The organism is Modestobacter excelsi (assembly GCF_005930495.1).
Lineage (GTDB): Bacteria > Actinomycetota > Actinomycetes > Mycobacteriales > Geodermatophilaceae > Modestobacter > Modestobacter excelsi.
On sequence record NZ_SJEX01000031.1, the window covers coordinates 1 to 49,913 of the forward strand.

General features: G+C 75.0%; 49 protein-coding genes. 30 read left to right on the plus strand and 19 right to left on the minus strand.

What is annotated here, in order from left to right; all coding sequences use genetic code 11:
* The 3 genes from FHL80_RS12060 to dprE2 all read right to left on the minus strand — a co-directional run.
* Positions 1-916: hypothetical protein (locus FHL80_RS12060; RefSeq protein WP_216870654.1), on the minus strand; the 916-nt coding region annotated here is incomplete at its 3' end.
* Between the two features lie 30 nt (positions 917-946).
* Positions 947-1,405, minus strand: coding sequence for a metallopeptidase family protein (locus FHL80_RS12065; RefSeq protein WP_138733662.1), 459 nt, complete (start codon positions 1,403-1,405; stop codon positions 947-949).
* Between the two features lie 68 nt (positions 1,406-1,473).
* Positions 1,474-2,226 (minus strand): decaprenylphospho-beta-D-erythro-pentofuranosid-2-ulose 2-reductase, encoded by a 753-nt coding sequence (gene dprE2 / locus FHL80_RS12070; RefSeq protein WP_138733663.1) that lies wholly within the window; start codon positions 2,224-2,226, stop codon positions 1,474-1,476.
* A 111-nt stretch (positions 2,227-2,337) separates the two neighbouring features.
* Here dprE2 and FHL80_RS12075 point away from each other — a divergent pair, with 111 nt between their 5' ends.
* The 12 genes from FHL80_RS12075 (at position 2,338) to hpf (ending at position 15,573) form a co-directional block, all read left to right on the plus strand.
* A complete protein-coding gene (locus tag FHL80_RS12075) occupies positions 2,338-2,688 on the plus strand; it encodes a DUF3499 domain-containing protein (protein ID WP_138733664.1) in 351 nt (116 codons plus the stop codon).
* 99 nt (positions 2,689-2,787) lie between these two features.
* Positions 2,788-4,176 carry a phosphomannomutase/phosphoglucomutase gene (locus tag FHL80_RS12080; RefSeq protein ID WP_246078632.1) on the plus strand — a complete coding sequence of 463 codons (1,389 nt, stop codon included), beginning with the start codon at positions 2,788-2,790 and terminating at the stop codon, positions 4,174-4,176.
* On the plus strand, positions 4,173-4,385 hold the full coding sequence (locus tag FHL80_RS12085) for a Trm112 family protein (protein WP_216870656.1): 213 nt from the start codon (positions 4,173-4,175) through the stop codon (positions 4,383-4,385). The genes FHL80_RS12080 and FHL80_RS12085 overlap by 4 nt, the downstream gene beginning before the upstream one ends.
* Positions 4,386-4,458: 73 nt before the next feature.
* Positions 4,459-5,601 (plus strand): SIS domain-containing protein, encoded by a 1,143-nt coding sequence (locus FHL80_RS12090; protein ID WP_138733666.1) that lies wholly within the window; start codon positions 4,459-4,461, stop codon positions 5,599-5,601.
* Between the two features lie 10 nt (positions 5,602-5,611).
* Entirely contained in the window at positions 5,612-6,622 is a 1,011-nt protein-coding gene (locus FHL80_RS12095; protein WP_138733667.1) for a cation diffusion facilitator family transporter, read from the plus strand.
* Positions 6,623-6,704: 82 nt separating this feature from the next.
* Entirely contained in the window at positions 6,705-7,880 is a 1,176-nt protein-coding gene (gene manA, locus FHL80_RS12100) for a mannose-6-phosphate isomerase, class I (protein WP_138733668.1), read from the plus strand.
* A gap of 165 nt (positions 7,881-8,045) precedes the next feature.
* Complete coding sequence (gene ahcY / locus FHL80_RS12105; protein ID WP_138733669.1) at positions 8,046-9,530, plus strand: adenosylhomocysteinase; 1,485 nt, start codon at positions 8,046-8,048, stop codon at positions 9,528-9,530.
* A 147-nt stretch (positions 9,531-9,677) separates the two neighbouring features.
* Complete coding sequence (gene mtrA, locus FHL80_RS12110) at positions 9,678-10,385, plus strand: MtrAB system response regulator MtrA (RefSeq protein ID WP_138733670.1); 708 nt, start codon at positions 9,678-9,680, stop codon at positions 10,383-10,385.
* 19 nt (positions 10,386-10,404) lie between these two features.
* A complete protein-coding gene (gene mtrB, locus FHL80_RS12115) occupies positions 10,405-12,138 on the plus strand; it encodes an MtrAB system histidine kinase MtrB (RefSeq protein WP_138733671.1) in 1,734 nt (577 codons plus the stop codon).
* Positions 12,135-13,877 carry an LpqB family beta-propeller domain-containing protein gene (locus FHL80_RS12120; protein WP_138733672.1) on the plus strand — a complete coding sequence of 581 codons (1,743 nt, stop codon included), beginning with the start codon at positions 12,135-12,137 and terminating at the stop codon, positions 13,875-13,877. Before mtrB ends, FHL80_RS12120 begins: the two co-directional genes overlap by 4 nt.
* An 88-nt stretch (positions 13,878-13,965) precedes the next feature.
* Positions 13,966-14,748: a ComF family protein gene (locus tag FHL80_RS12125; protein WP_246078633.1), complete on the plus strand. Its 783-nt coding sequence runs from the start codon at positions 13,966-13,968 to the stop codon at positions 14,746-14,748.
* A gap of 75 nt (positions 14,749-14,823) precedes the next feature.
* On the plus strand, positions 14,824-15,573 hold the full coding sequence (gene hpf, locus FHL80_RS12130; protein WP_138733674.1) for a ribosome hibernation-promoting factor, HPF/YfiA family: 750 nt from the start codon (positions 14,824-14,826) through the stop codon (positions 15,571-15,573).
* 194 nt (positions 15,574-15,767) lie between these two features.
* On the opposite strand, the gene FHL80_RS12135 is transcribed toward hpf, so the two are convergent.
* Positions 15,768-16,145 (minus strand): GNAT family N-acetyltransferase, encoded by a 378-nt coding sequence (locus FHL80_RS12135; protein WP_138733675.1) that lies wholly within the window; start codon positions 16,143-16,145, stop codon positions 15,768-15,770.
* Positions 16,142-16,576: a TIGR03618 family F420-dependent PPOX class oxidoreductase gene (locus tag FHL80_RS12140; RefSeq protein WP_138733676.1), complete on the minus strand. Its 435-nt coding sequence runs from the start codon at positions 16,574-16,576 to the stop codon at positions 16,142-16,144. Before FHL80_RS12140 ends, FHL80_RS12135 begins: the two co-directional genes overlap by 4 nt.
* A gap of 88 nt (positions 16,577-16,664) precedes the next feature.
* Here FHL80_RS12140 and secA point away from each other — a divergent pair, with 88 nt between their 5' ends.
* The gene (gene secA / locus FHL80_RS12145; RefSeq protein WP_138733677.1) at positions 16,665-19,733 is read left to right on the plus strand and encodes a preprotein translocase subunit SecA; all 3,069 of its coding nucleotides are present in this window, start codon (positions 16,665-16,667) and stop codon (positions 19,731-19,733) included.
* 103 nt (positions 19,734-19,836) lie between these two features.
* Here the strand turns inward: secA and FHL80_RS12150 are convergent, their stop codons facing one another.
* Positions 19,837-20,412: an Rv3235 family protein gene (locus FHL80_RS12150; protein WP_138733678.1), complete on the minus strand. Its 576-nt coding sequence runs from the start codon at positions 20,410-20,412 to the stop codon at positions 19,837-19,839.
* Between the two features lie 50 nt (positions 20,413-20,462).
* Positions 20,463-21,179: a LysM peptidoglycan-binding domain-containing protein gene (locus FHL80_RS12155; protein WP_138733679.1), complete on the minus strand. Its 717-nt coding sequence runs from the start codon at positions 21,177-21,179 to the stop codon at positions 20,463-20,465.
* A 94-nt stretch (positions 21,180-21,273) separates the two neighbouring features.
* Here FHL80_RS12155 and FHL80_RS12160 point away from each other — a divergent pair, with 94 nt between their 5' ends.
* Positions 21,274-21,843: a hypothetical protein gene (locus tag FHL80_RS12160; RefSeq protein ID WP_138733680.1), complete on the plus strand. Its 570-nt coding sequence runs from the start codon at positions 21,274-21,276 to the stop codon at positions 21,841-21,843.
* Positions 21,844-21,882: 39 nt separating this feature from the next.
* Here the strand turns inward: FHL80_RS12160 and FHL80_RS12165 are convergent, their stop codons facing one another.
* Positions 21,883-22,122 carry a helix-turn-helix domain-containing protein gene (locus tag FHL80_RS12165; protein ID WP_138733681.1) on the minus strand — a complete coding sequence of 80 codons (240 nt, stop codon included), beginning with the start codon at positions 22,120-22,122 and terminating at the stop codon, positions 21,883-21,885.
* A 202-nt stretch (positions 22,123-22,324) separates the two neighbouring features.
* Here FHL80_RS12165 and FHL80_RS12170 point away from each other — a divergent pair, with 202 nt between their 5' ends.
* The 4 genes from FHL80_RS12170 to FHL80_RS12185 all read left to right on the plus strand — a co-directional run bounded on the left by FHL80_RS12170 (position 22,325) and on the right by FHL80_RS12185 (position 26,424).
* Positions 22,325-23,050, plus strand: a complete 726-nt coding sequence (locus FHL80_RS12170; RefSeq protein WP_138733682.1) for an SAF domain-containing protein — start codon at positions 22,325-22,327, stop codon at positions 23,048-23,050.
* Positions 23,050-24,330 carry a CpaE/TadZ family protein gene (locus tag FHL80_RS12175; RefSeq protein WP_138733683.1) on the plus strand — a complete coding sequence of 427 codons (1,281 nt, stop codon included), beginning with the start codon at positions 23,050-23,052 and terminating at the stop codon, positions 24,328-24,330. Before FHL80_RS12170 ends, FHL80_RS12175 begins: the two co-directional genes overlap by 1 nt.
* 77 nt (positions 24,331-24,407) lie before the next feature.
* On the plus strand, positions 24,408-25,805 hold the full coding sequence (locus tag FHL80_RS12180) for a WS/DGAT/MGAT family O-acyltransferase (RefSeq protein WP_138733684.1): 1,398 nt from the start codon (positions 24,408-24,410) through the stop codon (positions 25,803-25,805).
* Positions 25,806-25,920: 115 nt separating this feature from the next.
* Complete coding sequence (locus FHL80_RS12185; protein ID WP_138733685.1) at positions 25,921-26,424, plus strand: DUF6912 family protein; 504 nt, start codon at positions 25,921-25,923, stop codon at positions 26,422-26,424.
* A 38-nt stretch (positions 26,425-26,462) separates the two neighbouring features.
* On the opposite strand, the gene FHL80_RS12190 is transcribed toward FHL80_RS12185, so the two are convergent.
* The gene (locus tag FHL80_RS12190; RefSeq protein ID WP_138733686.1) at positions 26,463-30,599 is read right to left on the minus strand and encodes an FtsK/SpoIIIE domain-containing protein; all 4,137 of its coding nucleotides are present in this window, start codon (positions 30,597-30,599) and stop codon (positions 26,463-26,465) included.
* Positions 30,600-30,787: 188 nt separating this feature from the next.
* On the opposite strand from FHL80_RS12190, the gene FHL80_RS12195 reads away from it, so the two are divergent.
* The gene (locus FHL80_RS12195) at positions 30,788-31,081 is read left to right on the plus strand and encodes a WXG100 family type VII secretion target (protein ID WP_138733687.1); all 294 of its coding nucleotides are present in this window, start codon (positions 30,788-30,790) and stop codon (positions 31,079-31,081) included.
* Between the two features lie 24 nt (positions 31,082-31,105).
* On the opposite strand, the gene FHL80_RS12200 is transcribed toward FHL80_RS12195, so the two are convergent.
* Both FHL80_RS12200 and FHL80_RS12205 read right to left on the minus strand, forming a co-directional pair.
* Positions 31,106-32,038, minus strand: coding sequence for an HTTM domain-containing protein (locus FHL80_RS12200; RefSeq protein WP_138733688.1), 933 nt, complete (start codon positions 32,036-32,038; stop codon positions 31,106-31,108).
* Positions 32,035-32,523 carry a hypothetical protein gene (locus FHL80_RS12205; protein ID WP_138733689.1) on the minus strand — a complete coding sequence of 163 codons (489 nt, stop codon included), beginning with the start codon at positions 32,521-32,523 and terminating at the stop codon, positions 32,035-32,037. The genes FHL80_RS12200 and FHL80_RS12205 overlap by 4 nt, the downstream gene beginning before the upstream one ends.
* 146 nt (positions 32,524-32,669) lie before the next feature.
* On the opposite strand from FHL80_RS12205, the gene FHL80_RS12210 reads away from it, so the two are divergent.
* The gene (locus tag FHL80_RS12210) at positions 32,670-33,176 is read left to right on the plus strand and encodes a MaoC family dehydratase (protein WP_138733690.1); all 507 of its coding nucleotides are present in this window, start codon (positions 32,670-32,672) and stop codon (positions 33,174-33,176) included.
* Between the two features lie 40 nt (positions 33,177-33,216).
* Here FHL80_RS12210 and FHL80_RS12215 read toward each other — a convergent pair whose 3' ends face one another.
* Positions 33,217-33,630 carry an NUDIX hydrolase gene (locus FHL80_RS12215; RefSeq protein ID WP_138733691.1) on the minus strand — a complete coding sequence of 138 codons (414 nt, stop codon included), beginning with the start codon at positions 33,628-33,630 and terminating at the stop codon, positions 33,217-33,219.
* 96 nt (positions 33,631-33,726) lie between these two features.
* Here FHL80_RS12215 and FHL80_RS12220 point away from each other — a divergent pair, with 96 nt between their 5' ends.
* From FHL80_RS12220 to FHL80_RS12235, 5 genes are all read left to right on the plus strand, one after another.
* Complete coding sequence (locus tag FHL80_RS12220; protein ID WP_138733692.1) at positions 33,727-34,350, plus strand: DUF6758 family protein; 624 nt, start codon at positions 33,727-33,729, stop codon at positions 34,348-34,350.
* A gap of 175 nt (positions 34,351-34,525) precedes the next feature.
* The gene (locus FHL80_RS25500) at positions 34,526-34,681 is read left to right on the plus strand and encodes a hypothetical protein (protein ID WP_216870658.1); all 156 of its coding nucleotides are present in this window, start codon (positions 34,526-34,528) and stop codon (positions 34,679-34,681) included.
* A gap of 8 nt (positions 34,682-34,689) precedes the next feature.
* Entirely contained in the window at positions 34,690-35,376 is a 687-nt protein-coding gene (locus FHL80_RS12225; RefSeq protein WP_138733693.1) for a PH domain-containing protein, read from the plus strand.
* 42 nt (positions 35,377-35,418) lie between these two features.
* A complete protein-coding gene (locus FHL80_RS12230) occupies positions 35,419-36,276 on the plus strand; it encodes a PHP domain-containing protein (RefSeq protein WP_138733694.1) in 858 nt (285 codons plus the stop codon).
* Between the two features lie 68 nt (positions 36,277-36,344).
* A complete protein-coding gene (locus tag FHL80_RS12235) occupies positions 36,345-37,196 on the plus strand; it encodes a RecB family exonuclease (RefSeq protein WP_246078634.1) in 852 nt (283 codons plus the stop codon).
* 141 nt (positions 37,197-37,337) lie between these two features.
* Here FHL80_RS12235 and FHL80_RS12240 read toward each other — a convergent pair whose 3' ends face one another.
* The 5 genes from FHL80_RS12240 to FHL80_RS12260 all read right to left on the minus strand — a co-directional run bounded on the left by FHL80_RS12240 (position 37,338) and on the right by FHL80_RS12260 (position 42,819).
* Positions 37,338-37,964: a LysE/ArgO family amino acid transporter gene (locus FHL80_RS12240; RefSeq protein WP_138733695.1), complete on the minus strand. Its 627-nt coding sequence runs from the start codon at positions 37,962-37,964 to the stop codon at positions 37,338-37,340.
* A 239-nt stretch (positions 37,965-38,203) separates the two neighbouring features.
* Positions 38,204-39,076: an oxygenase MpaB family protein gene (locus FHL80_RS12245; RefSeq protein ID WP_138733696.1), complete on the minus strand. Its 873-nt coding sequence runs from the start codon at positions 39,074-39,076 to the stop codon at positions 38,204-38,206.
* Positions 39,073-40,005, minus strand: a complete 933-nt coding sequence (locus FHL80_RS12250; protein WP_138733697.1) for an alpha/beta fold hydrolase — start codon at positions 40,003-40,005, stop codon at positions 39,073-39,075. The genes FHL80_RS12245 and FHL80_RS12250 overlap by 4 nt, the downstream gene beginning before the upstream one ends.
* Before the next feature lie 48 nt (positions 40,006-40,053).
* On the minus strand, positions 40,054-41,196 hold the full coding sequence (locus FHL80_RS12255) for an outer membrane protein assembly factor BamB family protein (RefSeq protein ID WP_138733698.1): 1,143 nt from the start codon (positions 41,194-41,196) through the stop codon (positions 40,054-40,056).
* A gap of 81 nt (positions 41,197-41,277) precedes the next feature.
* Positions 41,278-42,819, minus strand: a complete 1,542-nt coding sequence (locus FHL80_RS12260; RefSeq protein WP_246078635.1) for a DEAD/DEAH box helicase — start codon at positions 42,817-42,819, stop codon at positions 41,278-41,280.
* A gap of 533 nt (positions 42,820-43,352) precedes the next feature.
* Here FHL80_RS12260 and FHL80_RS12265 point away from each other — a divergent pair.
* On the plus strand, positions 43,353-44,015 hold the full coding sequence (locus FHL80_RS12265; protein ID WP_138733700.1) for a ferritin-like fold-containing protein: 663 nt from the start codon (positions 43,353-43,355) through the stop codon (positions 44,013-44,015).
* A 209-nt stretch (positions 44,016-44,224) separates the two neighbouring features.
* Here FHL80_RS12265 and FHL80_RS12270 read toward each other — a convergent pair whose 3' ends face one another.
* Positions 44,225-44,455 carry a DUF3107 domain-containing protein gene (locus tag FHL80_RS12270; protein ID WP_014742594.1) on the minus strand — a complete coding sequence of 77 codons (231 nt, stop codon included), beginning with the start codon at positions 44,453-44,455 and terminating at the stop codon, positions 44,225-44,227.
* A gap of 100 nt (positions 44,456-44,555) precedes the next feature.
* The gene (locus FHL80_RS12275; RefSeq protein WP_246078636.1) at positions 44,556-45,116 is read right to left on the minus strand and encodes a TetR/AcrR family transcriptional regulator; all 561 of its coding nucleotides are present in this window, start codon (positions 45,114-45,116) and stop codon (positions 44,556-44,558) included.
* A 166-nt stretch (positions 45,117-45,282) separates the two neighbouring features.
* Here FHL80_RS12275 and FHL80_RS12280 point away from each other — a divergent pair, with 166 nt between their 5' ends.
* From FHL80_RS12280 to FHL80_RS12295, 4 genes are all read left to right on the plus strand, one after another.
* The gene (locus FHL80_RS12280) at positions 45,283-46,299 is read left to right on the plus strand and encodes an alpha/beta fold hydrolase (RefSeq protein ID WP_138733701.1); all 1,017 of its coding nucleotides are present in this window, start codon (positions 45,283-45,285) and stop codon (positions 46,297-46,299) included.
* A gap of 267 nt (positions 46,300-46,566) precedes the next feature.
* Positions 46,567-47,373, plus strand: a complete 807-nt coding sequence (locus FHL80_RS12285; protein ID WP_246078637.1) for a DUF3152 domain-containing protein — start codon at positions 46,567-46,569, stop codon at positions 47,371-47,373.
* A gap of 381 nt (positions 47,374-47,754) precedes the next feature.
* Complete coding sequence (gene moeZ / locus FHL80_RS12290; RefSeq protein ID WP_138733703.1) at positions 47,755-48,915, plus strand: adenylyltransferase/sulfurtransferase MoeZ; 1,161 nt, start codon at positions 47,755-47,757, stop codon at positions 48,913-48,915.
* A 144-nt stretch (positions 48,916-49,059) separates the two neighbouring features.
* Positions 49,060-49,617, plus strand: coding sequence for a TIGR03086 family metal-binding protein (locus FHL80_RS12295; protein ID WP_246078638.1), 558 nt, complete (start codon positions 49,060-49,062; stop codon positions 49,615-49,617).
* Positions 49,618-49,913: the final 296 nt, after the last annotated feature.

Sequence of the window (49,913 nt, forward strand, 5' to 3'; positions counted from 1 at the left end):
GGGTCACCGCCGGCCGGGTGGCGCTGACCGGGCGGCCGGGGCCGACCGGGGTGTCGCCGGGCCGCCCCCCGACCAGGACGGCGGCCCCGACCAGCACCAGCACCGTCGCGACGGTCGCCACGGTGGAGGCGTGCCGGGTCAGCAGCGCCGTCGTGCCGGTCACCGCGGTGGCCCCGGTGCCGGCAGCGGTCGGTGCGCCGGCCACCGCGGCGCGCACCGGGGCGACGGGCGCTGCCTGCCGGGCGGGGACCGAGCCGGGCGGGCGCTCCAGGAAACCGGGCAGGTCGTCGACCACCGGCACGGGACCGCCGCCCGGGACAGCCGTTGCCAGGGGAGCCGTGGGGCCACGCCTCCCGCGTCCCGCCAGCGCCGAGGCGGTCAGCCCGCACGCCGCGGCGACCAGCAGCGCGACGACCGACCACCGCGGCACGTCGGGGGAGCGGACGGCGCGCGACGCCGTCGCCTCGGCGCCACGGTCGACGTCGACCAGGTCCTCGTCGCTGCCCTCCGCGACCAGCGTGTCCACCACCGCGTTGGCGGCCGCGGCGGCGGCGCCCCGGTCGGGCAGCGTCACCTGCACTGTGATCGTGGCGCCGTCGGTCCGGGTGACGCGGGCGCCCTCGGCCAGGTCGCCCAGCGGGACGTCGGCCAGTGCCGGTGTGCCGTCCCGGGCGGTCCGCAGCGTGGCGGTCGAGCCGGCCAGCGCCGTGTAGCGGTCGGCGAGCAGCAGGGCGGCGTCCGCTCCGGCCTCCGTCCGCGGGGTGACCGTCAGGCTCGCGGTGGCGCTCGCCGTCCGCGGCAGCAGCGCGAGCACGGCCAGGGCGACCAGCAGGACGGTGATGCCGACCGCGGCCCCCGTCCACCACCGCCGACGGCGGGCGCGGCGCCCGGGCGGCGTCTCGTTCGGTGCACTCATCGGCGCCCAGCATGGCAGTGGGGTCCTTCGTCAGGCCGTGGGGTCGATCTCCTCGGGGTCCCGGCCCAGCAGCACCGCCACCTGGTCCACGACGACGTCGCGGACCAGGTCGGCCAGGTCGTCGCGGTCGGCGGCGCGGATCTCCAGCGGCCGGCGGTAGACCACGATCCGGGCGGGGTGCTCCCGGCCGCCCTCGCGGTGGGCGGGCAGCACCCGGGCCAGCGGCACGCTGCCGTCCTCGAGCACGTCGGCGTCCAGCACGACCTCGTCGGGGCTGGTGTGGTCGACCCACGGCACGTCCTCGACGGCGAACTCGACGCCGGCGAGCTCCCGCTCCCAGCGGCGTTCCAGGTCCTCGACGGCGTCGAGCACCAGGTCGTCGAACTGCTCGGCGCGGCTGCGGGACAGCGGCACGGTGGGCGGGACCAGACGACCGCGCAGGCCACGGCCGTGGCGGTCGCGGCGGGTGCGGGCGGGGAGACGGTCCATCGCGGCTGGAGCCTACGGCCTCGCCGGACCGGCGGCGGTCCGGCCGGGGCGGCGTCCTGGCTGGGGCCTCACCGGGGCATCCGGCGCCACACCGCGCGGGGCAGCAGCCGCATCAGCGCGAACACCGGGCGCAGCGCCCCGGGCACCCAGACGACGTCCCGGTCCCGGGCCAGCCCGTCCGCGACCGCCTCGGCCACCTGCGCCGGGGTGCTCGACAGCGGGGCCGGGGACATGCCCGCGGTCATCCGGCCGATCACGAACCCCGGGCGCACCAGCAGCAGCCGCACGCCGGAGCCGTGCAGGGCGTCGGCCAGTCCGCTGGCGAAGCCGTCGAGGCCGGCCTTCGCCGAGCCGTAGACGTAGTTCGCCCGGCGCACCCGGACGCCGGCGACCGAGGAGAACACGACCAGCCGGCCGTGGCCCCGGGCGCGCATCAGCCGGGCGAGGTGGGTGAGCACCGACACCTGCGCGAGGTAGTCGGTGGTGACGACGGCGAGGGCGTGCGCGGCGTCGTCCTCGGCGCGGGCCTGGTCCCCGAGCACCCCGAAGGCGAGGACGGCGACCGTCACCGGCGGCTGCGCGGCGAGCGCCTCGGTGAGCACCCGCTCGTGACCGGTCAGGTCGTCGGCGTCGAACTCCAGCCGGGTGACGGCGGTGGCCCCGGCGGCGCGCAGCCGGGCCTCCTCGGCGTCGAGCTCGGCGCTGCGCCGGGCGGCCAGGCAGACGTGCCGCGCCCCGCGGTGCACCAGCCGCTCGGCAAGCTCCAGACCGATCTCACTGCGCCCGCCGAGCACGAGCACGGTGCCGTCGGTCGGTGCCACGGGCGCCTCCTGGGGGTCGCTGGCGACGCGCGGGAACGCGTGCGCGTCTCGGTGCGCCTCCTCCCGCGACGGCGGGCGCGGGGTTAGTGTGCCAAGCGTGAGGAACCGGTGGTGAGGCAGTCACGTCGCTGCTCGCGCAGCGGCTGCGCGCAACCGGCAGCGGCGACCCTGACCTACGTCTACGCAGAGTCCACGGCCGTCGTCGGCCCGTTGGCGACCTACTCGGAGCCGCACAGCTACGACCTGTGCGAGTTCCACGCCGAGCGGCTGACCGTGCCGCGCGGCTGGGAGGTCGTCCGCCACGAGATCGACTCCGAGGACCTCGGCCCGACCGGCGACGACCTGCTCGCGCTGGCCGACGCGGTCCGCGAGGCGGCCCGCCCCGAACCGCTGCGCGACCCGGCGGACGACGGCAGCGGCACGCGCCGCGGGCACCTGCGGATCCTGCCCAACCTCCCCTGAACTCCCTCGGTCGGGTGTTCCGCTGCCCCGACCCCACCGCCCGCCGCTAGGGTCGATCGGACCGTTGCCGCTCGGGCCGCGGGGACCGCGAGTGCGAGGGTGAGCTGCTTGTCCGACCTGTCGTCGATCATCAAGGCCTACGACGTCCGGGGCCTGGTCCCCGAGCAGTGGGACGAGGACGTGGCCCGTGCCATCGGGGCCGCCTTCGCCGAGTTCGTGCACGCGGAGACCGGCGCGAGCGCCGTCGTCACCGCCCACGACATGCGCGACTCCTCGGTGCCGCTGTCCCGGGCCTTCGCCGAGGGCGTGCTCTCCCGCGGTGTCGACGTCGTGGAGGCCGGGCTCGGCTCCACGGACATGCTCTACTTCGCCGCCGGGTCGCTGGGCGTGCCGGGCGCGATGTTCACCGCCAGCCACAACCCGGCGCAGTACAACGGCATCAAGCTGTGCCGGGCCGGTGCCGCACCGATCGGCCAGGACTCCGGGCTGGTGCAGATCCGCGAGTGGGCCGAGCAGCTGGTCGACGGCTCCGCGGTCTTCGGCCGCGAGCCGGAGCGGCTGGGCACGGTGTCCAGCCGGGACCTCGTCGCCGAGTACGCCGGCTACCTGCGCGGGCTGGTCGACCTCTCCGGCATCCGACCGCTCAAGGTGGTCGTCGACGCGGGCAACGGCATGGGCGGGTTCACCGTGCCGGTCGTGCTCGCCGGGCTGCCGCTGGAGGTCGTGCCGATGTACTTCGAGCTCGACGGCTCCTTCCCCAACCACGAGGCCAACCCGCTGGACCCGGCCAACCTGGTCGACCTGCAGGCCGGCGTGCGGGAGCACGGTGCCGACATCGGGCTGGCCTTCGACGGCGACGCCGACCGCTGCTTCATCGTCGACGAGCGCGGGGAGCCGGTGAGCCCCTCGGCAATCACCGGCCTGGTCGCCGTCCGCGAGCTGGCCAAGGGCACCGGGACGACGATCATCCACAACCTGATCACCTCCCGCGCCGTGCCGGAGATCGTCCGCGAGCACGGTGGCTCCCCGGTGCGCACCCGGGTCGGGCACTCGTTCATCAAGGCCGAGATGGCCCGCACCGACGCCGTCTTCGGCGGGGAGCACTCCGCGCACTACTACTTCCGCGACTTCTGGCGGGCCGACACCGGGATGCTGGCCGCGATGCACGTGCTGGCCGCGCTGGGCGAGCAGTCCCGGCCGCTGTCGGAGCTGACCGAGGTCTACGAGCGGTACGCCGCCTCCGGGGAGATCAACTCGACCGTCACCGACCAGGCCGGACGGGTGGCCGAGGTCCGGGAGACCTACGGTCGTGTCGAGGGCGTCACCTTCGACGAGCTCGACGGGCTGACCGTGTCGCTGCCGGACGGCGCGTGGTTCAACCTGCGGGCGAGCAACACCGAGCCGCTGCTGCGGCTCAACGTCGAGGCGCCGGACGCGGCCCGGATGGCCGGGCTGCGCGACGAGGTGCTGGAGATGGTGCGAGCATGACCGAGGACACGCGTGCAGCCGGACCGCAGACGCTGGGCATCGACCCGGCCCTGCTGGAGATCCTGGCCTGCCCGGACACCCACCACACCGCGCTGACCGTCGACGTCGAGGCCAGCGAGCTGGTGTGCCCGACCTGCTCCCGGGCCTTCCCGGTCCGCGACGGCATCCCGGTGCTGCTGCTCGACGAGGCCCGGCAGCGACCCACGTGACCGAGCTCGCGAGGTCACGCAGAGGTGCAGCACCGTTGGGCATGGAGCTGACGAGCGCCAGCGAGGAGGCCCCATGACCTCGCCGGAGCTCGCCGAGGAGGTCCTGGACGACGTCGAGCTGCTGCGCGCCCGCGACCCCCGCGGGCTGCTCCCGGCGGTCGCCGGCGCCGGTCCGCAGGTGCGGGAGACCGCCCGGCTGACCGAGGAGGCCGGGCTCGCGCGGGCGACCTCCGGCGGCCGTCCGCGGGGCCTGGTGATCGTGGCCCGCCGGGAGGGCGCGATCGCCGCCTCGGTGCTGCGCGCGCTGCTCGGGCCGGCCAGCCCGGTGACCGTCGACGTCGTGCCGGGCCCGGCGCTGCCGGTCTGGATGGGGCCCTCCGACGTCGCCGTCATCGCCACCCGCACCGGCGCGGGCCGGTACGCGGTCGGACCCGCCTACGAGGCGGCCCGCCGCGGCGTGGCCGTGGTCGGCATCGGCGCCGAGGGCGCGCCGCTGCACGCCGCGTGCGCCACCGCCCGGGCGCCGTACGTGCCGCTGCCCTCCTCCCGGGTGCGGCACGCGACGCTGTGGTCGCTGCTCACCCCGATGCTGCTGCTCGCCACCGAGCTCGGGCTGCTCCCGGCAGACGTCGCCGACACCGAGGCGGTGGCCGCCGCCCTGGACGAGATCGCCGCGGACTGCGGGCCGGCCCGGGAGTCCTTCGTCAACCCGGCGAAGACGCTGGCGCTCGCGCTGCTCGACGCGCTGCCGGTCATCGCCGCCGAGGGCCCGCTCGCCGGGGCCGCCGCCCGCCGGGTCGCCGACCAGCTGGCCACCCTCGCCGGCCTGCCCGCCACCACCTTCCGGCTGCCCGACCAGCGGGTGGCCGCGCGCACCGTGCTGGCCGGTCCGCTCGCGCCCGAGGCCGGCCAGGACGACTTCTTCCGCGACCGGACCGACGACACCGGACGCCGGCTGCGGCTGGTCACCATCCGGGACGCCGACGCCGCGGCGCACGACGGCGGTGAGCGCGAGCCCCGCTCGGCCGGTGAGGCGATGGCCGAGCTGCTGCGGATCGCCGCCGACTCCAACGTGCCGGTCAGCGGCCTCGCCGACCACGGTGAGCCCGAGCGGTACCCACGGCTGGCCCGGCTCGCCCGGCAGCTGGCCGTCGCCGACTTCAGCGCCGTCTACCTCGCGCTCGCGTTGGACCACGAGCGGTCCCTGCACCCATGATGGGACGGCCATGAGCGAATCCACAGCCACGTCACAGTCGGGCTCCGCGGAGCACTCCACCGAGTCCGGAGGGCACGGCGGGGGCACGACCGCGATCCTGGCCGCGCTCGCCGCCAACATCGGCATCGCGATCGCGAAGTTCGTCGCCTTCCTCATCACCGGCGCCTCGTCGATGCTGGCCGAGGCGATCCACTCGCTCGCCGACTCGGGCAACCAGGTGCTGCTGCTGATCGGGGGCAAGCGCGCCAAGCGTGCGGCGACCCCGGACCACCCGTTCGGCTTCGGCCGCGACCGGTACATCTACAGCTTCATCGTGGCGATCGTGCTCTTCAGCGTCGGTGGCCTGTTCGCCATCTACGAGGGCGTGCACAAGCTGCAGCACCCCGAGGAGCTCGAGTCCCCGATCATCGCGATCGGCGTCCTGGTGATCGCGATCGGCCTGGAGAGCTTCTCGCTGCGCACCGCGATGAAGGAGACCAACGCCGTCCGCGCGCCGGGGGAGAGCTACTGGGCCTTCATCCGGCACGCCCGGGCACCCGAGCTGCCCGTCGTCCTGCTGGAGGACACCGCCGCCCTGACCGGCCTGGTGCTGGCGCTGCTGGGTGTCGGGCTCTCCTCGATCACCGGCAACGTCGTCTTCGACGGGCTCGGCACGGTCGCCATCGGGCTGCTGCTGGTCGCCGTGGCCTTCGTCCTCGCGGTGGAGACCAAGAGCCTGCTGCTGGGGGAGTCGGCGACCCCCGACGCCCGGCGGCGCATCGTGGCCGCCCTCACCGCCGGCGACGGGGTCGAGTCGGTGATCCACATGCGCACCCAGCACCTGGGTCCGGAGGAGCTGCTGGTCGCCGCCAAGATCGCCGTCCGGCACGACGAGACGGCGGCCGCGGTGGCCCGGGCCATCGACGAGGCGGAGGTCCGGGTCCGTGCGGCGGTGCCGATCGCCCGGGTGATCTACCTGGAGCCGGACATCCGGCGCAGCGGCACGACGGCGCCGGACGAGGCGATTGCCCCGGCCGGGTGAAAGACCCCCGTAGGGCTCCCGCCACAGCTCCGAGTGCACGACCATCGGACGCGTGACCTCCACGCCGGTAGCCTCAGCGTTGATGTGGCAGCTCAAGAGCCCCGTGCGGCACTACCCCTGGGGGAGCCACACCGTCATCCCCGAGCTGCTCGGACTGCCGTCGCCCGCTGACCAGCCGTACGCCGAGCTGTGGATGGGCGCGCACCCCGACGCCCCCAGCGTGCTCGCCGACGGCCGCAGCCTCGACGCGGCGATCGACGCGGACCCGGACGGGCTGCTCGGTCCTGCGGTGCACGAGCGGTTCGGCCCGCGGCTGCCCTTCCTGATGAAGGTGCTCGCCGCCGACCGGCCGCTCTCGCTGCAGGCGCACCCGACCACGGCCCAGGCCGAGGCCGGGTACGCGGCGGAGGAGGCGGCCGGCGTCCCCAGCATCGACCCGACGCGCACCTTCAAGGACCCGTACCACAAGCCGGAGATCCTGGTCGCGATCACCGAGGTCGAGGCGCTGTGCGGCTTCCGGCCGGTCGAGGAGTCGCTGCACTGCCTCGCCAAGCTGCAGCTGCCCGAGCTCAAGCCGACCATCGCGGCGCTGGCCCGGGGCGGGCTGCGCGCGGCCATCCCGCAGCTGCTGGCGCTGTCCGCCCGGCGGCGGCAGTCGCTGGTGCGCGCCGTGGCCGGCAAGGCCGCCGCGTTCGTGGCCGCGCACGACCCGGAGTTCATCAACACCTACCGGTGGGCGGCCTCCCTGGCCGACACCTACCCCGGCGACCCCGGCGTGGTCATCTCGCTGATGTGCAACCACCTCCGGCTCGCCCCCGGTGAGGCGGTGTTCCTGCCCGCCGGCAACCTGCACGCCTACCTGTGCGGCGCCGGGGTGGAGGTCATGGCCAGCTCGGACAACGTGCTGCGCGGTGGGTTGACCAGCAAGCACGTCGACCTCGCGGCCCTGATCGAGGTGCTCGACTTCACCGACGGCAAGGTGCCGGTGCTGCACCCCGTCCTCGGTCGCGGCGGTCTGCGCTACCCCGTCCCGGTCGAGGACTTCGACCTCACCCGGGTGCAGGTCGACGTCGACCCCGGCGTGCTGACGACCAGTGGGCCGCAGGTGCTGCTGTGCGCCGAGGGCACCGCCGTGCTGACCGCCACCGACGGCGAGATCGTGCTCGAGCGGGGCGCGTCGGCGTTCGTGCCGGCGGGCCGACCGGTGACCGCGCGGGGACCCGCGCTGCTCTACCGCACCACCACCGCCCTCCGCTGACGAAACACCCCGCTGCCCCCCGCCCCTGCGGCGGGGCCGTTCCAGCAACTCACCAGCGGTACCCTGGGATCCGGCACGAGCCCCGCCGAAGCCTCGGCATGCTCGCTCAGATCTCAGCGACCGCAGCGCCCGCCCATCCGGGGCCGGGCCGGACACTGGAGCGACATGACCGCCAGCACTGGCACCCGCGTACTGACCGACGGCGACTTCAAGGTCGCCGACCTCTCCCTGGCCGGTTTCGGCCGCAAGGAGATCTCCCTCGCCGAGCACGAGATGCCCGGCCTGATGGCGCTGCGCGAGGAGTACGGCGACGCGCAGCCGCTCGCCGGTGCCCGCATCGCCGGCTCGCTGCACATGACCGTGCAGACCGCCGTCCTCATCGAGACGCTGACCGCGCTGGGCGCCGACGTCCGCTGGGTGAGCTGCAACATCTTCTCCACCCAGGACCACGCCGCCGCGGCGATCGTCGTCGGGAACGGCACCCCCGAGGAGCCCACCGGCGTGCCGGTCTTCGCCTGGAAGGGCGAGACGCTGCCCGAGTACTGGTGGTGCACGCAGCGGCTGTTCGAGTTCGCCGACGCCGACGGCGACGTCATCGGCCCCAACATGCTGCTGGACGACGGCGGGGACGCGACCCTGCTGGTGCACCTGGGCACCCGCTTCGAGGCCGACGGGGTCGTCCCGGACACCACCGACGCCGACTCCGAGGAGTACGGGGTCATCCTCGACGTGCTGCGCAGCAGCCTGGGCGAGGACCCGCAGCGCTGGACCCGGATCGGCCAGGGCATCAAGGGCGTCACCGAGGAGACGACGACCGGCGTCCTGCGGCTCTACGAGCTCGCCCGCGACGGCCGGCTGCTGTTCCCGGCGATCAACGTCAACGACTCGGTCACCAAGAGCAAGTTCGACAACCTCTACGGCGTCCGGCACTCGCTCGTCGACGGCATCAACCGCGGCACCGACGTGATGATCGGCGGCAAGGTCGCCGTCGTCTGCGGCTACGGCGACGTCGGCAAGGGCAGCGCTGACTCGCTGCGCGGCCAGGGCGCCCGGGTCATCGTCACCGAGATCGACCCGATCAACGCCCTGCAGGCGGCGATGCACGGCTACGAGGTGACCACCCTCGACGAGGTGATCGGCAAGGCCGACATCATCATCACCGCCACCGGCAACAAGGACATCATCTCCGCCGAGCAGCTGGCCTCGACCAAGCACCAGGCGATCATCGGCAACATCGGCCACTTCGACAACGAGATCGACATGGCCGGGCTGGCGCGCACCCCCGGCGTCACCAGGACGAACATCAAGCCGCAGGTCGACGAGTGGCGGTTCGAGGACGGCCACACGATCATCGTGCTCTCCGAGGGGCGGCTGCTGAACCTGGGCAACGCCACCGGGCACCCCAGCTTCGTGATGAGCGCGTCGTTCTCCAACCAGACGCTCGCCCAGATCGAGCTGTGGAACAACCGGGCCGCCTACGAGGGCCAGACCCCCGGCGTCACCGTGCTGCCGAAGAAGCTCGACGAGCACGTGGCGCGGCTCCACCTGGGCGCGCTCGGCGTCAAGCTCACCGAGCTGACCAAGGTGCAGGCCGACTACCTCGGCGTCCCGGTCGAGGGCCCCTACAAGAGCGACCACTACCGCTACTGACGAAGGACCCCGCTGCCCCTCACCAGGGGCCGTTCCCGCACGTCACGTCGTCGCAGCCCGGGCCCGACAGGGCCCGGGCTGCCCCCCATGGGGGATTGCCTGGGCGGGGTGGGTCGTGATCTGGCTGTGATCGCGCACAATGGCGGCGTGCCACCTTCCGCACCCAGTCAGGGCGCCAGCCGCGGCCGTGTCCTCGTCGTCGACGACGACGCCGCCCTCGCCGAGATGCTGGGCATCGTGCTGCGCCGTGAGGGCTATGAACCGGCCTTCGTCTCCGACGGCGCCCGGGCGGTGGCGACCTTCCAGCAGCTGCGACCCGACCTGGTGCTGCTGGACCTGATGCTGCCGGGCCGGAACGGGCTGCAGATCTGCGCCGACATCCGCACCCAGTCGACCGTGCCGATCGTGATGCTCACCGCCAAGGGCGACACGATCGACGTCGTCCAGGGGCTGGAGGCCGGCGCGGACGACTACGTGACCAAGCCGTTCAAGCCGGTCGAGCTGGTCGCCCGGGTGCGCGCCCAGCTGCGCCGCGGCGAGAACGGGCAGGCCGAGAGCCTGGCCATCGGCGACGTGCAGATCGACGTCCCGGCGCACCAGGTCATCCGGGACGGCGTCCCGATCGCCCTCACCCCGCTGGAGTTCGACCTGCTCGTCGCGCTGGCGCGCAAACCGCGGCAGGTGTTCACCCGCGAGCTGCTGCTCGAGCAGGTGTGGGGCTACCGGCACGCTGCGGACACCCGGCTGGTCAACGTGCACGTGCAGCGGCTGCGGGCCAAGGTCGAGCGCGACCCCGAGAAGCCCGAGGTCGTGCTGACGGTGCGCGGCGTCGGCTACAAGGCCGGGCCCCCGTGAGCGGACAGCCCGTCCGGTCGTGAGCACCACGACCGGACCGCCGCCGGTCGACCAGGCCGGCGCCCCTGGAGGTCCCCGGGTCCCGCCGCCCGCCGGTGGGACCCAGGGCCGGGCCCGCCGGTCCCGATCCCAGCTGCAGGCCGGGCTGCGCCGCCGGCTGCGCCGTGGCCGCCGGCGGGCACTGGTCCTCACCGTGCGCGCCGTCCGCCGCGGGCTGCGCGCCTGGCGGTCCTCGCTGCAACTGCGCGTCGGTGCGATCACCATGCTGGTCGCCGGTGTCATGGTGGTGATCGTCAGCCTGGTGCTCTTCCGGCAGATCAGCGACCAGCTGCTGGGCGCGAAGATGCGCGCCGCCGTGGACCAGTCACTGGCCGGCGTCCAGTACGCGCAGTCCGAGGTGAGCGGCATCGCCACCAGCGACTCGGCCAGCATCCGCTCCACGCTGTCCCGGACGGTGCAGAACCTGCAGTCCCGAGGCGGCGCCGCCGGTGACTTCGACGTCGTCATGGTCTACCTCTCCGGCGATGCGGAGCGGCCGGCCGCCAGCCGGCGCGACGTCTACCCCTCGATCCCCGCCGACCTGCGCGCCGAGGTCGCCGAGGGCTCGCAGGCCTACCGGTACGCCCTCGTGCCCGACCCCACCGGCGACCCGGTGCCCACGCTGCTGGTCGGGGCCCCGGTGCCCACCGAGGGCCAGGGCGGGGACCGGGTCGAGGTGTACTTCGCGTTCCCGCTGGAGCAGGAGCAGCAGAGCCTCGAGGGGATCCGCAGCACCGTCCTGATCACCTGCGCCGTGCTGACGCTGTTCGTCGCCGGGATCGGGGTGCTGGTGACCCGGCTGGTGGTCGACCCGGTGCGCCGGGCGGCCGGCAGTGCCCAGCGGCTGGCCGACGGGCACCTGGAGGAACGGCTGGTGGTGCGCGGCGAGGACGACCTCGCCCGGCTGGCCACCAGCTTCAACGCCATGGCCGACAGCCTGCAGAAGCAGATCACCCAGCTGGAGGGGCTCTCCCACCTGCAGCAGCGGTTCACCTCCGACGTCTCGCACGAGCTGCGCACCCCGTTGACCACCGTGCAGATGGCCGCAGCCGTGCTGCACGAGGCGCGCGAGGACTTCGACCCCGCGGTCGCCCGCTCCGCGGAGCTGCTGCGCGCCGAGCTCGACCGCTTCGAGGGCCTGCTCTCCGACCTGCTGGAGATCAGCCGGTACGACGCCGGGGCCGCCACCCTCGAGCCCGAGCCGCGGGACCTCGTCCCCGTGGTGGAGCGGGTGGTCGAGGGGATGACCGCGCTGGCGCAGCGGCACGGCTGCGACCTGCAGGTGACCGTCCCGCCGTCGTCGGTGATCGCCGAGGTCGACGGACGGCGGGTCGAGCGGGTGCTGCGCAACCTGGTCGGCAACGCCATCGAGCACGGCGCCGGCAAGCCGGTCCAGATCACCCTCGCCGCCTCGAGCACCGCCGCGGCCATCACCGTGCGCGACCACGGCATCGGGCTGACCCCCGCCGACGCCCAGCACGTCTTCGACCGCTTCTGGCGGGCCGACCCGGCGCGGGTCCGCTCGGTCGGCGGCAGCGGGCTGGGCCTGTCGATCAGCCTCGAGGACGCCCGCCTGCACGGAGGCTGGCTGCAGGTCTGGGGGCTGCCCGGCCAGGGCGCGCAGTTCCGGCTGACCCTGCCGATGACCGCCGGCGGCGAGCTGACCAGCTCGCCGCTGCCGCTGAGGCCGCCGTTCCTCGGGCCGCGGACATGAGCCGGCCCCCGCGCCGGGCCCGCGGCGTCGCGCTCCTCGCGCTGGTGCTGGCCGCGCTGCTCGCGGGCTGCAGCACCGTGCCCACCGAGTCGGCCACCATCAAGATCACCCAGGTGGCCCAGCCGAGCGACGACGCCGTTCGCCTCGAGCCGCTGGCGCCGGAGGCCGGCGCGGCGCCGGAGGAGGTCGTCCGCGGCTTCATCGACGCCAGCGCCAGCGCCGTGCGCAACCACCCGATCGCCCGGCAGTACCTGGCGGGCGACGCCGCGATGAACTGGTCCGACAGCGACGGCGTGACGGTGATCAGCCAGGACTACGCCCCGGTGCAGGCCCAGCCGGGCACCGTGGTGGTCACCGGCACCCTGGTCGGCACGGTCGACGAGCGCGGCGTGTTCACCGTCGGCACCGGATCGGTCTACACCCGCACCTTCACGCTGTCCGACGACTCCGGCGAGTGGCGGATCACCGACCCGCCCGACGGCCTGCTCCTGCTGGAACCGGACTTCGCCCGCACGTACGAGCAGGTGGACGCCTACTTCCTGGACCCCACCGGGACCCGGGTGGTCCCTGACCCGCGCTACCTGGTCACCGGCGAGGCGCAGCCCAACACCCTGGTCACGCGGCTGCTCGGCGGGGCGTCGCCGCTGCTCGCGGCCGGGGTGGTGAACCCGCTGGCCGGCGCCCAGCTGCGGAGCACGGTCAGCGTCACCGACACGACGGCGACGGTCGACCTGAGCTTCCCCGCCGAGGTCTCCGACGCCACCCTGGCGGCCGCCTCGGCGCAGCTGACCTGGTCGCTGTCGCAGCTGGACATCAACACCGTCCGGGTGCTGCGCGACGGGCAGGACCTCGACCTGCCCGACGTCCCCGAGGCGCAGAGCACCGCGGACTGGGTGGCCCTGGACCCCGACGTCGCCCCGATCGGCGCGGTCGGGCACTACCTGAGCGGCGGCGGGCTCCGCCTGGCCAGCGACGGCAGCACGCCACCCGGGCCGGCCGGGACCGGCGTGTACGGGCTGGTCTCCGCCGCGGTCACCGTCGACGCCCGCACCAGCCAGCTGGGCTTCATGGCCGGGGTGTCGGCGATCGTGTCGCCCTCGGGCGACCCGGCCTCCCTGCTGGCCGGGACCTACGGCGGGGACCTGACCGCGGTCCTGTCCGGGGCGAGCTTCACCGACCCGACGGTGGCGGGCACCCGCTCCGAGGTGTGGACGGTCCGCAACGGCACCGACGTGGTGCGGCTGCCCTCGGGTGGCCCGGCGCAGTCGGTCAGCGCCACGACCATGGCCGGCCTGGGCCGGGCGACGACGTTCCAGCTCTCCCCGGACGGCGTCCGCGCGGCCGTGGTCATCCAGGGCGCCCAGGGCGGGCAGGTCTACGTCGGCACCGTCGTCCGCGACGACGACGCGGTGAGCGTCCGGGACCTCCGTTCGGTGGCGCCCTCGGTGGAGCAGGTCGTCGACGTGGCATGGCGCAACGCGGGGCTGCTCATGCTGCTGGCCGGCGACCCGAGCACCGAGCGCACCGTGCCCTACACCGTCGGGGTCGACGGCTCGGAGCTGTCCACCAACACCACCTCGGGCCTGCCCGGTCAGCCCACCGCCGTGGCCGCGGCACCGGGCCGGCAGCCCCTGGTGAGCGCCAACGGCACGATGTGGACCCTCGCCGGCGGCAACTGGGTGACGCTGGTGCGCGGTCAGGAACCCCTCCCCGGGACGGCACCCCTCTACCCGATGTGACCCGGGTGCCGCCGGCCGTCGTCCCCAGCCGGGACGCCTGTCCCCGGCTGCGGCCGGGACGGCGGCCGGGGCTCCCGGGACGGGCAACGTGGACGGCGTGCGGTACCAGCCCCCGGCGGTCCTGCGGCACGGCGGACGGGCGCTGGCCGACCTGCTGCTGCCGCGCACCTGCGCCGGCTGCGCGCTGCCGGGCGCCGTCCTGTGCCGGCGGTGCCGCACCCTGCTGACCCGGCCCCGGCTGGCCCAGCCGCGGCGCCACCCGCCGGGCTTCCCGCCGACCGTGGCGGCCGGTGCCTACGCCGGTCCGGTGCAGCCGGCGGTGATCGCGTTCAAGGAGCACGGGCGGGCCGAGCTGGCCGGTCCGCTCGGGACGGCGCTCGGCCTGGCCGTCGCCGCGGTGCTGCTGGGTGTCCCGGAGGCCGGACGGGGCCCGGTGCTGCTCGTGCCGGTGCCCAGCTCGGCGGCGGCGGTGCGCCGCCGCGGCCGGGACCACGTGCGGGAGCTCGCCGACGTGGCGGGGGCGGAGCTGCGGGCCGCGGGGGTGCCGGCACGTCCCGTTCCGCTGCTGACCCGGGTCGGCGGCCGCCGGGTGCGCGACTCGGCCGGGCTGGACGCCGCCCAGCGCCGGGCGAACCTGGCCGGCCGGTACCGCGCGCGGCCCGGCCCGCCGGGCGCCCGGCTCGTGCTGGTGGACGACGTGGTCACCAGCGGCGCGACGCTGACCGAGGCTGCCCGGGCACTGCGTGCGGCCGGGGAGCCCGTGGTGCTGGCGGCGGTCGTCGCGGCCACCCCGCGGCAGGTCCGCCGCGCCGCTCCGGTCGCCCTCGCCGGCGCCTTCACCGTCCGTGAACCGGAGGTGGACCTGCGATGACGTGCTCCCACTGTCGGGACTCCACCAAGGCGTCTAGCGTCGGCTGGATCACAGCCCGCCCAATCGGGAGGTCTCATGGAGATCGTGGTCCGAGGTCGAAACGTCGAGGTGCCCGAGCACTTCCGCACCCATGTGGAGGACAAGGTCGGCCAGCTCGAACGCTTCGACAGCAAGGTCATCCGCATCGACGTCGAGCTGTTGCACGAGAAGAACCCTCGGCAGGCGGCCAACTGCCAGCGCGTGGAGATCACGCTGCGCGGCAAGGGGCCAGTGGCACGTGCGGAGGCCTGCGCTCCTGACTTCTACGCCGCGCTCGAACTGGCGGCCGGGAAGCTGGAGAACCGGATGCGGCGGGCGAACGACCGCCGCCGCGTCCACCACGGCCGGCACACCCCGCCGAGTGTGCGGATCGATGCAGCCCCTGTCGCCGAGCCCGCCGCGCCGGTGCTGCTCGACGATGACGAGACCGCCGGGGTGAGCAGTGCCCCGGAACCCGCGCTGGCCGGGGACGCCGGCGCCGCCGACACGCCCCTGGTCACCGACCTGGACGAGCACCTGCCCGGACGGATCGTCCGGGAGAAGGTGCACCCGGCCACCCCGATGACCGTCGACCAGGCCCTCTACGAGATGGAGCTGGTCGGCCACGACTTCTTCATGTTCCTCTGCGCCGACACCGGCCAGCCGTCGGTGGTCTACCGACGGCACGCCTTCGACTACGGCCTGATCCGCCTCGGCACCCCGGTCGATCCCGGGGACGGGGCCGCGTCGGCCGCTGCGATCGCAATGGCCGGTGCGGCGGGGGAGCGGCAGCCCGCGACCGTCTGACCGACGACAGCGACCTGGCACCGGCGAGCCGTCCTCCGCACCGCGGAGGGCGGCTCGTCGCACGTCGGTGGACGGACCGCCGGTCGCCTGTCCCCGCGCCGGTTCCCGCTCGCGTCAGTCGCCCTGTCCTCGCGGCGGCTTCCGCGAGCGGTCCGCTCCTCCCTCGCAGGCCTCGGTCGATGCTCCCGCTCGCGTCAGTCGCCGGGCAGCCGGGAGAGCAACGCGGCGTCGCCACGGCTGCCGTCCCGGTGGGCCAGGTGGGAACGCAGCACGCCCTCCTGGCGAAGCCGGCCCGGCGGACGACCTGCTGCGACCCGGCGTTCCGGACGTCGGCGACGAGGTACACCCGCTGCGCACCGAGCCCCAGCGCCCTGGCCCCCGTGCAGGGCCCCGGCCCGAGCGTGCGAGGGCTGGGGGGCACGGGGGTCCTTCCACCAGCGCTGCACCTCGGGGTCCTGGCAGCCGGCGAACACGGCCTCCACGTCGTCGGTGGTGAACGGGCGCAGCACCAGCCGCTGGCTGCGCACCACCTCGGTGGTCAGGTCGATGCCGCTCAGGTCCATGCCGCTCACGCCGGGCCGTCCTCCCGCGCGGGACCGCGCCAGCGTTCCGCGTTGCCCAGCACCCGGTCCACCGAGATCTCCAGCACCACCCGCGCCGGGTTCACCCGCGGGCGCTGGTACCGCCGGGCGTACCGGTCCTCGGCGTCGGCCACCGCGTCGGCGTCCTCCCGCACCACCGCCGTCCCCTCCAGCGTGGCCCAGCAGCGCCCGTCGACCTGGCACACCGCCACCCGGGACTGCCCGGCCCGCACGTGCCGGACCTTCGCCGAGGCGCCGGAGGTGATCACCCGCGCGATGCCGGCGGCGGCGTCGAGGGTGACCCCGACCGGGACGACGTGCGGGGTCCCGTCGGCGCGCAGCGTGGTCAGCGTGGCCAGGTGCCGCTCGGTGAAGAACGCCGTCAGGCCGGGCCCGGCGGTGGGACTGGTGGGGGAGGACACGCTCGCGGAGGGTACGGAGCGGCCGATCCGGGTACGACCATCGGCCGCGCCGGGACCGCTTCCCAGCCCGGCCGCCTACGCTGGGGTCGTGGTGTTCCAGAAGATCCTGCGTGCCGGTGAGGGCAAGATCGTCCGTCGGTTGTCGAAGATCGCCGACGCGGTCGAGGCCCTCGAGGTCGACGTCACCGACCTGACCGATGCCGAGCTGCGCGCGAAGACCGTCGAGTTCAAGGAGCGCTACGGCGACGGGGAGACCCTCGACCAGCTGCTCCCCGAGGCGTTCGCCGTGGTCCGGGAGGCCTCGACCCGCACGCTGGGCCAGCGGCACTACCGGGTGCAGCTGATGGGCGGTGCCGCGCTCCACCTGGGCAACATCGCCGAGATGAAGACCGGTGAGGGCAAGACGCTGACCGGTGTGCTGCCGGCCTACCTCAACGCCCTGAGCGGCGACGGCGTGCACGTGGTGACCACCAACGACTACCTGGCCCAGCGCGACGCCGAGTGGATGGGCCGGGTGCAGCGCTTCCTCGGGCTGTCCATCGGCACGATCGTCTCCGGCCAGCGGCCCGACCAGCGCCGCGAGCAGTACCTCGCCGACATCACGCACGGCACGAACAACGAGTTCGGCTTCGACTACCTGCGCGACAACATGGCCTGGAGCAAGGGCGACCTGGTGCAGCGCGGCCACGCGTTCGCCATCGTCGACGAGGTCGACTCGATCCTCATCGACGAGGCCCGCACCCCGCTGATCATCAGCGGCCCGGCCGAGTCCAGTGCCCGGTGGTACGGCGAGTTCGCCCGCATCGCCCCGCTGATGAAGCGCGACCGGCACTACGAGGTCGAGGAGGCCAAGCGGACCGTCGCGATCACCGAGGAGGGTGTCGAGTTCGTCGAGGACCAGCTCGGCATCGAGAACCTCTACGAGGCGGCCAACACCCCGCTGATCAGCTACCTGAACAACGCCCTCAAGGCCAAGGAGCTGTTCAAGAAGGACCAGCAGTACATCGTCACCAACGGTGAGGTGCTCATCGTCGACGAGTTCACCGGCCGCGTGCTGGCCGGTCGCCGCTACAACGAGGGCATGCACCAGGCCATCGAGGCCAAGGAGAAGGTGGAGATCAAGGACGAGAACCAGACCCTCGCCACGATCACGCTGCAGAACTACTTCCGGCTCTACGAGAAGCTGTCGGGGATGACCGGCACGGCCCAGACCGAGGCCGCCGAGCTCTCCCAGACCTACAAGCTGGGCGTCGTCCCGATCCCGACGAACCGGCCGATGGTCCGCGAGGACCGCGCCGACGTCATCTACAAGACGGAGAAGGCGAAGTTCGACGCCGTCGTCGACGACATCGCCGAGCGGCACGAGGCCGGCCAGCCGGTGCTGGTGGGCACCGCGAGCGTCGAGAAGTCCGAGGTGCTGGCGAAGTACCTGCTCAAGCGCGGGATCCCGCACGAGGTGCTGAACGCGAAGAACCACGCGCGGGAGGCGGCGATCATCGCCATGGCCGGCCGGCTGGGCGGGGTCACGGTGGCCACCAACATGGCCGGCCGCGGCACCGACATCCAGCTCGGCGGCAACGCCGAGTTCATCGCCGACGAGACGCTGCGCGCCCAGGGGCTGTCGCCGGCGGAGACGCCGGAGGAGTACGAGGCGGCCTGGGACGACGCGGTCGCGGCGGCCAAGGACCAGGTCAAGGCGGAGCACGACCAGGTGACCGACGCCGGCGGCCTCTACGTGCTGGGCACCGAGCGGCACGAGAGCCGGCGCATCGACAACCAGCTGCGTGGCCGGTCGGGCCGGCAGGGTGACCCGGGGGAGTCGCGGTTCTACCTGTCCCTCGGCGATGACCTGATGCGGCGCTTCAACGGCCCGATGCTCGAGTCGATGATGACGACGCTGCGGGTGCCCGACGACCAGCCGATCGAGTCCAAGATGGTCAGCCGTGCCATCCGCTCCGCGCAGACCCAGGTCGAGCAGCAGAACTTCGAGGTCCGCAAGGACGTCCTGAAGTACGACGAGGTGCTGAACCGGCAGCGCACCGTCATCTACGACGAACGCCGCAAGGTGCTCGACGGCGAGGACCTGCACGTGCAGGTCCGGGCGATGGTCGACGACGTCGTCGCCGCCTACGTCAACGGCGCGACCGAGACCGGCTACGCCGAGGACTGGGACCTCGAGCTGCTGTGGACCGGGCTGAAGGCGCTCTACCCGGTGGGCCTGGACCAGCGGGAGATGCTCGACCGGGTGGCCGACGGCGACCAGTCGGCGCTCACCGCCGACGTGCTGAAGGACGAGCTGCTCGCCGACGTGCACGCGGCCTACGACACCCGCGAGGAGACGCTGGGCGCGGAGGTCATGCGGGAGCTGGAGCGGCGGGTGCTGCTCTCGGTGCTGGACCGCAAGTGGCGTGAGCACCTCTACGAGATGGACTACCTGCGGGCCGGCATCCACCTGCGCGCGATGGCCAACCGCGACCCGGTCGTGGAGTACCAGCGCGAGGGCTACGACATGTTCAACGCGATGCTCGACGGCATCAAGGAGGAGTCCGTCGGCTTCCTGTTCAACCTCGAGGTGAAGACCAAGGAGCAGCAGGAGGCCGAGGCCGCCGAGAAGCAGGCGAAGGCGGAGGCCGAGGCGCTGGTCCGGGCGCAGGCCGGCACCCAGGCGGTGCTGGCCCGCCAGGCCGCGGCGCGGGCCGCCGCCGCGAAGGCCGCGGCCGCCCAGACCGCTGCTCCGGCCGAGGCCCCGGCGGCTGCTCCGGCGGCGCCGTCCGCCGGCAACGGGGTCGCTCCGGCTCCCGCTCCGGCGATCGTCAAGTCACCGAACGGCAGCGGGACGACGACGGGCTCGGCCCGGCGCACCGGCAGGCCGGCGCCCGCGACGGCGGCTGCTGCACCGGCCGCACCGGCCGCACCTGAGGTGCCCGCGGGCACCGGGACGGGCCCGGAGCTGGCGGTGAAGGGGCTGGAGGCACCCAAGCCGGCGGCACTGAGCTACAGCGCGCCCAGCCTGGACGCCTCCGCCAAGGACAGCGGCCGGGCCAAGGCCGCCAAGTCCGCGACGGTCACCGGCACCAAGGAGACCCCGCGCAACGCCCCCTGCCCCTGTGGCAGCGGCAAGAAGTTCAAGCAGTGCCACGGCGCCGCAGGCAACTGAGGCGCTGAGACCGGACGCCCCGCCGACCATCCGGTCGGCGGGGCGTCCGGCTTCCGGGGCCCGTGCCGAGCTCGCGAGGCGTGGGGGCGAGGGCGGTCCACCTTCAGCCGATCTGCAGCGCCGTGCACCGCCAGCGGCCGTCGATCCCCTCCAGCCGGGCGGCCACGGCGTGGGCACGTCCGCCCCGGCGGACGACGGCGCTCACCTCCGCGACGCCGTCCACCGGCTCGCAGACGCGCACGGAGCTGACCAGCAGGGGCGCGGTCCCCTCGCTGCACCAGCGCGGGCGGCGCCGCTCGCTGAGCGCGGTGAACAGGCCTGGGCTCACCAGCGGCTTCAGCTGGGCCACCGGGCGACGACCGGCGAACGCCTCGAGGGTCGACGTGACCAGTCGCCGCCCCACCGCCTGTGGGTCGGGCAGCTCGCTGCGGCGCGACCAGGTCGGCCCGAAGTCCGTGGCCTCGGAGGCGACGGGCTGGTCCAGGCGGGGCCTCGGCCCCGGTGGCGGGGGGAGGCGGCGGGAGCGACGACCCGGAACCAGCAGGCGGACCGGCGCACGCTCGTCCAGCAGCGGTGGTCCGGGACTGGGAACGGTGACCAGGTGCAACCGCGGGCGCGGCGAGGTCGGGGCGGGCGTGCTGTCCTGCCGGGTGCCGGCGGGCTGGGTAGGGGCGGTCATCGAGCTCTCCTGGTCGTGCGGTGCGGATGGTCGGACGGTGGGCGCCGGCGTCACCCCGGTGGCCGGAGGACCTGCCCCGGCAGCAGGAGGTCGGGATCGGGACCGATGACGGCGGCGTTCGCCTGCCACCACGCCTGGGTGGCCGCCCGGACAGCGGAGGCGGTCGGCGCGGCGTCCGGTTGCCGGCGCTCCAGCCAGTCGGCCGCGATGTCCCACAGGCAGTCGCCGCGCAGGACGACGTGCTCCTCCGCGCCGACCTCCGGCCAGTCGGGAACGGCGGGCGGTGCGCCGGGCCAGTCGGGGACGACCGTCGGCGTCGTCCCGGTCGGCCAGTCGACGACCACCGGGTCGGGACCCCTGCCGAGGTGCTCGGCCGCGACGGCGCTGGCCGTGGACGACGGGAGTGACGAGGGCGGGAGCAGGACAGGGGCGGCCGTGCTCAACCCGACGCCGAGCGCGACGGCGGCGGCCCGGCGCGCACCGGCCGGCAGCACGCCGGTCAGCAGCAGGCCGGCTGACCTGCCGGTCCAGCCCGGCACCGTCGATGCCGCCGTCAGCAGGAGCCCCAGGGCGCCCCACGCCCAGCACACCCAGGCCAGGAGCGGCACGCACACCAGGACCAGGGCGTCGGGGCCGGCGCGGTCGACGAGCCCCTGCGGGTCGGTCAGGGCGTCGCGCACCTCGGGCAGCCCCGGCCCGACGAGCCACAGCGCCCAGGCGGCGCCGCACATCAGCGCCGTCGTACCCGCCCACCGCCGCACCGTCATGTGTCCTCCCTCGGAGTTGGAGCACGACCAAACACCACCACTGCCAGCAAACGCAACCAAATGCACGGATCTGTGGACGGCTAGCCTGTTCGGCATGCGCTGGGAGCAGCTGTTCGCCGACCTGGAGGCGCAGGCGGCGGCGGAGGAGTCGGCCGCGGAACTGGCCGAGGCGCCATCCCGCGCTCGGGCCGAGCACGGCACCGTGCTGCTCGTCGACCGGCTCCGTGGCTCCCTCGAGCAGGAGCTGTCGCTCCGGTGCCGGGGTGCGGGTGAGCTCTCGGGGCGCCTGGTCGACGTGGGGGTGGACTGGCTGCTGCTCGTCGACGGCCAGGGGCGGGACGTGCTCGTGGCCGCCGGGGCGGTGAGTGCCGTCGCGGGTCTGGCGGCGGTGACCGCAGCCGCCGTCCCCGTCGGCGAGGTGGCCCGCCGGCTGGACCTGCGTCGAGCGCTGCGTGGGCTGGCCCGGGACCGCGCGACGGTCAGCTGCCTGCTCGACGACGGCGGCGTGCTCGCCGGCACCGTCGACCGGGTGGGCGCGGACTTCCTGGAGCTCGCCGAGCACCCGCTCGACCAGCCGCGCCGCCGGGGTGCGGTGACGTCGGTGCGCGCCGTGCCGGTGCGCGCCGTGGTGGCCGTGCGGACGTCGCTCCCCGCGGTTCCCTGACGGCCGGCTGCGTCACCGGCGCCGGGTCAGCGGTGACGGTCAGTGCGGGGAGTCGACCTCCGCCTCCGGCGCCGGCTCGGGCGCGGTGGTGGCCCGGGCCTCGGCGTACTTCTGCTGGATGAACCGCTCCAGCTCGTCCTTCTCGACCCGCCACTGGCCGCGGCCACCGATCTGGATGGCGATCAGCTCCTTGCGGCGGACCAGCGCGTAGGCCTGCGACCACGAGACGTTGAGGATCTCCGCGACGTCGTCGAGGGTCAGGAAGCGCTGGGTGGCCATGGGTCGGTGTTCTCCCGTCGAAGGTGCCCGCCAGTGTGGCAGCCGGGTGACAGCGGCCTCCGTCGTCCACCCGAAGGTGTGGACAACGGCTGCGCAGCGGCCGGTGCCTCGGTCATGATCTCCCTCCGCGCCCGGTCAGGGCGAGGCCGGTGGTGCGCCCGCACGCCGGTGGAGGACAGATCGAGCGAGGTGCGACCGACCGATGAGTGCGACCACCGCGGCACCGCCCGCCGGCCGCACCGACGCCGTCCCGAGCCCGGTGCCGCGGCGGGTGCGGCCGCCCCGCTGGCTCGACCTGCGGCTCGTCCTCGGTGTGCTCCTGGTCCTGGGATCGGTGCTGCTGGGCGCCCGGGTGGTCACCGGAGCCGACGCGACGGTCCCCGTCTGGTCGGTGAGTGGCGACCTCGCCGCCGGCACCGTGCTCGACGCGGACGACCTCGTGGCGGTGTCGGTCCGGCTGGACGACGTCGCCGGGCAGTACCTGGCGACCAGCACGCGCCCGGAGGGCCGGGTCCTGGGCCGGGCGGTCCGGGCCGGGGAGCTGCTGCCGCGCTCGGCGCTGGAGGAGGCGACCGGCCTGGTGCAGCTGGCCCTGCCGGTCCAGGCGGGGTACGTCCCGCCCGGGCTGACCCGGGGGCAGGTCGTGGACGTGTACGCCGTGGCCGACCCCGCCGTCGGTGCCACCGGCCAGACCGGTGGGGACGTCGACCTCGTGGTGTCCGCAGCCCCCGTGCAGGCGGTGACCGGTCGGGGCGACGGCGTGCTCTCGACAGCGACGACCACCGTCCAGGTCGTCGTCGCCGTGGCGGGCGCCGATGCCGCCGACGTGCTCGGGGCCATCGGTGGCCGCGGGCTCGTGGTGGTCGTCCGGGAGTCCGTGGACGCCGGGCCCGGGGTGGGCTCCGCCCCGGCCGGACCCACCGGCTGATGGCGCTGCAGGTCTTCACCGCCGTCACCGGGGCGGCGTGGGAGTCCGAGCTGGTCGGTGCGCTCGACCGCGAGGACCATGGGGTCACCGTCGTCCGGCGCTGCGTCGACGTCGCCGAGCTGCTGGCTGCCGCGACGACGGGCACCGGGCAGGCTGCTCTGCTGTCGGCCGAGCTGCGCCGGCTGGACGGCTCCGCGGTGGCCCGGTTGCACGCGGCCGGCGTCGCCGTCGTGGGCCTGGTGGAGCCGGGGGACGCCGGCGCGGCCGAGCGGCTGCGACAACTCGGCGTGGTCCGCGTGCTGCCGGCCGACGCCGCACCGGAGGAGATCGCCCGGGCACTGCGCGAGGCGGTCACCGGTGCCCCCGTGCCTGGGCACGACGTGGCCGACCCGCGCGCCGCGCTGCCCGCGCTCGGCCTGCCGCCCGAGGCGGGCGCCGAACCGGCCGGGCGGGGGCGGGTGGTGGCCGTCTGGGGCCCGACCGGCGCGCCGGGACGCACCACCGTCGCCGTCGGGCTGGCCGACGAGGCGGCCCGCCTGCAGCTGTCGACCCTGCTGGTGGACGCCGACGTCTACGGCGGGGTCGTCGCGCAGGTGCTGGGCCTGCTCGACGAGTCACCCGGGGTCGCGGCCGCGGCCCGGCAGGCGACCGCGGGGACGCTCGACCGGGCGGCGCTGGCCCGGCTGGCCTGGTCGGTGAGCCCGCAGCTGCGGGTCCTCACCGGGCTGGCCCGCGCCGATCGCTGGCCCGAGCTGCGGCCGCGTGCCGTCGAGGTGGTGGTCGAGGAGGCCCGTCGGCTGGCAGCGCTGACCGTGGTGGACTGCGCGTTCTCCGTGGAGGAGGACGAGGAGCTCTCCTTCGACACCGCGGCCCCGCGCCGGAACGGGGCGACGCTGACGGTGCTGGAGTCCGCCGACGAGGTGCTCTGCGTCAGCGGTGCCGATCCGGTGGCGTTGCAGCGCACGGTCCGGGCGCTCGCCGAGCTCCGGGACGTGCTGCCGCAGGTCGAGCCGGTGGTCGTGGTGAACCAGCTCCGTCGCGGGCCGGTCCCCGGCGACGCCCGGCGGGAGATCGCCGCGGCACTCGGCCGCTTCACCGGACGGGAGGTCCGGGCGTTCCTGCCCGCCGACCGCAGGGCGACCGACGCGGCGCTGGCCGCGGGGCGCACGCTCGCCGAGGTCGCCCCCCACTCGGCCCTGCGCACCGCACTGCGGTCGCTCGCCGCCGAGCTGGGCGGCGTACCGGAGCCGGCGGGCAGGCGGGCCCGCCGGCTCCGCTGACCGGGCGGGGAGGGGCGGGGTGTGCACGCCCGCGGCCCCGACGTAGCGTGTGACGACGCTCAGTGAGGGAGGTCACGTTGGTCGAACGACTCACCGCACTGGATGCCTCCTTCCTCTACCTGGAGGAACCCGGCACGCCGATGCACGTCGGCGGGGTCATCGTGCTGGACCGTCCCGACGGCGGTCTGGACCACGAGGCGCTGATCGAGCTGGTCCGCACCCGGCTGCCCCTGGTGCCCCGGTACCGGCAGAAGGTCGTCGAGGTGCCGGGCCACCTGGCGAACCCGGCCTGGGTCGACGACCCGGACTTCGACATCAGCTACCACGTCCGTCGCTCCGCGCTGCCCCGCCCCGGCAGCGAAGAGCAGCTGCTCGACCTGGTCGCCCGGCTCACCGCACGACCGATGGACCGCAGCCGCCCGCTGTGGGAGATGTACCTCGTCGAGGGGCTCGCCGGCGACCGCACGGCCGTGGTGACCAAGACCCATCCCGCCCTGGTCGACGGGCTGGGCGCGATCGACATCGGTCAGGTCATCCTCGATCCGGAACCCGACGCCGTCCGGTCGCTGCCGGAGTCGGCCGACGAGTGGCGCCCGCGCCGGCCGCCCGGCCGGGTCGCACTGGTGTGGGAGGCGTGGGAGGACTACCTCAAACGGCCCTCCACGGTGCTCGACACCGCCCGCACGGCCGTCGGCGACGTGCGCGCCACGGCCGGCCGCTGGGCGGGCGTCGCCGGCGGGCTGGTCACAGCGGTCGCCCGGACGGCGGTGTCCCCGGCCCCGATGAGCCCTCTGAACGCCCCGATCGGGCGGCAGCGCCGGGTCGCGGTCGCCCGGGCCTCGCTCGAGGACCTCCGGACGGTGCGCAAGGCCCACGGCGGGACGGTCAACGACGTCCTGCTCACCTCGGTGACCGGCGCGCTCCGGGAGTGGCTGCTGTCCCGCGGTGAGCCCGTGGTGGGCAGCACCTCGGTGCGCGCCCTGGTCCCGGTGTCGGTCCGCAGCGAGGACGAGTCGGCCGCCAACGAGGTCCGCTCGTTCCTGGTCGACCTGCCGGTGGGGGAGCCCAACCCCCGGCTGCGCCTGACCCGGATCAGCTACGCCATGCGCGGGCTGGCCCCGAGCAGCCAGTCGGTGGGCGCGGACACGCTCAGCGCCCTGTCCGGCTTCGCGCCACCCACCCTGCACGCCCTGGGTGCCCGGGCGGCCAGCGGCCTGTCCCGTCGGCTGTTCAACCTGGTCGTCACCAACGTGCCGGGGCCGCAGGTCCCGCTCTATGCCGGCGGCGCCCGGATGCTGGAGGTCTTCCCGGTCGTGCCACTGGCGCGGGGGCAGGGTCTGGCCATCGGCATGACCAGCTACGACGGCACCGTGTACGTGAGCCTGAACGCCGACCGGGACAGCATCAGCGACGTCGACGCCCTCGCCGACCTGATCGAGCAGGAGGTCGCCTACCTCGTGGAGCTGGCCGCCTGAGGAAGGACCCTCCTGCCCCCTGCAGGAGGGCCGACAGCCGGGAGCCCCGGGCCGGGAAGATCGGCGCGCCGGCGACGTTACGGTCGCTGTCCGACGACAGAGGGAGGCGAACCGGGTGCGCGTGTACCTGCCGGCCACCACGACCGTGCTGCAGGGGTTGCTCGACCAGGGCCGACTGGCGGGACCGCTGACCGTCTTCACGGTCACGCCGCAGCTGCGCAGCTTCTACGAGCTCAGCGACGGTGACGAGGAGCTCGAGTACGCCGCCCTGATCGCGGCGGCCCGGGCGAGCCTGCGGCTGATGGACGTGGACCCGACGGCGGCCCGTCGGCGGGTCGTGCTGGCCGCGGACGTCCCGGACGCGTCGGTCACGCCGATCCAGGACGACGCCGCCGACGCCGGGGCGGCGCGGACCACCGCTGACGTCACGCTCGCCGACGTCGCCAGTGCCCACATCGACGTCGCGGACGCCGAGGAGGACGTCCGGTCCGCGGTGAACGTGGTGCTGGAGGCCGACCTGGGCAGCGAGGACGCCCAGTTCGTCGTCGACCAGGCGGAGGGGCACGAGCTGGCCTGGTACGCCACCCAGGAGATCGGCCCGGCGCTCGAGCTCCTCTGAGGCGAGGTCGCGTGCCCCCGGGCAGGTGCTGACCCGGGTCACAGCGGCCCCGCCGGCCGCCGGCGCCGGGCGACCTGCACCCGGGTGACCGCAGTGGGGGTGACGAGCCAGCCGGCGCCGGGACGCGGCGGCAGCGGGCTGCGCGGGGTGCGCAGCCCGAACAGCTCGGCGTCACCCGCCGCGGGGCGCAGCAGCAGGGCTGTCCGGTGCCGGCGCAGGGCGACCGCCGGACCGCGGAAGGAGCCGGCCAGCTCCGCCGCGGTGCCGGCCGCGAGCACGAGCAACCGGGCCGCTGGCGCCGGCGGTGCCGTCAACAGGTCGGCGACCGGTTCCGGCAGCGTCCCGAGGTCGTCGACGACGACGATCGCCGGCCGCCGTCCGTCCTGACCGGCGAGCCAGGCCCGGAGCGCCTCGGGGTCACCGCGATCGAGGCGGACCGGCCCACCGCTCGGTGGATCCTCCCCGGCCGGCCCGGACCCGCGCCCTGGTCCCAGCTCCGCCACCGCTGCCCCCGCGGCCCGGCAGTGCCGGGCGAAGGCGTGCAGTGCACTGGACCGCCCACTGCCGGCCGGGCCGACGACGAGGAGTCCGCCGGCCCGGTGCAGGTCGACGCCCAGCGGCGTGCCGTCGTCACCGCCGGGCCCGAGCGGCAGCCAGAGCTCACCGGCGGGGCAGTCGTCGTCGCCGGCGGGGAGCTCCAGCTCGGGGTCCGCCGGCAGCACCGAGATCCGGATGGGCGCTGTCGCCGTCCCGACGTCCGGCGCGTCGGACAGCACGGACCAGGGCATCCGGGGCAGCGCCACCTGACCTTCGACGGCGTCCTCGCCGACCAGGGCCCGGCCCGGCGGACGGGAACCGGGGACGGCCCGCGCCGGCACGCCCGCCACCGCGTAGTCGGTGCGGTCGGGCAGCGGCAGGACCAGCCGGCTGCGGACGGCGCCGGCCAGCCTGCTGCCGGGCACGGCGCGGTCCGCGGTGAGCAGCACGGTGACCCCCACGGCGGCGCCGTCCCGGACCAGTCGCAGCAGACCGGCGGCACCGGTGGCCGGGTCGGCCTCCTCCAGCTGTGCGACCAGGCTCTCGTGGCCGTCGACGAGCACCAGCAGCAGCGGCTGGTCCGGGGCGGGACCGTCGACGCGGCGGCGGTCGACCTCCGCACCGAGCCGGGCGAGCAGCCGCAGTGCCCGGTGGGCGTCGTCCCGGCCGACGGCCGTGCCGCAGTGCGGGAGGACCGCGGCGTCCCGGGCGAGGGCTCCGCCGCCGTGGTCCAGGACGTGCACGTGCAGCCGGCTGGGTGGCAGCTGGTGCACCGCCTCACCGAGCACCGTGCGCAGCACGGTCGTCCGGCCGCTGCGGGGACCGCCGACCAGCAGCCAGCCGCCGGCCGCGGCGAGGTCCAGCTCGAGCGGTGCCTGCAGCTGGGCGTCGGGGGAGTCGAGCAGGCCGATCCGCAGCTGGGTGGGGCGCGCGCCGGCCGCCCACCGGTCCAGGTCCGCGGCCGCCAGCCGGTCGGGCAGCGGCGGCAGCCAGGGCCGGTCGACCGGGTGGAGCCCAGCAGACCCCGCCCGGACGTCCAGCGCTCCGACCAGCCGCGTCAGGTCGCCTGCCCCGGCGGGATCGGCCGGCGGAGGCGGTGGCACCCCGGGCACGGGCGGCCAGGGGCGTCGCCGCGCGGTCACCGTGGTGCCGCTCGCGGCCTGCACACCGGACACCCGGGCGACCTGGAAGAGCACCGGCGACGCCGAGCCGGTCCGCAGGTAGGCCCGCCCCGGGCGGTCGGCCGGCAGGTGCGCGGCGACGGCGCTGCCCAGGACGTCCCGGGCGTCGCCCTCGTCGGTGGTGCGCAGGCAGATCCGCAGGGAGGTGTTGGCCCGGATCTCCGGGCTGAGCACGCCCGCGGGACGCTGGGTGGCCAGCACGAGGTGCACCCCGAGCGACCGGCCACGCTGCGCGATGCCCACCAGGCCGGTGACGAAGCCGGGGAGCTCCTCGGCCAGGGTCGCGAACTCGTCGACGACGATGACCAGCCGGCTCAGGGCGACCGCGTCGGGCAGGTCGGCGAGGTCGCGCGCACGGTGGTCGGCGAGCAGCCGCTCGCGACGGGTCAGCTCGGCCGACAGCGACCGGAGGGCCCGGGCCGTCGACTGGTGGTCGAGGTCGGTGAGCACGCCGACGGTGTGCGGCAGCGTCGACGCCTCACCGAAGGCCGCCCCGCCCTTGTAGTCGACCAGCAGGAAGCTGCACCGGTCCGGCGGGTGGTGCAGGGCCAGGCTGGCGACGAGGGTCTGCAGCAGCTCGGACTTCCCCGAGCCCGTGGTCCCGGCGACCAGTGCGTGCGGACCGTCGGCGACCAGGTCGATGCCGAGGGGCTCCGGGCCGGTGGACCCCAGGACCGCCAGCAGCCGATCGCGGTGGCGGAGCCACGAGCCCACGACCTCGTCCCCGACGGACAGTCCCAGTCCGGTGCTGGGCAGGTCGAGCAGCCGGGCGCTGTCCGGCAGCGCGCCGGCCGACGCCGGGACGGTGAGCCCGGCGAGGTCGCGCGCGATGCCGGCGGCCGTGGCGGCGCTGACCGCGTCCAGGACGAGCGCACGCTCCTCGTCCAGCCCCGGGGCGCGCAGCCGTCCGCTGCTGCCCGTCTCGCCGGTCACCTCCAGCCGCGCGGCGGCCGGCAACGCCAGCGCCGCCTCCGAGTCGGCGAGGTCCAGCGTGACCAGCCGATCGGCTCCCCGGGCGAGTGCCTCGGCCACGGGCGGCTCGACCGGACCGTCCAGGACCACCAGCGTGCACGGCGCCGCCCCCGTCGTCCCGGCGGCGTCGAGCAGGCGTGCCGGCACCTCGTCCCCGGGGAGAGCGACCGCCTGCAGGTGCGGCAGCCACGTCGTCCACGCCCAGTCCGCCACCCGCTCGCGGTTGCAGGCCAGCACCACGCCGAGCTGCGCGGGTGACGTGAGGACGGCGAGCTGGCAGAGCGCGGAGCGCGCGATGCCCAGGGCCGGTCCGCGAGGACCCACGATGCCCAGGCTCCCGGTCGCGGCCAGCGACAGCGGGACGGGCACGTGCTCGGTGACCGCCGCGGTCGTGCTCCCGTCGGGCTCGACCCGGACGACGCCGGTCGGGCCGGTGCCGGTGCCCAACCGGACCGTGAGGCCGCCCGGGTCCCCGGAGCGCGACCACAACGGGCTGCTCCGGCGCCGCGCCGCAGCAGCCAACCGCGCCGGGTCCGGCTGGTCGTCGTCCCGGTCGGTCAGGTCGGCGCAGACGGCGGCATCGAGCTGGCTGTCCGCGAGTGCCCGCGCGAGGGCGTGGTCGGCCACCGCGCGGCGGTGGGTGCGGCGGCCGGTGACCCGGTCGGACGCCCACCCGGCGACCGCGACCAGCGGACCGAGCAGGGCGAAGAAGAGGAACTGCGGAGCGGACACCAGCCACGCCATCAGCAGGCCGCCCACCGCGGGCAGCGCGACGGCCACCCATCCCAGCCGGCGCCGGGGGCCCTGGACGGGCGGGCCCGGGAGCCGGACGACCGCGGTCCGCGGCGTCCGGGGCGGCGCGCCGAGCGGGCGCAGCAGCCGTCTGCCTCCCGCGGCCGGGACCTGCTCGAGGAGGGCGCCGCGCGGGCCGGTGAGCCGCAGCGCACTCGAGCCGACCCGCAGGACACCGCCGACCGGCCACTCCTGCGCGAGCGGGCCGACCGGCGTGCCGGGCGCCGCGCCGCCGGAGAGCGTGGTCCCGTTGGACGACCCGAGATCGGCCACGGTCACCCGGCCGGCCGCCACCGAGACGACGGCGTGCCGACGGGACACGTCGGGGTCGGCGAGCGGGAGCCCGCACCCGGCGCCGCGACCGAGCACCAGCGGACCCTGTCCGAGCGGGAGGGTGCGACCGGCGTCGGGCCCGCCGACGACGTGCAGCTCCAGGGCGCCGGACCCGGCACCGGACGTCTCCCGCGGCCCGGGGTGACCCAGCCCGAGGACGGCGCCGTTGCGCAGCAGCGGGCTGCTGAGAGGAGTCTGCGGGGGCAGCTCCACCGACCCGGCCCACAGCCGGACCTCCGGGAGGCCGAGACCGCTGCTCAGGGCGTCCGCGACGTCGGCGAGCACCCCGCCGTCGGGTGCCCGGACGTCGACGTCGACGGCCCCGTCGGGGGACTGCAGCGTCCAGCTGCGATCGCACACCGGGTCCGGGCCGGGACCTCGGGGACAGGGGAGGGGCACGCGGCGATGGTGCCGTGGGGTGGTGGGCCCGTGGTCGCCGCGGACCGCAGCTGTGGACAGCGGTCCGGCTTGTGGACGAGCGCCGCGGTCGCGGTGGCTCCGGACCTAGCGTCCACCTCGACCGGGAGGTCCCCGGACGAGGAGGAGCCATGAGGGTCGAGATCGCCACGTTGGACACGATGGCCGGGCAGTGCCAGGCGGAGGCGGCGGACACGGCCGCCCGCCATGCCGCCCTGTCCGCCGGCATCAACAGCTCGGTGCTGGAGGGCTGGACCGACAGCCAGGCCGCTGCGCGGTTCAGCGAGCTCTACGAGAAGTGGCGGCTGTCCAGCCAGGGGGTGAGCGAGGCGCTGACCGGCATGGGTCAGCTGCTGACCGGTGTGGCGGCGGCCTACCAGCAGCACGAGGCGGAGATGGCCGCCCGCATCGGTTCGCTGCTCTGAGCTGCGGGCTGATGCTGACCCGGCTCAGCCTGTCGCGGCAGGCGGGGCCGGGGCGGGGGTGGTCCGCTGGCGCAGGCCGTGCAGCCGCTCCCAGGGTGCGATCGACAGGATCGCGATGCAGTGCGGCAGGAACACGATGCCCAGCCCCAGGAAGGTGACCACGTGGAAGCTGAGCAGGAAGAGCACCAGGCCCACCCGCATCCGGTCGGTGCGCACCAGCAGCAGCAACGGCGCGGCCAGCTCACCGATGATCATCGCCCACTGCACGGCCGGGAGCAGGTAGGGCACGTCCAGCGTCCAGTCGGAGAAGACGCTGCCGCGGCGGACCACCGCACGGGCGATGGTCGCCCCGGTCGGCCAGTCCCACCCGCCGAAGCGGATCTTCGCCCAGGCGGCCAGGAAGTAGGTGAGCATGACCGCGACCAGCACCGCTGCCATGGCGAACCCGGCGGCCTCGGAGGAGCGCCGGTCCCTGAACCGGGTCCGTCCGATCGTCGGCAGGAGGGCGAGCGCGACGAGGAAGGCGATCCGGTCGTGGTCGACCTTGCCGTAGCTCATCGCGATGACCATCCACTCCGCGTAGAGCAGGAAGACGGCGAGCCCGAGCAGCCGGGGAGCGCGGCCGGTCGCCGCCGCGACCGCGGCGACCACCAGTGCCCACTGCACGACCAGCACGACCGTGTGCGTCGGGGTGGGCAGGTGCAGCAGCCGGCCGACCAGCAGCGGGGAGTACCAGGCGGTGGGCACCTCAGCGTGCGCCCGGACCCAGGAGGTGGTCAGGAAGACGTCGACCGGGATGAACAGGTAGGCGATGACCCGGAACACGGCGACGCGGGCCAGCGGCACGGGCCGGAACCACCAGCGCGGGGTCAGCGGGACGGCCGGCTCGGTCTCGGGGGTGGTCACCCCGGTCGCCGGCGCCACGGCCACCGTCCGGGCCTGCGCGGAGGCGCTCACTGCCCTCCCTCCAGGTCGTACTCGACCAGCACCCTGTCGGAGTACGCGTCGGTCGGTTGCCCGTCGGACAGCTCGAAGCGGCGCTGCACCACCTGCACCTCGACGAGTTCCTCCGCACCGGGGTGCTTCGCCGCGTAGGAGTCGGCGAGCAGGCCCAGCAGCTCCGGGTGCGCCTCGACCCGGGGCAGCTGGCCCTCGAACTCGGCGCGGCGCAGGCCCACCTGCCCACCGGACAGCCGGACCTCCTCGCCGGCCGCGGTCAGCCCCACCACCCGGGTGGAGACGACGGCGGCGTCCGGGTCGGCGCGGGTCGAGTACATCCGGAACGGGCCGAACGGGAAGGCGTCGTCCTCGCCCCACACCGCGCCGACGAGCAGCAGGGCCAGCACCAGGGCCGCACCGGCGAGCCGGGCGGCGCGGGCGGCCGGTCTCAGCCGGACCACCTCGGCCTCGGCCGGCAGGTCGGGGGCGGACTGGAGCGGCACGAGGTCATCGTAGGATCGGCGCCCGTCCCGACGGGTCATCGTCGCTCCGTGGCGGGCAGCTGCTGTCCCGGCCGCCGGGCCGGAGCGCCTCGGCTGTGCCACCCGCGTCGTCCGTCGACCGATGTCGACCAGTGGGAGCAGCCCCGATGCAGTTCGGCCGGTTCTACGAGGAGTTCGAGGTCGGGGCCGTCTACAGGCACTGGCCCGGCAAGACCGTCACCGAGTACGACGACCACCTGTTCTGCCTGATCACCATGAACCACCACCCGCTGCACCTCGACGCCCACTTCGCCGCCGAGGCCACCGACTTCGGCAGGAACGTCGTGGTGGGCAACTACGTCTACTCGTTGCTGCTGGGGATGAGCGTCCCCGACATCTCGGGCAAGGCGATCGCCAACCTCGAGGTCGAGTCGCTCAAGCACGTCGCGCCGACCTTCCACGGCGACACCGTCTACGGCCAGACCACCGTCCTGGACAAGACCGAGTCGAGGTCCAAGGACGATCGCGGCGTCGTCCACGTGGAGACCATCGGCTACAAGCAGGACGGCACCGTCGTCTGCACCTTCCGGCGCAAGGTCATGGTCCCCAAGCGCTCCCACGGCGGGAGTCGCGGCGGCGAGCAGCCCGGTCGGCCGGAGCCGATCCGGACATGAGCCGGGCGGGCGCCGTCAGCACGGCGGGGCGTCCGCACGCTCAGCGGGGCAGCGCGCCCCAGCCGGACAGCGCCGCCACCACACCCGGGGCCATGTCCAGCGCCGCCAGGCCGGCCGCGTCCACGAACACGGCGTCCGCGGCGTCGTCACCGGCCACCGGCCGCTGTGCCGGGTCGAGCAGCGTGCACGCCCAGTCGGTGACGGTGAAGACGACGCCGTCCCCGTCGATCCGCACCCGGCCCAGCACCCGTTCGGGATGCACCCGCAGCCCGGTCTCCTCAGCGGTCTCCCGGACCACCGCCTCGGCCTCGGTCTCCCCGGCCTCCATCCGTCCGCCGGGCACCGACCACAGCCCGGCGCTGGGCGCGTGCCCCCGCCGGATCAGCAGCAGCCGGCCCTGCGCGTCGTGCACCACCGCGCCGACGCACGGCACCTCCGGCACCGCTCCGCTCACGTCGGCGAGGCTACGGCGGGGCCGGCCCGGGCAGCGGACCGGGCACGGCTCCCCAAAGCTTGACGAACACCACCCAGGACAGGACGGTGAGCGGCCATGAGCGTCTCCCCGGTGTGCCCGCGCTGCGGCGAGGCGTTGACCGTCAAGCCCGGCTCGACCGCCGAGGGCTGGTGCCACGTGCACGCGCTGGTCACCCCCCTGCACCACACCGCCGTCGTCGCACACGACGCGATCAACGCCGTCACCGCCGACGCGCGGGTGCCCGCCTGGGTGCCGGACCCGATGCCCGGGGGCTGGGCGGTGACCGGTCTGGCCTGGGGAGGGGAACCGGGTGCCCGGGCGATCGTCGTCGCCTGCGCCGGCCCCGCCCCGCTCGGCGGCCCCGCCGAGCTGGTGCTGGTCGCCGAGGAGCCGGGCACCGGGCTGGGCTGCGGGTACGCCGGGCTGCCGGGCGTCGATCCCGGCGACCTGGTCAGCGGCCCATCGACGGCCGAGATCCGCGCCGCCGGGCAGCGGGCGCCGCTGTGGCTGGTGCCCACCGGCGACGACCGCGCCGCCTACGTGGGCGAGGCCAACGGCGTCTGGCTGTGGCTGGTCACCTGGCCCGCGTCCGCCGCCTGGCTGCTCGCCGAGGACCTGGAACTGCTCGACCTCCGCGACCGGGTCTACCCCGACCTGCCGCTCGGCCCGCCGACCGAACGGCTGCTCCCCGGCCGGTGAGGCGACCGGATCCGCACGGATCGAGTCCGTTCGCCAGGCACCGGCGTGGCGGCTGGTCGCAGCTGTGGGACAGCTGTTACCCATGTGCTGCGGCCGATCGGTCGTGACGGCCAGCTGCGCCGTCGGCCCGCCACGGCTCGCGGTCGGCCGCCCCCTGAGGAGAGGAACGCGACCCGTGCTGAAGAAGGTGCTCACCTGGCTGGCCGTCGCGTTCGTGGTCTTCTACGTGATCCAGCGTCCCGACGACGCGGCCGGGATCGTCCGCAGTGCCGGCGCGGCCCTGGGTGACGCAGCGCAGTCGCTGTCCACCTTCGTGGTCTCGCTGGTCTGAGCTCGGCCGTGTCCGGCCCGGCTCCCCGGCGCCCCCGCTGGGGCAAGGACGCCGAGAAGTACCTGCTCTCCGATGAACCGCCGGTCATCGCGACCCGGCGGCACCCGGCAGTGCTGGTCCGCCCCTTCGCCCGCGGCGTGCCGGCGCTGCTCGTCGGCGTCTGGGTGCTGCAGCTGGACCCGACCAACCGGGTCGGGACCGCCGTCGGGCTGCTGGTCGTCCTCGGCGCGCTGGGCTACCTGGGGCTGCACGCCGCCGAGTGGCGGGTGCGGCACCTGCTGGTCACCCGCCGCCGGGTGCTGCTGACCTCCGGGGTGGTCATCCGGACGGTCGCCGTCATGCCGCTGCGCCGGATCACCGACCTGACCTGGAAGGAGACCTTCTGGGGGCAGGTGCTCGGCTACGGCACGTTCCGCTTCGAGTCCGCCGGGCAGCAGCAGGGACTCGACGTCATCGCCTTCATGCCGCACGCCGACGCGCTGTACAAGCGGCTGTCGGAGCTGATGTTCGGCACCGACTCCAGCTCCAACCCGGTGAGCGCCGACGAGGACGCCGACGGGTCGATGGCCGCCGACGACCGGGGGGACGGCAACGCACCCGAGCAGCACCTGCCCCGTCCGCTGCGGTCCGGGCGGCGGCACGACACCGCTCCCATCCCGCGCACCCGGCCCGGCCGCTCGTCCCTCGAGGACTGAGCGACCTGCGCGGCGGCCGACGCGGTACGGCAGGCTGACGGCGTGCGCATCGACCTGCACACCCACTCCTCGGTCTCCGACGGGACGGAGACCCCCGCAGCACTGGTCGCCACGGCCGCCGCTGCCGGGCTGGACGTCGTCGCGATCACCGACCACGACACCACCGGCGGCTGGGCGGCGGCCTGGGCCGCGCGCCCGCCCGGGCTGACGATCGTCCCGGGGATGGAGCTGTCCTGCCGCTACTTCCCCAGCGATGAGCCGCCGATCTCCGTCCACCTGCTCGCCTACCTGTTCGACCCGCTGCACCCGGCCTTCGCCGCCGAGCGCGTCCGGCTGCGCGAGGAGCGGCTCAACCGGGGGGAACGGATCGTCGCCGGGCTCGCCGCCGACGGCTACCCCGTCGACTGGGCGGAGATCGTGGCCCACAGCGACGGCGGGGTGGTCGGGCGGCCGCACATCGCCCGCGCGCTCGTGGACTCCGGCGTCGTCGAGTCCGTCGACCACGCGTTCGCCACCCTGCTGCACCACCGCAGCCCCTACTACGCGAGCAAGGCCGACACCGACGTGCTCGACGGCATCCGCCTCGTGCGTGCCGCGGGTGGCGTGCCGGTGTTCGCCCACGGGCTGGCCACCACGCGGGGGCGGGTCGTCGGCGACGACGCCATCGCCGCGATGGCCGCGGCCGGCCTGCTCGGCCTCGAGGTCGACCACCCCGACCACACCCCGGACCAGCGGGCGTACCTGCGCGCACTCGCCGACGGGCTGGGGCTGCTGCGCACCGGGTCCAGCGACTACCACGGCACCAACAAGCGCACCCCGATCGCCGCCTGCACCACCGAACCGGACCAGTTCGAGCTGCTGCTGGCTGCGGGCACCGGCGTCCCCGTCGTCACCGACTGAGCGCCCGGCGCGGCTCCGGTCCTGTCGGTGCCCCCGGCTACCGTGACCGACGTGGACAGGGGGCGGCGGTGAGCGGGCAACTGGAGATGCCGGGCATGCCCCGGCGGCTGTTCTCGGCCACCCCCAGCAAGCTGGCCACCTACGCCGACTGCCCCCGCCGCTACCGGTTCGCCTACCTGACCCGGCCTACCCCGCCCAAGGGGCCGGCCTGGGCGCACAACACCGTCGGCGCGGCGGTGCACGCGGCACTGCGCTCGTGGTGGGAGCTGCCCCTGGTCAAGCGCAGCCCGGCCGCGGCCCGGCAGCTGCTGTACGGGGTGTGGTCGCGCACCGGCTTCCGTGACGAGGAGCAGGCCGACCGGTGGCGGTCGCGGGCCGCGGGCTGGCTCACCGACTACGTGGGCGAGCTCGACCCCGCCGAGGAGCCGGTGGGCACCGAGCGCACCGTGGGGGCGACCACCGAGCGGCTCGCGTTGTCCGGCCGCATCGACCGCATCGACCAGCGCGGCGACGAGCTGGTGGTCGTCGACTACAAGACCGGCCGGGTCCCGTCCACCGAGGACGAGGCGCGGGGGTCACCGGCGCTGGCCATCTACGTGCTCGGGGTGCGGCGCACGCTCCGCCGGGCGTGCAGCCGGGTCGAGCTGCACCACCTGCCCTCCCGCACCGTCGCGGTGTTCGACCACACCGAGAGGTCGCTGGCCAACCACGTCCGCCGGGCCGAGGACATCGCCGCCGACATCGAGGCGGCGACCGAGGCGCTGGCCGGCGGGGCGGATCCCGACGTCGCCTTCCCACCGGTCACCGGCCAGCAGTGCAGCTGGTGCGACTTCCGGCCCAGCTGCCCGGCCGGGCAGGCGGCCGCCCCCGCGCGTGAGACCTGGAGCTTCCTGGCCGAGGAGGCCGCGCCCGCCGAGTGAGGTGGCGCGCTGCTGGACTCCACCCCACGCGACGGCGGCCCGTGCCGCCGAGCCGTCAGCTCGACCGCGATGCTCGAGGCCGACCCGGCAGTCATGGCGGGCACCGGAGCGGTCCGCCGGACGTCGCCGCCAGGGTGCCGATCAGCCGCCGGTCACGCCCCGCACCGCGAGGGACACCGCGAGGGAGACCATGACCGCGGCGATGACCGCGTCGAGCACGCGCCAGGCGGTGGGCCGGGCGAAGACCGGCCGCAGCAGCCGGGCGCCGAAGCCCAGCCCGGTGAACCACAGCGCGCTGCCCAGCGCCGCCCCGCCCGCGAACCACCAGCGGCGCTCACCGTAGGTCCCGGCGAGCGAGCCGAGCAGCACCACGGTGTCCAGGTACACGTGCGGGTTGAGCCAGGTCAACGCCAGGGCGGTGGTCAGCGTCGCCACCAGCCCGGCCCGGCGCCCGGCGGCCTCGGTGACCAGGGCGGCCGGCCGCAGTGCCCGGCGGGCGGCCAGCACCCCGTAGACCAGCAGGAACGCGGCGCCGGCGAAGCAGACGACGGTCAGCACGTCCGGCGCCCGGGTCACCAGGGCGCCGGCGCCGGCGGTCCCGGCCACGATGAGGACGGCGTCGGAGAGCAGGCACACCACGACGACCCCGGCGACGTGCTCCAGCCGCAGTCCCTGGCGGAGCACGAAGGCGTTCTGGGCGCCGATGGCGACGATGAGCGACAGCCCTAGGCCGAGCCCGGCGGCCGCGGCGAGCAGAGCGGCGGTCACCGCACCGACGTCAGGTGGGACCCGGGGCGCATTGCTGACCGTCGATGCGACCCGCGGGCTGCCGGGAGCACTGCGTGACGCCGGGCGCTGCCCGACCTCGGCACCCGACCCGGTTCAGCCGCTGCCGCCCTGCCCGGCCGGCTGCTCGCCACGACCCTCGTCACCGCAGCCACACCGACCTCGGTGGACGACCACCGATCAGCCGCATCCCCGTCAGCAGTGCCGGTGGGGCCCGACATCTAGGCGCTGAGTGGCTCGGCGTCGGCCACGCGCTCGCGGGCGGCCCGGACGATCGGCGACTCGCGCACCCGGACCGGCACCGCCAGCGCGGCCTGGCGGAACGCCTTGAGCCCCGCCGTCGCCGCCGTGTCGGTGAGCCCGAACCCGGGCAGGCCGTAGACCTGGCGAGCCCAGCGCGGCAGGGTCGCCGCGCCGAGCGAGGCCAACGTGCTCCACGCCGGGCGCGCCGGGGTGAGCAGCTGCACCCAGCCCGGCATCGGCGGCACCAGGATGAACCGGGACGCCGCCCGCGCGGCCGGGGTCACCGCGAGGTGCGCGCGGATCCCGTCGAAGTAGGCGGCCAGCTCCGCGACCGTCGTCGGCACCGAGGACTCCTCGGCGCCGATCAGCACCGCGGCCACCACCTGCTCGGTGACGTACCGGTCGGCCTCGGCGTCGGTGAGCGGGACGCCGGCCCGGCGCGCGGTGGACAGCAGCGAGTCGACCTCGCAGTTGTGCACCCACAGCAGCAGGTCGGCGTCGTCGACGGAGTACGACCGCCCGGTGGTCCCCTCGACGGCGGCCTTGCCCCGGTGCATGCCGCGCACCCGCCGCACGACCCGCAGCGCGTCGCGCCGGGTGCCGTAGGTCAACGTGGCGACGTACTCCGCGGTGCGGGTGAGCCGCGCCCACGGGTCGGTGGTGAACCCGGTGGAGAACTGGTGCACGCCGTCCATCGCGACCGGGTGCAGGGCCTGGAGGAGCAGCGCGCGGATGCCACCGACGGAGAAGGCCGGGTCGCTGTGGATCCGCCAGGTGACGCTGTCGGGGCCGAAGAAGCCGAGCAGGTCCTCCTCGGGCGAGAACTCCTTGATCGACGGGATGGGCCTCACCGGACGGCCTCGGCCCGGTCGTCGGCCGCCGCGGCGCCGGCTCCCGGGTCGGACCAGAAGGACAGGAGGACCGCACACGTGCGGGCCGGGTTCTCGATGGCGGGGGAGTGCACCGCCTGCCGGATCACCTCGTGCCGGGCCCCGAGCCGCTGCGCCATGTCGGTCTGGGCGGCGGGGCTCCACGCGTCGTCGGCTATCCCGTGGGCGACCAGCACCGGAACCCCGGTGGCGGCGAGCTCCGCCACCCGGTCGGGTTCGGTGAGCAGCGCGTCGGCCATGCCGCGCAGGCCCGCGGCGCTGTTGGCCAGGAAGCGCTCGCGCAGGAACTCCTGGGTCGGCGCCGGCACCGCCTGGGCGCGGGGGTCGGTCATCGCGAGCTGCTCGAGGGTGTCGTTGACCAGCTGCACCCCGCCGGCGTCCAGCAGCGGTCCGAGGTGCTCGAGCAGCTCCGCGCGTGGGCCGGTCAGGTACGCCGGTCCGCTGCCGAGCAGGGTCAGCGAGGCGAAGAGCCCGGGCTCGGCCAGCACCGCGGCGCGGGCGACGAGGCCGCCGAAGCTGTGCCCGAGCAGGTGCAGCGGGCCGGGGGACTCGGCGCGCAGCTGACGGGCGACCGTGCGGACGTCGGCGGCCAGCTCGGCGACGGAGTACTCCGCCGGGTCGTCGGGACCGGGCGACTCGTACTGGCCGCGCTGGTCGATCGCGACGGCCCGCAACCCGGCGGCGGCGATCGGTGCGAGCAACGAGGCGAAGTCCTCCTTGCTGCCGGTGAAGCCGGCGACCAGCAGGACCGTGCCCCCGTCGGCGGTGCCGGTGTCCAGGGCCGCCAGCGGACCGGCGCGCCCGGGGACCGTGACCCGGGCGGCGTCGTGGGCCGCGAGCTGGCGGAGGTCGTCGGGGGCGGTGTGCTCGGAGCCACCAGGCAGGACCATGCCCCGAGTGTGCCCTGCACTTCGGTCGTGCGCCGCCGATCCCTCGGGTCAGCGGTAGCCGAGGACCTCGTCGGCGGTCGCGTACACCACGACCGGGCCGACGACGGAGGTGCGGCCACCGACGGGGAGGGGGTCGTCGGTGCGGGACCGGCCGACCTCGAGTCCGTCGGCCAGCGAGCGCTGCACGAAGGCGCCGTCCTCGGGCACGGTCACGGTGTCGCCGGCCTCGCCGGCCGAGGGCAGCCCGACCGCGGGGACCGACCAGCGCTGCAGGCCGGTGGCCTGGTCCAGCGCGTAGACGGTGCCCCGCGCCCAGAGCAGTGCGACGTCGCCGACGCCCGCCTGCTGGAGGGGTTCGCTGCCGGGGTCCTGCCCGGCGGGCAGGGCCGGGAGCGGGAGCTCGGTGAGCAGCGAGCCGTCAGCGGGGGAGAGCACCTGCACCCGGTCGCCGACGACGACGTCCACCAGCCGGTCTGCCCCGGCGAGCCGGGCGGTGCCGCCGTCGGTCGTGATGTCCCGGCTCCAGACGGCGTTGCCACCGAAGGCGTCGAACAGGGACACCTGCAGGGTGTCCGCGCCCGTGCAGCGCTGCAGCACGACGACGCCGGTGCTCCCGGCGTCCGAGCCCACCAGCCGGCACCCGGTGGGTGCCGCGTAGCGCCACCGGGTGTTGTTGCCGGTCGGGTCGAGGGTGACGATGCCGGTCGGACTGCTGGCCAGCAGGACCTGGTCGGTGCTGGTCAGGTCGACGTCGGTGCGGTAGCGCACGTTGCGGGTCCAGTCGCGGACCCCGGTGGCGGCGGCGAACGCGACCGCCTCGTTGCACCGGCTGGTGGTCCGGAAGACGGCGATGACCACGCCGTCCACCGCGGTGGCGTCGCAGAGCCGCGCGTTGCTGCGCCGGTAGTGCCAGGCCTCGGCGCCCGAGGCGGCGTCGACCATGGCCAGCCCGTGCTCGTCGGTGACCAGCACCCGGCCGACCTCCACCACCCGTCGCGGGGCCGGCCCGGTGGCCGAGGACCACGCCTGCGTGACCGTCGCGGCCGGCGTCCCGTCCGGGACGGTCACCGCGCTCGCCGTGGTGCTCGAGGTGGCCGCGGCGTCGGAGGTGCGCCACAGCAACACGGCGACGGCGGCCACCACGAGGGTGACCGCCGTCCACACCCAGACCCGCAGGGGCGGGCGTCGCATCTCGGTGACGTGCTGGAACGGCCTGCCTTCAGGGGCCCGCTCCGAGCGGAGCGAGGGGTGGGGGGAAGGCTGGTCGTCCATCTAGGCCGCGGACTCGGACCCGCCGCCGTTGCCGCCCCGACCGCCACGCCGGCGCCGGCGACGCGGACGGCCGCTGCCGCCCTCACCGGGCTCGCCACCGGCCACCGCCGGTGCGGGGGTGTCGCCCGCCGGGGCGTCGCCGCCCAGCGCCGCAGCGGCACCCTCGGCGGCAGCGCCGCTGCCCCGGGTGCGCTGCCGCGGGCGGCTCTTGCGCGGACCGGCCGAGGGCTGCTCCTCGTCGGCGCGGGCGGCGTCCCGGCCGGGGCCGGAGTGGCTGCCGCCCGAGTGCCCGCTGCCGGTGCGCTGCCGCTTGCCGGTCTCGCCGAGGTCCTCGAGGGTCTCGGCGCCCAGGCCCTCGCGGGTGCGCTGGGAGCGGGGCAGCCGGCCGGTCGCCGTCGTCGGCACGTCGAGGTCGGTGTAGACCCACGGCGACGTCGAGTACGTCTCCGGCGGGTCGGCGAAGTCCAGGTCGAGCGCCTTGTTGATCAGCTGCCAGCGGGGGATGTCGTCCCAGTCGACGAGGGTCACCGCGACGCCGGTGCTGCCGGCCCGGCCGGTGCGGCCGATCCGGTGCACGTAGGTCTTCTCGTCCTCGGGGCACTGGTAGTTCACGACGTGGCTGACGCCGGTGACGTCGATGCCGCGGGCGGCGACGTCGGTGGCGACCAGGACGTCGACCTTGCCGGCGCGGAACGCGCGCAGCGCCTGCTCACGGGCGCCCTGGCCGAGGTCACCGTGCACGGCGGCGGCGGCGAAGCCGCGCTCCACCAGGTCGTCGGCGACCTTCTGCGCAGTGCGCTTGGTCCGGCAGAAGACCATCACCAGGCCGCGGTCGCGGGACTGCAGCACCCGGGACAGCAGTTCCGGCTTGTCCAGGTTGTGCGCCCGGTAGATGAACTGGGTGGTCTGCGGGACCGTCGAGCCCTCGTCGTTGCCGTGCGCCCGGATGTGCGTGGGCTGGGTCATGAACGACCGGGACAGCGTGACGATCGGCCCGGGCATCGTCGCGGAGAACAGCATGGTCTGCCGCTTGTCCGGGACCATCGCCAGGATCCGCTCGATGTCGGGCAGGAAGCCGAGGTCGAGCATCTCGTCGGCCTCGTCCAGCACGAGGACCTTGACCTTCCCCAGGATCAGGTGACCCTGCTGGGCCAGGTCGAGCAGCCGGCCGGGAGTGCCGACGACGATCTCGACACCGGCCTGCAGCGAGGAGACCTGCGGCTCGAACGCGCGGCCGCCGTAGATGGCCTGCACCCGGATGCCGCGCTTGGCGCCGGCCGCAGCCAGGTCGCGGGAGACCTGCACGCACAGCTCACGGGTCGGGACGACGACCAGCGCCTGCGGGACACCGTCGCCGCCCTCGGCCGGCGGGATGACGCGCTGCAGCATCGGGACGCCGAAGCCGAGGGTCTTGCCGGTGCCGGTGCGGGCCTGGCCGATGAGGTCGTGGCCGGCCAGCGCGAGCGGGAGGGTCAGCTCCTGGATGGCGAAGGTGCGGGTGATCCCGACCTCGGCCAGCGCAGCGATGACGTCGGGGTGCACGTCGAAGTCGCTGAACAGCGGGCTGTCGGGGGCGACGGGCGCCCCGCCCAGCTCCTCGACCTGCTGCTCGAGCTCCTCGGGAGCCGGAGCGCCGGTCTCGGCGTGCTCCAGCTCGGGAGCGGGGATCGTGCTGCTGTCGACGGGGGTGTTCTCGGTGGAGGTCAGTTCTCTCGCCTCGGTCTGGTGGGGGACCGGTCGCGGCGCCGGTGCGCGAGCTCAGGAGCTCGCGCGTTGCCCGGCGGTGCTCTGCGGTCCCGGGGTCGGTTCCGGGATGTTCGATCCAAGCGCCGACGCGGCCAGCAGACCGGGCGTCGAGTGCAGACTGCCCGGGAGACGGCCCTCGGAGGGCCGGTCTCGAGGAGATCCAGCGGTCATCAGCGCACAGGGGATTGCTCTCGGTGAACGGACCTGGCGGCCCGCCGGTCCCATCCTAGCCCGGGCAGCCCGTTAGCCTCGCTCAGCCGCCCCGTGACACGGGCTGTGGACGCAGCGGTCCGCGGCCGCGGGGCGCAGGGCACGAGGAGGGGGAGCGCGTGACCGCGGTCGACGAGGGAACCGGACACCGGGCGGTCATCGAGCTGCTGGGGGTCCTCGCCTACGCCGAGCTCACCGCCTTCGACCGGTTGGCCGAGGACGCCCGGCTGGCGCCGACCCTGGACGGCCGGGCCGCGCTCGCCCGGATGGCGGCCGCCGAGATCGCCCACCACGAGCGGGTCTCCGCACGGCTGCGCGAGCTCGGTGCCGACGTCACCGCGGCGATGACCCCGTTCGTCGCCGCCCTCGACGCCTTCCACGACGGCACCCGGGCGAGCACCTGGCTGGAGGGCCTGGTCAAGGCCTACGTGGGCGACGCGCTGGCCGCCGACTTCTACCGCGAGGTCGCGGCCTTCCTCCCGCAGCCGGACCGGGCGCTGGTCGAGGAGGTGCTCGCCGACACCGGGCACGCGGACTTCGCCCTCCGTGAGGTGCGCGCCGCGATCGCCGCCGACCCCAAGGTCGCCGGCCGGCTCGCGCTGTGGGCGCGCCGGCTGGTCGGTGAGGCGCTCACCCAGTCGCAGGCGGTCATCGCCGAGCACGACGAGCTGGCCGAGCTCATCATCGCCGGGACCGGGGACCTGGCCGGGGTGAGCGAGCTGCTCGGCCGGATCACCACCGCGCACTCGGTCCGCATGCGGGCGCTGGGGCTGAATCCGTGACACTGCGATCCTGACGGATCGCACCGCGGCCAGGAGCCGTACCCCTGACCGATGAGCCGTTGCGCTTCCGGCGTCCCCGGCTGGGTGCTCGGGTTGCTCGGCGTCCCCGGCTCGTGCCCGCGATGACTCGTCGTCCCCGGCTCACGGAACGTCGACAGGGCGCCACCGCATGCGCGGTGACGCCCTGTCGAGCTCTGCCTGGTGCCGGCTCAGCCGGCGATGAAGCCCACGCGCCGCGAGTCGGCCTCGGCGATCTCGACGTAGGCGATCCGGTCGGTCGGGACGACGATGCGGCGGCCGCGCTCGTCGACCAGCGTGAGCAGGCCGTCCTTCGACCCGGTCATGGCCTTGGACACCTCGGCCGCGATCTCGTCCGGGGTCTTGGGGCTGTCGATGACCAGCTCACGGGGGGAGTGTTGGACACCGATCTTTACTTCCACGCGGGGATGCCTCCTCAGGTCGGACTGCCGAGCACCCACGCTAGTCCAGCCCCGCGAACCGGAGCCGGGCCAGCAGGTGCGCCGACAGCGAACGCGCTCGTCAGTCGGCGTCGTCGCGGCGCGGGAAGCCGGACATGCCGCGCCAGGCCAGCGAGGACAACAGCGCCACCGCCTCGTCCCGGGACACCGTGCCCTTGCTCGCCAGCCACCAGCGGGCGCTGGTCTCGGCCAGCCCGGTCATCCCGGCCGACAGCAGCAGCGCCCGCTCCGGGTCCGCGCCGGTCTCCACCGCGATCACCTCGGCGATGGCCTCGATGCAGGCCCGGGCGCCGCGGTCGGCGAGCCGCCGGACGTCTGGGTCGTTGCGCAGGTCGGACTCGAAGACCAGCCGGAAGGCCTCGCCGTCGGCGTCGATGAAGTCGAAGTAGGCGCCGACCGCGCCGTCGACCCTGGTCCGGTTGTCCTCGGTGCCGTCCATCGCCTGGCGCACCCGGTCGGTGAGCTCGTCGACCTGCTGCTCGAGCAGTGCCAGGTACAGCTCCCGCTTGCCCGGGAAGTGCTGGTAGAGCACCGGCTTGCTGACGCCGGCCCGGTCGGCGATGTCGTCCATCGCCGCGGCGTGGAAGCCCTGCGCGACGAAGACGTCCTGGGCGGCGCGCAACAGTTGGACGCGGCGGGCGCCCCGTGGCAGGCGGGAGGTCCGGCGGGCGACCGGGGGCACGGGTACGGGGCGGCTGGGGTGCATGGCGTCGTGATCTTAGCGGCGCGCCCCGGCGACGGCACCGGGCCGAGCGGTGATCGCGGAGCGGTGTTCTACCGTCGGGTAGGTGACCGACGCCCGGCTGTCCGACGCCCTCCTGCCCCGGCCCGGTGCGCTGATCCCGCCCTGGCCGGGCGCGATGGTGCCCGTGACCGGTGGTGAGGTCTTCGTGCGGCACACGCCGTGGTGCGGTCCGGTCGCCGGCGACGTCGACCCGGCCGACGCCCCCCGCGAGCGGGCCCTCTACGTGCACGGTCTGGGCGGGGCCTCCACCAACTGGACCGACCTCGCCGCGCTGCTCGCCGTCCGCTTCGACGGCTACGCGCTGGACCTCCCCGGTTTCGGTCGGTCCGCGCCGCCGCCGCGGTACTCCGTCCACCGTCACGTGCAGGCTGTCGTCGACGTGCTCGAGTGGGTCGTCGCGCGGCCTGGTCCCGGTCAGGGCGCCCCGGTGCACCTGGTCGGCAACTCCCTCGGTGGGCTGGTGAGCGTGTGGGTCGCGGCCCGCCGTCCGGACCTCGTCGCCACGCTCACGCTGATCTCCGCGGCGATGCCGGTGTACCGCGTGCCGGCCGCCTTCGACCGGGCGATCGCGCTGGTGCTGCTCCCCGGCGTCCCGGCGCTGGCCGAGCGACGCCTGGCCGGGGCGAGCCCCGAGCAGCGGGTCCGCGGGTTGCTGCAGATGTGCTTCGGCGACCCGTCGCGGGTGCCGCGGGAGCGGGTGGAGGAGGCGGTCCAGGAGATGCGCGACCGGGACGAGCAGCCCTGGGCCGGCCAGGCGCTCACCCGCAGCCTGCGCGGGCTGATGACCTCCTACCTGCGGGTCGGCCGGGCGAACGCCTGGCGGATGGCCCGCTCGGTGAAGGTGCCGTCGCTGGTCGTGTGGGGCGACCGGGACCGGCTGGTCGACCCGGCACTGGCCCCCCGGCTGGCCGCCGTCCTCCCCGACTCCCGGCTCCAGGTGCAGGAGGGCATCGGTCACCTGGCGATGCTGGAGGCGCCGGAACCGACCGCGCGGGCCGTGCTCGCCCTCGCCGAGGACGCCGCTGCCCCGGTCGTGGAGGTCCCTGCCGGACGGGTGTGACGGGGTGGTCCGACACGTTGCCGGGTGCCGTTGCGGTCAGGCACCGGACCGGCCTCCCGTGAGAACCTGGGCCGCGTGACGAGCCCCGGGTCCCGCGCGCCGCGCGAGGCCTGGCGCTACGGGGGTCCCGACGTCCCCGGTGCGAGCCCGCGCCAGCGGCCGACCCCGGGGCCGCGGGGGTCCGATCCCCGGGTGACCCGTTCCGCGCCGCTGCACCGTCCGCCCGCGAGCCCGTTGGTGGCCCGTCGCGGACCCGTCGCTGGGCCGGTGCGCCGGACCGTCTCGCCGGGCGGGTGGTTCCGCCGCTTCGTGCGACGCCACGGCTGGCGGGCGTACGCCATCCCGGTGCTCGCCGTCGCCACCGTGCTCACCCTGGTCGACGTCGTCACCGGCGGTGGGACGACGGCGGCCACCCGGTCGAGCGCGCTGGACGCGCCGGTCAGCGCCGCGCCGGGCACGCCGAGCACCCCGTCGGCCCCGGCCGAGGGTGAGGGGGCGCCGTCCCAGACGGCGGCCGGGACGGCAGCGGTCACCTTCGTCGAGCAGGGCGCCGGCACTCTCGGCATCGTCGACGGCACCTCCGCCGTCCACGGCACCGGACCGCTGCAGCGCTTCGTCGTCGAGGTGGAGGACGGCGTGGGGGTGGACGGCAGCCAGTTCGCCGCAGCCGTCGAGACCACCCTCGGTGACCCGCGGTCCTGGGGCAGCGGCGGGCAGATGTCCTTCCAGCGGGTCGGTGCCGCGGAGGCCGCGGCCGGCGACTACGACTTCCGGGTCAGCCTGGTGAGCCCCGGCAGCATGGAGACCTGGTGCCCGGGCGTCGGCACCGGCGGCTACACCTCCTGCCGGTACGGCGAGCGCGCGGTCATCAACCTCGCCCGCTGGGAGACCGCCGTCCCCGACTACGCCGGAGACCTCGCGACCTACCGGCAGTACGTGGTCAACCACGAGGTCGGCCACGCCCTGGGTCACGGCCACGAGCAGTGCGGCGGAGCCGGCCAGCTGGCGCCGGTCATGGAGCAGCAGACCCTCGGGCTGCAGGGCTGCGTCAAGAACGCCTGGCCGTACCCGTGACATCGTGATCCTCCGGATCACACCGCGGCCAGGTGCCGTGCCCCGGCGTCGTTGAGCCGCTTCCAGCGTGCCGGTCGGGGAGCCTCCGGCCCCCGCGACCGGTCCGCTGACCGGCCTGTCGGCCGGGGATCCGTACCCGTGACATCGTGATCCTCCGGATCACACCGCGGCCGGGTGCCGTGCCCCGGCGTCGCTGAGCCGTTGCCCGCGTGCCCGGCGGGAACCCTCCGGGCCCCGCGCCGGGTCCGCGGACCGGCCTTGCGGCCGGGGTCCGTACTGGGCTCCCGCGTCGCGGGATTACCGGCGCGTGTCAGGCTGTTCGGCAGACCAGGACCCCGGCCTCTGGAGCCGGTCAGCCCTGATGCCTGTGAGGAGAGCTCCGTGTCGTTGCCACCCCTGGTGGAGCCCGCCGACGACCTGTCGATCGACGAGGTCCGCCGCTACAGCCGCCACCTGATCATCCCCGACGTCGGGATGGACGGGCAGAAGCGGCTCAAGAACGCCAAGGTGCTGGCCGTCGGTGCCGGTGGCCTCGGCTCGCCCGTGCTCATGTACCTGGCCGCGGCCGGGGTCGGGACGCTGGGCATCGTCGAGTTCGACACCGTCGACGAGTCCAACCTGCAGCGCCAGATCATCCACGGGCAGTCCGACGTGGGCCGGTCCAAGGCCGAGAGCGCGCGGGACTCCATCAAGGAGATCAACCCCTACGTCGACGTCCGGCTGCACGAGACGCGGCTGGACAGCGAGAACGTGCTGGAGATCTTCGCCGACTACGACCTCATCGTCGACGGCACGGACAACTTCGCCACGCGCTACCTGGTCAACGACGCCGCCGTGCTGCTGGGCAAGCCCTACGTGTGGGGCTCGATCTACCGGTTCGACGGCCAGGTCTCGGTCTTCTGGAACGAGCACGGGCCCAACTACCGCGACCTCTACCCGGTCCCGCCGCCGCCCGGCATGGTGCCCTCCTGCGCCGAGGGTGGCGTCCTGGGTGTGCTCTGCGCGACCATCGGCGCCATCCAGGCCACCGAGGCGGTCAAGCTCATCACCGGCATCGGCGAGACGCTGCTCGGCCGGCTGATGGTCTACGACGCCCTGGAGATGACCTTCCGCACGATCAAGGTGCGCAAGGACCCCGAGGGTGAGCCGATCACCGGCCTCATCGACTACGAGGCGTTCTGCGGTGTCGTCTCCGACGAGGCGCAGGAGGCCGCCGCGGGCTCGACGATCACCGTCGACGAGCTCAAGGACATGATGGACGCCGGCAAGGACTTCGAGCTGATCGACGTCCGGGAGCCCAACGAGTACGAGATCGTGTCCATCCCGGGCGCCAAGCTGATCCCCAAGGACGAGATCCTGTCCGGCCGGGCGCTGGCGCAGCTGCCCAACGACAAGCCGATCGTGCTGCACTGCAAGACCGGCGTCCGCTCCGCCGAGGCGCTGGCCGCGGTGAAGAACGCCGGCTTCAAGGACGCCGTGCACGTCCAGGGCGGCGTCACCGCCTGGGCGACGCGCATCGACAAGGCGCTCCCGACGTACTAGAAGGACCTCGTCTCCCCCCACGACACGCTTCGCGCGCCGCGGGTCCCTGAGACGAGGCCGGTCACGAGGGCTCCGTTCCGTTCGGGACGGAGCCCTCGTGCTGTGTACTTGGCCATGCCCGAGCCCTCGCCGACGGATCTCCTGATGCTGTTCCAGCGGGCCCAGGCGCAGTTCACCGACCGGGTGGACGCCGTCGGTCCGGGGAGGTGGGACGCCCCGGCGCTGCCCGGGTGGAGCGTCGCCGACCTCGTCGCGCACCTGACCCGCGAGCAGCTGCGGGTACCGCCGCTGCTGGCGGGTGGGGAGCCCGACGTCGTCGCCGGGCAGGTCCCCACCGACACCGACGAGCTGCTGGGCGATGACCCGCTCGCGGCCTGGGAGACGGCGGCCGACGACGCGCTCACCGCGTGGGCGGCGCCCGGTGCGCTCGACCGGATCGTGCACCTCCCCGGCGGGAGCACCCCGGCGCTGCACCACCTGGTCGCGATGACCGCCGACCTGACCGTGCATGCCTGGGACCTGGCCCATGCCGTCGGCGGGGTCACCGCGCTGGACGCCGAACTGGTCGCCGCAGCTCTGCGCTACGCCGAGGAGCGCCTCGGGGACGACGGGGTGCCCGGCACTGTCGACGCCCCGGTGGCGGTCCCGCCCGGCGCTGACCTGCAGACCCGTCTCCTGGCCCGGTTCGGCCGACGGGCCTGAGCGGCTCGGGTGCACCGACCGGCGGACGGGCACCACTCGCCGGGTCCCGGCCCTAGGCTCCTGCCGACACAGCCGGAGCCGGAGGTCGCACGATGAGCCAGCCACCTCAAGGGCCGCCCCCGTACGGGCCGGACGGACGGCCCTCGTGGGGGGACCAGCCCCCCGGTGGCTGGGGTCAGCAGCCCGGTCAGGGCTGGGGGCCACCGCAGCCGGGCCAGGGCTGGGCTCCGCCTCCGCAGCCGGGCCAGGGCTGGGTTCCGCCCCCGCCGCCCGGTCCGCCGGCCCCCGGTGGGTAC

Coding starts and splice junctions, on each gene's coding strand:
- FHL80_RS12175 (WP_138733683.1), top strand. CDS start 23,050: ATGGCGCTGCAGGTCTTCACCGCCGTCACCGGGGCGGCGTGGGAGTCC.
- hpf (WP_138733674.1), top strand. CDS start 14,824: ATGGAGATCGTGGTCCGAGGTCGAAACGTCGAGGTGCCCGAGCACTTC.
- FHL80_RS12090 (WP_138733666.1), top strand. CDS start 4,459: ATGACCTCGCCGGAGCTCGCCGAGGAGGTCCTGGACGACGTCGAGCTG.
- FHL80_RS12295 (WP_246078638.1), top strand. CDS start 49,060: ATGCTGTTCCAGCGGGCCCAGGCGCAGTTCACCGACCGGGTGGACGCC.
- FHL80_RS12085 (WP_216870656.1), top strand. CDS start 4,173: ATGACCGAGGACACGCGTGCAGCCGGACCGCAGACGCTGGGCATCGAC.
- FHL80_RS12250 (WP_138733697.1), bottom strand. CDS start 40,005: ATGGTCCTGCCTGGTGGCTCCGAGCACACCGCCCCCGACGACCTCCGC.
- ahcY (WP_138733669.1), top strand. CDS start 8,046: ATGACCGCCAGCACTGGCACCCGCGTACTGACCGACGGCGACTTCAAG.
- FHL80_RS12210 (WP_138733690.1), top strand. CDS start 32,670: ATGCAGTTCGGCCGGTTCTACGAGGAGTTCGAGGTCGGGGCCGTCTAC.
- FHL80_RS12150 (WP_138733678.1), bottom strand. CDS start 20,412: ATGACCGCCCCTACCCAGCCCGCCGGCACCCGGCAGGACAGCACGCCC.
- FHL80_RS12065 (WP_138733662.1), bottom strand. CDS start 1,405: ATGGACCGTCTCCCCGCCCGCACCCGCCGCGACCGCCACGGCCGTGGC.
- FHL80_RS12220 (WP_138733692.1), top strand. CDS start 33,727: ATGAGCGTCTCCCCGGTGTGCCCGCGCTGCGGCGAGGCGTTGACCGTC.
- FHL80_RS12195 (WP_138733687.1), top strand. CDS start 30,788: ATGAGGGTCGAGATCGCCACGTTGGACACGATGGCCGGGCAGTGCCAG.
- FHL80_RS12255 (WP_138733698.1), bottom strand. CDS start 41,196: ATGCGACGCCCGCCCCTGCGGGTCTGGGTGTGGACGGCGGTCACCCTC.
- FHL80_RS12095 (WP_138733667.1), top strand. CDS start 5,612: ATGAGCGAATCCACAGCCACGTCACAGTCGGGCTCCGCGGAGCACTCC.
- FHL80_RS12165 (WP_138733681.1), bottom strand. CDS start 22,122: ATGGCCACCCAGCGCTTCCTGACCCTCGACGACGTCGCGGAGATCCTC.
- FHL80_RS12160 (WP_138733680.1), top strand. CDS start 21,274: ATGCGCTGGGAGCAGCTGTTCGCCGACCTGGAGGCGCAGGCGGCGGCG.
- FHL80_RS12120 (WP_138733672.1), top strand. CDS start 12,135: ATGAGCCGGCCCCCGCGCCGGGCCCGCGGCGTCGCGCTCCTCGCGCTG.
- FHL80_RS12155 (WP_138733679.1), bottom strand. CDS start 21,179: ATGACGGTGCGGCGGTGGGCGGGTACGACGGCGCTGATGTGCGGCGCC.
- manA (WP_138733668.1), top strand. CDS start 6,705: ATGTGGCAGCTCAAGAGCCCCGTGCGGCACTACCCCTGGGGGAGCCAC.
- FHL80_RS12170 (WP_138733682.1), top strand. CDS start 22,325: ATGAGTGCGACCACCGCGGCACCGCCCGCCGGCCGCACCGACGCCGTC.